This is a genomic window from Flavobacterium reichenbachii (assembly GCF_002217435.1).
In the GTDB taxonomy this organism is placed as follows: Bacteria; Bacteroidota; Bacteroidia; order Flavobacteriales; family Flavobacteriaceae; genus Flavobacterium; species Flavobacterium reichenbachii.
This window is the reverse complement of the sequence record NZ_MUHF01000031.1, coordinates 1-57671: the sequence shown is the minus strand read 5'-3', so window position 1 is coordinate 57671 and position 57671 is coordinate 1. Positions and strand designations below refer to the sequence as shown.

Genomic DNA, 57671 nt, shown 5'->3' with positions numbered 1-57671 from the left:
ACACCCCGCACCTCTATAATTAAAACTGCTATCAGCATTTATTTTGATACTTGATTTTCCTGGAACTATATATTCCGTATCATACCAAGTTCCAGTAAATTTATTTTTAGGAGTTTCCTTTTTTTGACACGAAATCAAACAGAGAAACAATAAAAAACTAAATGCTTTAAACTTCATTCAATAGTTATTAAAAATTAAAAAAAATATTCGTTTTACTCATTTCTAAAAAGAATATGAATAAAACGAATATCAATAAATGTTAAAACACAATTCACGATTTACATTTAACATTTCACTATAATTAATCGTGGTTTTCTATTTGTTTGTAAGCATCGATTACCTTTTTTACTAATCTGTGACGTACGATATCTTTATCATCAAGATAAATAATTCCGATTCCGTCAACGTCTTTCAAAACCAAAATAGCTTCTTTAAGACCAGAAATAGTTCTTCGAGGCAAATCGACCTGACCAGGATCACCTGTAATCATAAACTTGGCGTTTTTTCCCATACGGGTCAAAAACATTTTCATCTGTGAGTGAGTTGTATTCTGTGCTTCATCCAGAATTACAAAGGCATTGTCAAGCGTTCGCCCGCGCATAAATGCCAAAGGCGCAATCTGAATAATTCCTTTTAAAATGTAATCTTCGAGCTTTTCGTTGGGTAACATATCGCGTAAAGCATCATAAAGCGGCTGCATATAAGGATCCAGTTTTTCTTTCATATCGCCGGGCAAAAAACCAAGATTTTCACCTGCTTCTACCGCCGGCCTTGTCAAAATAATCCTTTTTACTTCTTTCTCTTTAAGTGCTTTAACTGCCATTGCTACACCTGTGTATGTTTTACCGGTTCCGGCAGGACCAACTGCAAATACCATATCATTTTTTTTGATGGTATCTACAAGCAGCTGCTGGTTAGGCGTCATGGCTTTTATTATTTTACCGCCAACACCGTGAACTAATATTTTGTCATGATCATAAGATCTTTTATCATCCTGACCATCACTCATAATTACACGTTCAATTACGTTATCATCGATGTTATTGTATCGGGTAAAGTGGAGCATTAATCTCTGAAATCTTTTTTCGAATTCATCTAACACTTCCTTTTCGCCAAATGCTTTTAAAGTTGTTCCTCTCGCTACTATTTTAAGCTTTGGATAATACTTTTTGATGATTTCAAGATGGCTGTCCTGAGCACCCCAAAACTCTTTTGGAGCGATATCTATTAGCTCGATTATTCTTTCGTTCAAATGAGGTAGTTTTAAATTAAAAATAAATTTGTTTTGTAAATCTATTGTTGTCGGGTATGTTCATATCTTTCAATGCAATTTGTCTTTTCTTTCTTTCAATTTGCATTTAGTATTATTAGATTTGCATTTCTCAAATTTAATGAAAATTAGATTTAAAAACTACCAATAGTTATAAACAAAATTATGTCAATAATTACCCTTACTACTGATTACGGCTTAAAAGACCACTTTGTTGGTTCGTTAAAGGGTAAAATTTTATCAGAGTTTCCAGAGGCTGTAATTATTGATATTTCTCATGATATTGACCCATTTAACACAGCCGAAGCAAGTTATGTTATCGGAGCTTCTTATTTAAGCTTTCCAAAAGGAACCGTTCACTTAATTGGAGTTGATCTTGAACGCAATAAAGAGAATCAGCATATTGCCATGCAGTGGAACGATCATTATTTCATTTGCGCTGATAATGGAATTCTGAGCATGCTCACACAAAAAATTGTACCGCAAAAAATTGTCGCTGTAAATATTCATGATCGCTTTCCGATCGAATCTACAGATTTAGATATTTTTATACAAGTTGCCTGTCATATTGCCAAAGGTGGTTTATTGAATGTTATCGGAAAAGAAATTACGGGCGTAAAAGAAGTTACTGAACTGCAGGCAATAGTTGCCAGCGACGGGAATTCGCTTAAAGGATATGTAATTTATATTGATCATTTTGGGAACGTGGTGACGAATATCTCTAAACAGCAATTTTTAGAAGCTGCAAAAGGCCGTCCGTATGAGATTGTAATGAAACCAAAAAGCATTAAAACAATTCTGCCCAACTACTCCGCCATTGCTACTTCTGATAAGTATCCGATAAAAACTTACGAAGGCGAAAAGCTGGCTATTTTTAATGAAGCCGGATTTCTTGAAATTGCTATTTTTAGAGGAAATCCTTCTAAAGTGGGTTCTGCCAATAGTTTATTGGGACTAAATTACCGCGATGTGATTACGATTAAGTTTTCATAAAACTTTAGATTAATTGGCACGCAGATTTAGCAGATCTAAACAAATTTTTCACCTGCATTGTGTTCCCGTGGTTGAAACCGCAGGTTATGTTTGAGTATTTTGAAGATAAAAAATTAGGTTTTAGATTATTTTATTTTTTTATAAAAACAACAATCAATTTTGGTATTTTTGCGCACCTGTAAGCGATTTTCAATTAAAATCTAATATCAGAAATCTAAAATTGAATATATGTTCGTAAAAATAGTAAAAATGAGTTTTCACGAAGATAAAATTCCGGATTTTCTGGAGATTTTTGAATCTGTGAAAGATAAAATACGAAATGCAGACGGAAATCGTTTTTTAGAATTATATCAGGATAAAAATGACAAATGTATTTTCTTTACTTACAGTTATTGGGAAACCGAAGCAGATTTAGAAAATTACAGAAATTCTGAACTATTTAATACAGTATGGAATTTTACAAAAAAACTATTCAATGCAAAACCAGAAGCGTGGAGCGTGGATAAATTGGTAAGTTTAAATTAGTTTCATGTTTCAAGTTTCACGTTAAGCGGGCAACTTGAAACATGAAACATGAAACAATAAAAACAAAAGAACACGAATGAAATCAATCATTTTAAGAGAAATAAAATCCTTTTTTGGCTCCCCAATCGGCTATTTGGTCATTGCGATTTTCTTAATCAGCAACGGACTCTTTTTATGGGTTTTTCAAGGAGATTACAATATACTGAATACAGGATATGCAGATTTAACTCCATTTTTTACTTTAGCACCCTGGATTTTTATCTTCCTTATTCCGGCCGTAACCATGAGAAGCTTCTCTGACGAAAAAAAACAAGGAACTCTTGAATTGCTTTTAACCAAACCCTTGTCGATTTGGGAAATTGTAAACGGAAAATTTTTAGGATCTTTATTCTTAATCATAATGGCAATTGTTCCAACTTTTATTTATGTAAAAGTAATTTCAAATCTAGGTCTGCCCGAAGGAAATATTGATATGGGAAGCACAATAGGTTCTTATTTCGGATTGTTATTTTTAATTGCTTCATATGCCGCAATCGGAATTTTTACTTCTACCCTTTCAGAAAATCAAATTGTTGCTTTTATTATTTCTGTTTTTCTATGTTTTTTCTTTTATTTTGGTTTTGAAGGTTTAGCATCACTGGCTCCAGGCTCTTCTGCAATTATTTCAGGATTTGGTATGCAGGATCATTATAAAAGTATGAGCAGAGGAGTAATTGACACCCGAGATGTTATTTATTTTTTGAGCATAACCATTTTATTCTTGTCTTTTACCGTTTATAAATTAAAATCTTTTAAGGCCTAATGAAAGCATCAACTCAAAAAAATATTAAAACATTAGGTATTACAATTTTTATTTTAATTGTTTTAAATGTACTCGGAAGTTTGTATTTCCACCGATTTGATTTAACCAAAGACAAACGATATACGTTATCTCAAACTTCTTTAAATATTGTAAAGCAAGTAAAGAATCCATTATCCATCAAAATTTATATGGATGGAAATCTTCCTGCAGATTTTGTGCGTCTGCAGCAGGAAACCAGACAATTATTAGAAGAATTTCAGGCTTACAACAGCAATATCGCTTTCGAATTTGTAAATCCGCTTGAGAATGAAGAGGAAAGTGCAGATTTGACAAAATCACTTTTTCAAAAAGGCCTTACTCCAATAAACATCACGGTTGATGATAAGGGAAAACAATCTCAGGCAATGGTTTTTCCGTGGGCAGTTGCGGTTTACAATAATAAAGAAGTAAATATTCCTTTGCTTAAAAATATTATGGGTTCTTCTACGACGCAAAAAGTAATTGGATCGATTCAGCATTTAGAATATTCTATTGCAGACGCCCTTAATAAAATTACCAAAGCCAAGCAGAAAAAAGTTGCGATTATAAGAGGTAATGGTGAAATGAAAGAAATTCATATTGCCAAAATGCTGATGCAGATTCGCGAAAGCTATTACATCGGACCTTTTACCTTAGATTCTGTTGCAAAAAATCCAAACGGAACTTTAGATGCTCTAAAAAAATACGATCTAGCAATTATCTCAAAACCAACTGAAACTTTTTCTGACGAAGAAAAACAAGTTTTAGACCAGTTTATTATGAATGGAGGTAAAACACTGTGGCTTATCGATCAGGTTGCTGCCGATATGGACAGCCTTTACAATCAGTCTGGTGCTACATTAGCATACCCGAGAGACTTGAATTTAAATGATATGTTTTTTAAATATGGATTCAGAATTAATCCGGATCTGGTAAAAGACGAACAAGGAAGCCCAATAAAGCTGGCAACTGGAGAGCAAGGAAGTGCAACTCAATATCAAGATTTTATATGGAAATTTGCGCCTCAGGTTTATCCTGTAAGCAAGCATCCGATTGTGAAAAATTTAGGCGGTATTCGATTTGATTTTGCCAATCCGATTGATACTTTAAAAAACGGAATCAAAAAAACAATTTTATTACAATCGTCTCAATATTCCAAAAAGATTGGAAGTCCTGCAGAAATCAGTTTAAACATTGTTACAGAGAAAACTTCACCAGAAGATTATCTTAATAAAGGAAACATACCGCTTTCCGTTTTACTAGAAGGTTCCTTTCATTCTGCTTTTGAGAATCGCGTTTTGCCTTTTAAAGAGAATTCGTTTGCAGCAAAAAGCAAACCTACTAAAATGATTGTAATTTCTGATGGAGATCTTGCCAGAAATCAATTAGATAAAAACCTTGAACCGGTAGAATTGGGTTACGATCAGCGCACAGGAAACCTTTATGACAATAAAGATTTTATGATGAACTGTATCAATTATCTGCTGGATGATACCGGACTTATTAACATTAGAAGTAAAGACGTAGAACTGCCTTTATTGGACAAAGAAAAAGTTTATGAAAATTACAGCACAACACAATTCATAACTATCGGACTTCCAATTCTAATTTTATTGGTTTTTGGACTGGCATTTACCTTTATCAGAAAAAGAAAGTACAGCAAATAGATGTTAATAAAAAAAATGTAATACTTTAGATAGTTTACGATATATTTGTAATCAGTATATTTAGTCATTAATAACTAAAGAAACATCAAAAAATAAAATAAAACAGATGAAATTTATAGTATCGAGTTCGTACTTATTAAAACAATTACAAGTTTTAGGTAGTGTTATCAACAGTAACAATACACTGCCTATTTTAGATAACTTTTTATTTGAACTAGACAATAATGAATTGACAGTTTCGTCTTCTGATCTTGAAACGACAATGTCTGCTTCATTATCGATCGATTCTACAAGTAAAGGAAGTGTGGCTGTGCCTGCTAAACTTTTACTTGAAATTTTAAAAACTTTTCCAGAACAGCCTTTAACTTTTACAGTTGAAGACAATAATACAGTAGAAATTAGTTCAAATTCTGGAAAATATGCTTTAGCATATGCAGCCGGAGAAGAATTTCCTAAAGCTGTACATCTAGAGGAGCCATCTGTAACTTTAGTTCCTGCAGAAGTATTGGCAACTGCGGTTAGTAAAACTATTTTTGCTGCCGGAAACGATGATTTACGTCCGGTAATGTCTGGAGTATTTTTCCAGTTCTCTCCAGAAGGTTTAATCTTTGTTGCAACAGACGCACACAAACTGGTAAAATATGCGCGTACAGATGTAAAAGCATCTCAGGTTGCAGATTTTATCATGCCTAAGAAACCTTTGAATATTTTAAAAAGTATTTTAGGATCTTCTGATGCTGAAGTAAAAATTGAATACAACGACTCAAATGCGACTTTCTCATTTGACAACTATATCTTAATGTGTCGTTTGATTGATGGAAAATACCCAAATTACGAAGCGGTTATTCCAAAAGAAAATCCAAATAAATTAATGATTGATCGTTCTTTATTTTTAAGTTCTGTTCGTCGTGTTGCGATTTTCTCAAACAAAACTACGCACCAAATTCGTTTAAAAATTGCAGGAGCAGAATTAAATGTATCTGCTGAAGATATTGACTACTCAAACAAAGCAGAAGAAAGATTGACTTGTGATTATCAAGGAGATGATTTGCAAATTGGTTTCAATTCTCGTTTCTTAACAGAAATGCTTACAAACCTGCAGTCAGATATGATTATGCTTGAAATGTCATTACCAAACAGAGCCGGAATTCTAACTCCTGTTGACGGTCTAGAAGAAGGAGAAACAGTTACTATGCTTGTAATGCCCGTGATGTTAAATAGTTAACATCAAAACTTCTTTTTGTTACAGGGATATTTTTTAGTTTAAATTTAAAGATATATCATTGTAAAAAAAAATATCGCTATTAACCAACCATTTTTTATACCTAAAAACCGCAATTCTTTTATAAGAGTTGCGGTTTTTTAGTTTGGGATTTTTTTTTGTTTCAGGTTTGAGGTTTCAAGTTTCAGGTTTGAAATGCGATTAACTTTTTTAGATTTTACCGCAAAGCACGCAAAAGTTTTTTTTCTCGTGTTTATAACGTTTTATAAAATATAAAGTTCACAAAGCTTTGCGAACTTTGCGTAAACCTTTGTGCCTTTGCGGTAATAAAACACAATACGTACAAACCTGAAACTTGAAACCTGAAACTTTAAACAAATAAAAACCTAAAACAAATTTTCTTTAACTTTGCAGTATGAAAATAGAAATTTGGTCGGACATCATGTGTCCGTTTTGTTATATCGGAAAAAGACAATTGGAATCGGCTTTGGCTCAATTTCCTAACAATGAATTTGAAATTGAGTGGAAAAGTTTTCAACTTGATCCAACCATTACACCGCAATCCGGCAAAGATGTATATACGTTTCTAGCCGAGAGAAAAGGCATGTCTGTAGAACAATCAATAGAAATGCACAAAGGTGTAACTGAACGTGCAAAAAGCGTTGGTTTAGATTATCATTTTGAAAAAGCTGTTATTTCGAATTCGTTGGAAGCGCATAGAATCATTCAATTAGCAAAAACCAAAAAGTTAGGAGATGCAATGGAGGAAATTTTCTTTAAGGCTTATTTTACTGAAGGAAGAGATCTAAATGACGGACCAACATTAATTGAATTGGCGTATAAAGCGGGAATAGATCAAAACGAAGTTTTAGAACTTCTGAAAAATGAAAATCAATTTTTAAAAGAAGTTCAGGATGATATCGCCGAAGCACAAGAAATTGGCGTTCAAGGCGTTCCTTTCTTTGTTTTTGATCGCAAATATGCTGTTTCTGGGGCACAGCCTGTAGAAGCTTTTGTTCAGACTATCAAAGAAGTTCAAAAATAATTTAACAGCTTTTAATCCATATTAATAAACAGGTTTTCGATTAATAAAATGATACAGGTTTTCTATATCCAAAGAATCCATACTTTCTTTAGCTAGATACCGATGATAATCGATTGCTTGTTTGTAAAGCTTTGTGGTGTCAATTTTTGCATTTCTTTCTATTATCCATTTTTTAAAAATAATAGAATCCGTATTTCTTAAAGCAGGGCCTGTAGATTTAGCATCTAATTTATGGCATGCCGCACAAGTTCTATTGAATACTTCTTTTCCCGCCACGGCATCTTGTGGAGTATCTTTAGTACCGCAAAAATATTGCGGTGAATGAGTCGCACACCCTAATTGAACTGGTTGATTACTATTAAATAAAAAACAAAACACAGCCAGTGTAAAAATCAGAAAACCGACTGCATACAAAAATATTGTTCTAATCATATTCAATAAAAAATAAGGATCTTATAATTCAACACAAAACTATTTTGATAATTTTTCATTAAAAAAATCAATGGTACGTTTCCATGCTAATTCTGCTGCAGCTTTATCGTAGCGCGGTGTCGAATCGTTATGAAAACCGTGGTTAACATTAGGATAGATATAAGCTGTATATTCTTTATTGTTCGCTTTTAGGGCTTCTTCATAAGCGGGCCATCCATCTGTGACTTTAGTATCTAATCCTGCATAATGCAATTGCAGCGGTGCCTTAATATTTGGAACTTCCTGCGCCGTTGGCTGCCCTCCATAAAAAGGTACAGCTGCCGCTAAATCCGGTACTCTGACAGCCATCATATTAGAGATCCATCCTCCAAAACAAAACCCTACTACTCCAACTTTTTTGTTGCAGAATTCATGATTTTTGAGATATTCTGCGCCAGCAATAAAATCTTCCAGCATTTCATTTCTATTTCTTGTGCTCTGCATTTCGCGTCCTTTATCATCGTTTCCTGGATAGCCGCCTAGCGGACTTAACGCATCTGGAGCAAGACTTATAAATCCTGCCAATGCTGCTCTTCTTGCTACATCTTCAATGTAAGGATTTAATCCTCTGTTTTCGTGTACAACAACTACACCTCCCACCCTCTTTTTATGATCTTTAGGAATACACAATAATGCTTTGATTGTACCGCCGCCTTTTGGAGAATTATAATTTATATAGGTTTCTGTAATTCTGGGATCATTAGGCTTTATTTGCAAATTTTCTACATAATCTGGTGAGAGAAAACTCAACAATGCCGGCACGGTAAGTGCACCTACAGCATAAAGAGATAATTTTTGTACAAAATCACGACGAGAAAGTCTGTTGTGAGCATAATCATCATACAGATCAAATACTTCCTGCTTAATTTCTTCTTTTTTTGGTAAGTCCATATTATCAGATTTAAGATCTGTTAAATGTAAAAAAAATGCTTCAATATACTTCTTCTATTTTTATCAAATCTCTATTATAAAATTTTTTAAAGGAGAAAACCTGCTTATAATTAAGTAAAGAAGTTCTCTCCATACAGCTTAAAAAAAGGAATTAAGAGTGCTGTTTTGAATAAGAAAAATAGTTCATATTCCTTAAAACTGAATATTTTTTAATTAATTCATTTAAATAAAGCAGTCCGGTACGAATAGCGGATAATTTTATAATAATCTATATTTAATTTTGCGCGAAATCTAAGAGAATACAATTTTAATAAGCAAATTTAAATTCATAACTATGTCTGATTTTTTAAAACAATTTGGAGAAGATCTTAAAACAAACGTACCAGGTTTTATTGCAGTTTCGGTTGCAGAAATAAAAAGTGGAATGTCTTTTTACTCACACTCTGTACTTTCAGATTTTGATCCGGAATTGGCATCTGCTTTTAACCTTGAGGTGGTAAAAGCAAAAATGAACGCGATCAAAGCATTAAATTTACACAATCAGGAAATTGATAATGTCATGATTACTTTAACATCTCAAATTCATATTATTGATGTTTCTGATAATGGAGAATATTTCATTTACCTGGCGGTAGATTCTACAAAGGCTAATTTAGGAATGACAAAGTCTATCTTAAACAAGTATAAAAAAGAAATAGCGCAAAAACTTTAAAATCAAGTTTTTACCATAATTACAAAAGGAATATTCGATTGAATATTCCTTTTTTGTTTTTAGAAGTATGTATTTCTTAAGCAGATTAAATTATATTTAAAGTATAATTTTCAAATTGTAAGAATGGAGTTACGAGCGTTTTTCGAAAAATATCCTGATGAATCTACCTGCATCGAGGAATTCAAAAACAAACGTCTTGAAAATGGTCTGGTTTGTAAAAAATGCAATCATAACGAACACTCTTTTAGAAGTATTGATTTGAAATTTCAATGCAAAAAATGCGGCAGCCGTCTGAGTTTGCGCTCCGGTACTGTAATGGAAAACTCTAATCTCCCAATTAGGCATTGGATGATTTGTATTGAACTGATCACCCTTTCAAAAAGAAAAATATCAATTCTAAAAATTCAATATTTATTAGGCCACAAACGCTATGAGCCAATCTGGCTGATGGTGCAAAAAATTCGTTTGGTGATGCGCCAGCGAGACGAGAAATATCATTTGAGAGCTTATTCTGAATTTGACAGCGAGTTTCTTGAAAAAATTGACAATTTCATTATTCAAAGAAAAAAGACTTTAAAGGAAAATGCCAAAAAATGATTTATATTAAAATCATGTAAAAGCAAATGTAACTCCATCCAGAATTTTAATCTTAACTTTAGATTTCTTCTAAAAGAAATTCTTAATGAAAATACTCTGGAAATATCTACAGCCACATCGTAATCTTATTTTTCTCGCATTATTACTGGCAGGAATCGCACAGCTTTTAACTTTAATTGATCCGATAATCTTCGGAAAAATTATTGATCAATACGCGACAAATAAAAATAATCTCGAAGAAAAAGAATTACTGTCAGAAATAATATATTGGCTGTGTATAGCACTCGGAATCGGAATATTGGCCAGATTAAGTAAAGCTGCCCAGGATTATATTACCAGAAAAGCTGTTGCAGGTTTTGGAATGTCAATTTTTAATGATGGTTTAAAACAAACTTTAAGGCTTTCATATCAGGAATTTGAAGAAAGCAGAAGCGGTACAACGCTTTCTGTACTTCAAAAGGTAAAAACAGATTCTGAGCGTTTTATAAATTCCTTTATCAATGTAATGTACTCTTCTCTTATTGGAGTTGGTTTTCTGATCTGGTACAGCATCAATAAAAACTGGTTACTTGTTCCTGTATTTTTTGTTGGAGTATTATTGCTAGGTTCTCTGACCGGTTTGGTTTCTAAGAGAATTAAAGGCATTCAGAAATCTATAAATAAGCAAACGGATAAACAGGCAGGCGTAATTACAGAAAGCCTGCGAAATATTGAACTGGTAAAAAGTCTTGGCCTTACTTTTTCTGAGATTAAACGAATGAACCAGCAGACTTTAAAAATATACAATCTCGAAATGATAAAGGCTAAAAAAGTAAGTGTACTGTCTTTTTTACAGGGCAATATGCTTAATCTTCTTAAACAGTCTATTTTGTTTATTTTATTATGGCTCATTTTTAGAAAAGTACTTACTACTGGCGAGCTCATTGCAATGCAGTTTATATCGACTGCTATTTTTACGCCGCTTCAGGATTTAGGAAACATGATTATACTTTACAGAGAGGCAGACGCTTCTTTAAAAACGTTTGACAGATTAATGAACAGACCGATAGAGAAACGTCCAGAAAATTCTATAGAGGTTGAAAAACTAGAAAATCTCGAATTTAGAAACGTAATATTCAAACACAAAACTGCCACTTACAATGCCATTGATGATATTTCGTTCAAAATAAGTTTAGGAAAAACAATTGCATTTGTCGGGCCTTCCGGCTCAGGAAAATCGACATTAGTAAAATTGCTTGTAGGTCTTTATGTTCCTGTAGATGGAGGTATTTATTTTAATCAAATTAATTCAGATCAAATACGATACAATCCGTTACGAAGACAAATTGGTTTTGTAACTCAGGACACCCAGTTATACGCTGGATCGATAAAAGAGAATTTACTTTTTGTAAATCCCGCAGCTACAGATGACGAGATTAATGAAGCTTTGAATAAGGCTTCGGCGACAGCACTCATCGCGAAAGCTTCGCATGGATTAAATACGGTTTTAGGCGAAAGCGGCATGAAACTTTCGGGTGGAGAAAAACAGCGTCTTTCTATCGCCAGGGCATTACTTCGAAAACCACAGCTTCTTATTTTTGATGAAGCTACGTCTGCACTTGATTCTATAACAGAAGAACAAATTACTGCCACTATTAGAGAAATCTCTTTGAGCAGAAAACGAATGACTATTTTAATAGCGCACCGCCTTTCTACAATTATGCATGCTGATACTATTTATGTTTTAGAAAAAGGAAAAATTTCTGAAACGGGCTCTCATCAGGAATTACTGGATCAAAAAGGACTTTACTATTCTATGTGGCGCCAGCAGGTTGGCGAGAGAAGATAAAGCAGATATTAATAAAGTGTAATACTTGACAATCATCTATTAAAAACCAGTTACTTTAATTATAACTTTAAATAATAATTTCAGGCAAAATATCATTATTATTTGTAAATTAGAAATAGAAATCAATTAAGAATTATGAAAATAGCAACCTACAATGTAAATGGAGTAAACGGCAGATTAAATGTTTTGCTAAAGTGGCTTGAAGAAACTGCTCCAGACATTGTATGTCTTCAGGAATTAAAAGCGCCTCAGGATAAATTCCCGATAAAAGCTATTAATGAGGCTGGTTATAATGCTATCTGGCACGGACAAAAACAATGGAATGGAGTTGCTATATTATCTAAAAATATTGAAATTGAGGAAATAACTAAAACACTGCCCGGCGACGAAGAGGATCTTCAGAGTCGTTATATAGAAGCTCTTATAAATGGTGTTGTTATTGCCTGTCTTTATCTGCCAAATGGGAATCCGGCTCCGGGTCCTAAGTTAGAATATAAATTAAACTGGTTTAAAAGACTTCATAATCGTGCCGAAACTCTTTTAAGTTTAAATACTCCGGTAATTTTAGTAGGCGATTATAATGTAATGCCGACAGAACTTGATGTATATAAGCCGGAACGCTGGATAAACGATGCGCTTTTTAGACCAGAAGTCCGCCAAGCTTTTAAGGAGCTTGTATCTCTGGGCTGGACAGATGCTATTCGGAATTTATATCCAAATGAGAAAATTTATACTTTTTGGGATTATTTCAGAAATGCCTACGAGCGTGATGCTGGGTTAAGAATTGATCATTTCTTGCTAAGTCCTCAAATAGCTAAAAAATTAAAATCCGGAGGTGTAGATCGCCATGTGCGCGGCTGGGAAAAAACCAGTGATCATGCTCCGGTTTGGATAGAAATTGATTTGAAAGTAAAATAATCTAAATTATACCAATTTCTTCTATTCATCTACTAGTTGTAACTGCGATTCCATAAATTTTCCGGTAACAATAGTTCCTTCTTCATCTTCCCATTGCGTGATGACATTTTCTATTAAATCAGGCTCAAATCCGATTACTGTCATGACCTGATTCCCGAATTCCTGTTGTACGTTTTGACCTTTTGCGAACATCTTTTTATAGTTTTAGTTTGATTATAAAATTAGAGCATCAATTATCATCTTTCTTATATCATTTCCGTCCGTTATTATATGTTTATTAGAATCTTATGGTTTATCATTTAGAGTATTAAATGAAAATTGTATAAACCTGCACTTCTATTATATAAGACATTTGTTTAAGGAATTTATTTACTTTATAATTCACTCCATTAATAATTATCCGATGAGCGATATTGCCAGACGTTTTCCCGAAAATCCCTTGTTAATGCCTAAAGATTTAACAGCAAGTACACCAGAACTACAGATTATTAGTCTGCTTAATCCGGGAGTATTTGTATTTGAAAACAAAACCTGGCTTTTGGTCAGAGTGGCAGAATCAATTACTCAGGAGGAAGGTGTAATTTTCTTTCCGGTAATTAATTCTTCCGGAAAAGTGGAAATAATAAAAATACCTTTAAACGATCCGGATCTTATTGCAAATGATGCACGTGTTGTAAATTATAAAGGTTTGGATTATCTCACTACCCTTTCTCATTTAAGAATTTTATGCAGTGATGACGGAATTCAATTTTATGAACCAGAAGATTATAAGCCATTAATTGGTATAGGAATACTGGAACAATTTGGAATTGAAGACTGCCGTGTAAGCAAAATAGAAGATACTTATTACTTGACTTATACCGCTGTTTCAGAAAACGGTGTAGGGGTCGGAATGCGTACTACAAAAGATTGGAAAAACTTTGAGACAAAGGGTATGATTCTTCCGCCTCATAATAAAGACTGCGCCATTTTTGAGGAACTTATTAACGGAAAATATTATGCATTACATCGTCCGTCAAGTCCGCAGATTGGCGGGAATTTTATCTGGCTTGCAGAATCAAACGACGGAATTCATTGGGGAAATCATCAATGCATTTTAAAAACACGACACGGAATGTGGGACGGAGCAAGAGTTGGCGCGGGCGCTGCACCCATAAAAACAGAAAAAGGATGGCTCGAAATCTATCATGGTGCCAATGCCGAACATCAATATTGTCTTGGAGCTTTTCTTATGGATTTAAACGATCCTTCTAAAGTTATTGCCCGTTCTGTAGAACCTATTATGCTCCCACAAGAAAATTACGAACTAAGCGGTTTTTTTGGCTATGTAGTTTTTACAAATGGTCATGTGGTTGATGGAGACAAACTAACAATCTATTATGGTGCGGCAGATGAGTTTGTTTGCGGCGCAGTGTTTTCTATAAAAGAAATCCTTTCTACTCTAGATATTTAGAGATTTTAATTAAACTATTACTTTATCATTAAACCTTAAAACAACTGACAAATGGACACGATAAATAACACACAAATCGAAAATTTACACCTTGAATTTTATGCGTCTTATTGGAATATAACGGCGGAACAATTTAAATGTATTATCATAAAAATTGGAAGTGATGACTTTCTTGAAATCCATCATTATGTAGAGTCAAAACTTACCCGAAATAATAATATAAAGCGCGCTTAATCTTTAAACTATAAGATTCTGAATTTTATCTCGGCAGGTAAATAAAGAAAGTAGTTCCTTCTCCTGGTTTACTAATAAAATTGAGGACGCCATTGTGATTTTCGATCACTCTTTTGCAGAGCGCCAAACCAATTCCGTTGCCTCCGTATTGATCTCTTTCGTGCAGACGCTGGAACATATCAAAAATACGGCCTGAATAATGGCTGTCCATACCAATTCCGTTATCGGCAATTATGATACAGTGATAATTGCCCACAGGAGCAAATGTATCTGCTGTTATCTGGCTTGTTGTGTCAATAGGTAATGCTTCAATTGTAACTGTAGGCTGTCCTGAATTAAATTTGAGTGCATTATTTATCAAATTAAAAAATAACTGACGCAGTTGTGTATTGAGTCCCAAAACTTCTGGCAGCTTACTAAGATTGATTATCGCATTTTTCTCTTCAACAACTAAACTTAAATCGTTTAAAGTTTCATGTACAATTTCGTTTAGATCAACTTTAGACAATACTTGTGCATTGTTATCTATTCTCGAGTAATTAAGCACATCTGTGATCAGGTCCGACATTCTGCCTGCAGCATTTGTAATTTTATCAAAATAAAAATTATTTTTTTGCTCTTCTGTTAAACCTTCTCCCGCACGAGACAGCATTATTCTAATTTTTCTAAGCGGTTCCTGAAGATCATGACTTGCGATATAAGCAAATTGCTGCAATTCTTTATTTTTGAAAATAAGCTTTGAATTGGCACTTTCTAACTCCCGTTGAATTATTTTTAATTCTGAGTTATTTTTGAGAGTTTCTTCTACCGTTTTTTGAGCATGAATGTCTACAAAATAAACCAGCCAGCTGTTAAAAGTTCCGTCTTCTGTCTTATTCGGTATAATAGAAACCAAATGCCATATATACGAAGAGTCTTTTTTGACTCTGGTCTCTCCGGCATAATGCGATTTGTTCTTTTTAGTTTTACTCCAATTTTCTAATAATAGATCAACATCATCAGGATGTATAAACTTTTTTATTTCCTTTTTATCAAATACATTCAATGGAGCTTTTACATGATCGCGCAGTGAATCATTAGTCAACAACACCTGATTGCGTTCGTTGACAATACAAATCAAAACCGGAATAGTATTAGATAACTGCCTGTATCGGTTTTCACTTTCTCCTAATTTTTCTGAAAGTGCAATAAGTTCGATATTTTTCTTTCTTATTTCGTCATAAGGAGACAAAGGCGGTTCATATTTGAAATAATCTGCTAACGTTTTAATTTTAGCATCAGAAAGAAGACCAGGAGAAAGAACCTTCTGACTTAACTGCGTAATAGAATAATTATCTGCAAAACTGTATTCAATATTTTCCGAAATTTTGGACGCATATTTAAAAGCCTCGGGATTGCACTTTTTTAAATCAATAGAATCATTTATGACTGCTAATATTTCTTTATGAGTCGATTTTATAACATTAATTCCTAATGTCAATATAGAATCTTTACCATTGGCGATAGAGCATCGTGCTATTTCAGATACTGCAGTCGAAAATCTGGTCTGCGCAGAAGAAGGCATGCCGCACATTTCTGCAATTTTCATAGAGCGCTTGTGAGCCAATATGAGATCCATTTCGTTATCAAGATTTATCTTTACAATCTCTTTCATAGATCTCAGTTTATTTTTCCTACCAAGATTGTTGCATCATCCGTACCTCTTAAGTTGTCTTTGTACAGTGATGCTGCAATTACTCCTGGGCTTTGTTTAATAATGGACATCATATCGTTAAGATTCCATCTCGTTCTTAATCCGTCACTGTGCATGATAATGATTTGGTGTTTTAAGTAAGGAACAATAGTACTGCTGATTGTTCGCGGAACATTAAGACCGATAATTCCGTTATAAGGTGTATATGTTTTATTCTCTAAACCTCTGTAAATACGAGTATTAATATTACCAATACCGCAGATATTCCAGGTTTGTGCTTTATAATCCACAACGGCTACAGTAGCCACAAGTCCTCTGGTTTTTTTTACGCCTTCATGCATTTCTTTAAGTATAGTACCTGCATCTGAGGATGTAGATCGTTCAAAGACTTTTATTGCCATTTGTACTGCATCATGTGCATTAACTCCATGTCCAAGACCATCGCCTACAAAAATCTTAAAACCATCTTCAGAATACTTAATATGATATGCATCACCGCAGACATTTTCGCCTGGATAATTCACGCTCAATACAGCATGATTAAAAACAGGTGCTGCAGGTACAATACCTGCATCTGCTTTTTCGCCAATTTTAATATATTGAACTGTACCCCAATTTTTTATAGAATACATTTGAAAATCATTACTCAGTCTTTTAATCGCTCCCAAACCTTCTCCGAGCGTATTAGAAGTCGAGTATCCATCTCTCATTATCTTTACAACATTATCAATCCCTACTCCATTATCAATACAAAATATTTCTATTTCCTTATGTTTCTCATCTTTACAGCATCGGTATAAAAATTCTCCTCCACCTGCATATTTTATAAGATTTGAAGTCAATTCTGCGACAATAATATCAGTTTCTGCCGCGCGATGTGTAGTAAAACCGGATTGAATCGCCAGATTATGTATTTCTCTTTTTATAAAAGCAATTAAACTGCGGTCTTCAATTTTGTAACTGGAAAATGTACTATCCATTTTTCCATTTTATTATAGTAACAGTTGTTCCTACTCCCATTTCTGTTTTTATATCAAATTCATTAACGAGTCTTTTTGTCCCGGGAAGCCCCAGACCTAAGCTCTTTCCTGTACTATAACCATCCTTCATTGCCAATTCAATATTAACAATACCCGGACCGTTGTCAATAAAAGTTAAACGAACACCTTTATCACGGCCGTTAGTAACTTCTTCGACAATAACTCTTCCTCCTCCTCCGTATTTTAGAAGATTACGGACAAGTTCACTTGCTGCGGTAATAAGTTTGGTTTGATTTAAGATACTCATACCTACTTTTACACCATAATCACGAACGCGATTACGCATAGGTACCACGTCCTGCTCTTTTATGATAGCAATTTCTTCTTTATTCGTCGTCGTTATCATCTATCTGTCCTTCGTTATCGCCATTATACATTTTTGCGCGAAGCAGATCCATGCCTTTTTCAACATTTAGTGCACTAATAACGCCATTTAGTGACAATCCTAATTCAACAAGTGTAATAGCAACAGCTGGCTGCATTCCTACAACCACTGTCTGAGCGTCCATTATTTTTGCCATCACTGCTATATTACCCAGAATTCGCCCCATGAACGAATCTATGATTGAAACAGCAGAAATGTCAATTAACACTCCTCTTGAGTTGTGTTTATTTATTGTATTAATTAAATCAGATTCAAGATTTTCTGCTAATTGATCATACAAATCAACTTGTATGGTTACCAACAGGAAATCTCCCATCTTAAGTATAGGAATTCTTTCCATATCATTCAAAATCTAAATAGATTATTTTCTTTTCACAACACTAAGCTGCAACATCTCAAATGCTGTCTGAAGAGCACTTGCCAATGTAGCTTTAGTAATAATTCCTGTAAGGTCAATTCCTAAGTGTACAACAGTTTGAGCAATCTCAGGTCTAATACCGCTAATAATACATTCTGCACCCATCAAACGTGTTGCGCTTACTGTTTTTATTAAATGCTGTGCTACAAGCGAATCTACAGCAGGTACACCAGAAATATCTAAAATAGCAATTGAGCTTTCTGTATCCACAATTTGCTGTAAAAGATTTTCCATTACAATCTGAGTTCTTGAACTGTCTAAAGTACCGATAATCGGCAGGGCAACAACACCATCCCAAACACGGATAACAGGAGTCGAAATTTCACTGATTTCATCTGTTTGTCTTGAAATTACATCTTCGCGTCCTCTAACATAAGACTCAAAATTCATAATAATCAAATTATCCAGTACAGCGTTTAATTCAAGATTTGCAGCAAATAAAACTGCAGGATCTTTTGCAATTTCAGAAAGAATCTGTGAAGCAGCGTCTCTGAAAGAAATCATATATTGTGCAGTTTCTCTAGGAGAAAAACCTCTTTTTGCTCTGGAAATTGAAATTCCCGATAGTAAATCATAAAGCTTTTCAAAAGCATGAGAATTCAAGTTATCGCTATTACCTCCCTGATTTAAAGCTTCTAAAAAAAGAGCGGTAAATTCTTTGGACTCTTCCTCTTCCGTTGCTCCATCTGTTGCTCCTCTTTCTAAAAGAAGCTGCATCCAGATTGAATTTAATTTGCTCTCGTGATCATTTAAGCCTGTTAAGACGTTATTTTGCATTTTTTGTGATATTTGGTGTTCTATACAAATATAACAATAAATAGATGCTCTATATCAAAATAGTACAAAAATTCTTAAATAACCTAGTTTATTGATAGACAGCATTAAAATTGTTTAAATTCAAAATTAGGGATGGTTATGCGCATTTACTATTTTAAATTAAAAACGCCTAAACGCCTTAATCTTATTAAAAGAATAAATCTTCTACGTACTATTTGCGCTTATTAATTTTCCTTTTAAAAAAACAAAAGTTATTTTGTTACATTTTATAACATAGAACAGCCCTTATATTGTTATAATATGAGCTAAATTTGAAGTATGAAATATAGAAGAATTATTCAACACCTATTTCAATCATTATCAATAGCTTACCTCTATTAATAATTAGGTCTCAAAATTCTTATTTAAATTAAACTACAAAAACAAAATATCAAAATGGTAAATGAAAGAGTAATGGAAAAGCTGGGTATTTTGTCTGATGCAGCAAAATATGACGTATCGTGTTCATCAGGTCAAAGTAATAGGAAAAACAAAGATAAGGGACTGGGAAATGCCAGCAATAATGGTATTTGTCATTCTTATACTGAAGACGGGCGTTGTGTGGCACTCTTAAAAATTCTGCTCACAAACCATTGTATTTTTGATTGTGCTTATTGTGTTTCCAGAAAAAGTAATGATATAAAACGTGCCGCTTTTACTGTTGATGAAGTTGTAGAGCTTACCATTGGTTTCTACAGAAGAAATTACATAGAAGGATTGTTTTTGAGTTCGGGCATTTTTGACAATCCGGATTACACTATGGAACGTTTGGTGCGAATTGCAAAAAAATTACGATTAGAACATAATTTCAACGGATACATTCATCTCAAAGCAATACCCGGTGCGAGTGACGATTTATTGAGAGAAGCCGGAATCTATGCAGATCGTTTAAGCTTAAATGTCGAAATGCCGACAGAACAAAGTCTTAAACTGCTGGCTCCCGACAAAAATCACAAAGACGTGATTAAACCAATGGGATATCTTAAAACTGAAATTGCCGGACATAAAGAAGAGAGAAAGAAAAATTATAAAGCTCCCTTATTTGCACCGGCAGGACAAAGCACACAGATGGTAATTGGCGCTACAAAAGAAAGTGATCTTGAAATTTTAGGAATGGCAGATTATTTTTATCAGCAGATGAATATGCGCCGTGTTTATTATTCAGGTTATGTTCCTATAAGTAATAATGACAACCGTCTTCCTGCTATTGGCACGCCCGTTCCTATTATTCGTGAAAACAGGTTGTATCAAGCCGATTGGCTCATACGTTATTATGGGTTTAATGTAAATGAAATTGTGGGCTTTAACCAGCCCAATCTCGATCTGGATATTGATCCGAAACTTGGCTGGGCACTGCGAAATCTACATCAATTTCCTGTTGATATTAATACAGCAGATATAGAACTGATCAAACGTATTCCCGGAATTGGTTTTTTGAGTGCTCAGAAAATTGTAGGTGCCAGAAAATTTAAAAAACTTGATCCGCAGGATTTGCAAAAAATGGGTATTGCGTATACGAGAGCCAAATATTTTTTGGCGTTTTCGTCACCCTTTTTATTGACAAAAGATTATACGGCGATTCAGATTAAGGATCACATAATGGACACTCAAAAAAGTAAATACAGAAACGATTTTTCATCTCAACTTTCTCTCTTCTAATATGACACAAGTTATTTATGACGCAACTTATGAAGGATGGCTTACCGCAGTTTTTGATATCTATGAGTTGAAGCTGACCGATGTTGTTTTTGCTAAAAAAGAGCCCTCATCTGCACTGCTTTTTTCGACTGATTATTTTGTCGTTACCGATTTATCAAAGGCCGAGCGGGTTTTATCAGGCTTGCAAAAGCGTCTTTCTAATGATGGTTTAGCAAGGATTTACAGTACATTTTTGTCCGAAGTTAGTCAGGCTGAAGAAATTATGTTTGGATTTGTAAAATACGTTTTTTCGAGTACCCAGAATATAGAAGAAGACTTTGGCAGTCATGAGGTTTGGGAAGTGAGAAAAGCCGCGAAAATGACAAGAAGAGAAAGTCATCGCATGAAAGCTTTTGTTCGTTTTAAACTTACAAAAGATGGATTATACTATGCTGTAATTGAACCCGACTGCGATGTGCTGCCACTCATAGAAAATCATTTTAAAAACCGATACGCCGATCAGCGCTGGCTCATTTACGATGTTAAACGCAAATACGGAATTTATTATGATCTCGAAAATGTAACAACGGTTGAACTTCAATTTAATGCTGACACAAATTCTTCTAAATTTCTTGCTGAAATCTGTGATCAAAAAGAAGAGTTTTTTCAAAATCTCTGGGTTCAGTATTTCAATAATGTAAACATTGAATCGAGAAAAAACATGAAATTACATTTACAGCATATGCCAAAACGTTATTGGAAAAATCTCACGGAGAAAACTGCAAATCTTAAAAGAATTTTAAATAATCATTAAATAATTTTTTATATTCTGCTGTTCAGTGAAATCAATCTTCGGAAACAAAATTTATTACATTTTCATGAATGGATTTTTTCTCTTTAATTTTAGCTGCAGTTATATTTTTCAAAAAAACATTTTGAACCGGAAGTTCTTTCTGGGCCAAAATTCTTGAAATAAATTTTACTTCTCCTGCGGTTATATTTTCCAGATATACATTTTTGATGGGAGTTAATCTGCGTTCTATTGTCGGTACCAAATTCCTCCATTGGTACATAACATCGGTTTCAATTCCTAGGATTCCCTCATCGATTTTTCCTGATTTTATATTCGTAATATGAATGTTAGTCACATAACCGCCGCGGCGCTCATTGGTTTTAATAAAAAGAAGATGATTGAGTTTTGCACCTTCTACAACGCTGCAATTGTCAATAAACACATTTTCAATACCTCCGGAAAGTTCACTTCCTATCGCTGCGAGCTGATGTCCGTTTTTAATGATGCAGTTGCGCATCACAATATTTTTTGATGGCGTATTCAATCTCCATGCATCTTGATTACTGCCTGATTTTATTGCAATTGCATCATCTCCCTGATCAAACACACAATCTTCTATTAAAACATTCTGACTCATTTCTGGATCAACTCCGTCATTATTATGACCGTGCGCATAAACTTTAAGATTTCTAAGCACTACATCTTTAGATAAAAATGGATGAATAGTCCAAAACGGACTGTTAGTAATCGTAACTCCGTCCATCAAAATATTCTCGCATCTGTTAAACTGAATAAACTGGGGACGAAAATGCGCCGAATCATTTACCATTTGTCTCTTCTTCATAGGTTCATTATAAGACGCCAGATAGTAAAGTCTTTTTAAACTTTCCATATGAGCTTTGGGTCTTGCAAACCACTCTTTCCAAATATCCATTTTTGCTTTTAGTTCACCTTCGCCGGTTATGGCAATATTTTTACATTTATACGCATAAATCAAAGGCGAATAATTATAACATTCATAACCTTCCCAAGTAGAAGAAACTGCTGGCAGATAATCGTTAGGATCTTCTGAAAAAAGCAAAACCGCACCTTTATTTAAATGAAGATTGACATTACTTTTAAAATGTATTTTCTTAGTAATCCATTCTCCTTCAGGAATTACTACAATACCTCCTCCAGATTTACTGGCTTTGGAAATTGCTTTATTTATAGCCTCAGAAATTTTTTCTTTATTGCCCTGAACGGCTCCAAATTCTGTAATAACAAACTTACTGCATTTATTAAAATCCGGAATTTTGATCGCAGGCATTTCAAAAGGTGCTTTTACAACAACTTCAGTGAGTGTTACAAGTGATCTGTTACTCTTAAAAGATAAAAAAATAAGCGATAGTATAAGGACTGTAAAAAGTGCATTTTTTTTCATAACTCTATTTCTTTATTAAAATCTATGCAGATAGTTCCGCTTTAAACACCAGTAATTAATAACTGATCCAAAACAATTCCGTTTTGATTTACTTCAATCTTTACTTTATATTTTCCTGCTGAAAGACTTAATACACCAAGTTTTACGACGGCACTATTTCGCAGCACATTTTCTTTCCAGGTTTCATTGCGGTCTTTGGTATTAATTTTAAAAGTTTCCTCCGTATTATCATCTATTTGAATACTGACTTCATGATCAAAATTATTAGCATGTGTTGGAAGAAATTTTACTTCAATTTCGTAATTACCAGCGGTTTTAATTTCAAATTCATAAACAACCGACGGTTTTTCTGTTTTAAAATACTGGTGCTTAAACGGAAATATAGTAACCGCATTATTGGTGTAGCCCAATCCGTTTACAGCCTTCCACTGAAATCCTTTTACCTCTTTTTTTGCAGTAAATTGACTGGCCTGAATTTCAATTTTATTTAAAGATTTAATTGAAATAACCTTAGATAAGGTATTCTTTCTTAAGGAATCAAAAACTGGAAGATTTCGAGGGTTCATCGACATCATGTAATTCCATTTTCCATTGCTTAATTTAGTATTATAGAAATCGGTAAGTTCTTTTATTTTCTGATAAGCTTGCGCGGCTAAAACTTCATATTTTTCTTTTTCATTAACATCCGAAGCAGCTCCCGCCAAATTCCAGTGTAAAAATTTATAATTCATATAAGCGGCTCCTTTTACAGGATATTCTACTAATTGAAACCAGGCATCTTTTCTTTCTTTAGGGACAAAAGCACTCAAACTATCAACTTTTACGATTAATGTTTTGTAAGCCTTAATCCTTTTAATTGATTCCTCTACAGAAAAATCAGACTGTTTTACCGGAGTTGTAGGTTCAGTCTGGCTCCACCCCATAAATTCTGGTTTGCGAAGTGATGCCAGACGATAATATTCACTTAAAACAAAGCTCAATTCATTTGAAATGTCTTTAGAAAATTCTCTTGAAATCCAATTTTTCAAATGATCGTTTATTCCGTCAGGCTTTATACTGTTGATATTCCACGCCAAGTCTAGAAATAACTCCATGTCATATTCTGCGGGTTTAATATCGCCAACATTTACAATCCACATTTTTTGAGCTCCATTTTGGTATGCTTTTGTCATTTCATACCAAATTAAACCAGGCTGTGTAGTACACAGCCAAAGATAATCGTGAGGTCTTCCCCAATAACTTATGTGAAAATAAACCCCACTCCCTCCTGCTCTTTTCTGTTCGTTTTCGTTGCTCAAACGACGAATATATCCATAATTATCATCTGGCCATACAAGAGTTATATCATCTGGAATTTTTAGTCCTTTATCATACAATTCCAAAACTTCTTTGTAGGGAATAAAAGCTTGCGGAATTTGGTTCAGTGGTTTCTTAAAAGCATCAGACAGCATTGCGCGCTGATTCAAAATTATTTTCTCTACCATTTCAATGGATTCTTTTAGATCCTTCGCCCCTTCCATTTTACTATCATGAACACCGCGCATTCCTAATGTCATGATCGTTTCGTTATCAGCCGTTTTAATTTCGTCTACACGATCCTTCCAATATTTATCGATATTGGTTTTATTGGTAAAATAATTATAATCGCCGTTAATTTTTGGTTTCCATTCGTCAACATTATTACGAAGCATGGGTTCTGCATGCGATGAGCCGATAACAATATGATATTTCTGCGCCATTTCTTTGTTTCCGTCAATAGTAAAAAAGCCCTTTGTTGACGGATGCATTGCCGGCCAGATTGTATTGGCTTTCAGCCGCAGTAAAAGCTGGAATATTTTCTCGTACGTTTTTGGACCTATATCACCTGTTTCTTTTTCGAAATTTTTCGCAGCCCAAGGTTGTAATCCCCAATCTTCATCATTCAAAAAAATACCTCGATATTGTACTGAAGGCGAAGAAATAATGTCTTTTTGAGGAAGCTTTAAAGAAAGATTTTCTTGTCTTATCGGATGTACATCTGCCCACCATTTCCAAGGCGAGATTCCAAGACGTTCTGCTGTTTCAAAAATAGCATAAACCGTTCCTCTTACATCAGAACCTATGATCAGTAACTTATCTTTATCTTTTTGAATGCAGAATTTTTCCCATTTATTTGATATTGCTTTCAGATTTGTCCTGGATTTGAATAACTCATCTGAAACCTGACCGATGTAAATTCCTTTTTCAGAAAATGTTTTTGTCTGAATAATGGCTGGTCGTTTTCCTGTGAGTGCCAGAATATCATCTGCCAGTTCATTTACCGCCCAAATAATTAATGCATCTGTATTTTTATCAATATATATTGAAGCAATTTCGTTGGATTTTACAATAGGAAATTCAATAGATTTTTTCTCCTGACCATAGGAATTTACTATTATTAACGCAAAAACTAAAAATAGTACGTTTTTCATGTATATCTTTTTTGAAAGACGGTTTGTTTTAAATATCAAAAATTACTTTAGATTTCTTATTTACGTTGCAACCAGTCTTTAGGAACATTTACGATGCAAATATTCATTGTGCGGTTGTCTTTAGAAATCATAGCAGACTGAATTTGAATTTTTGTTCCCTCTCTATTAAAAGTTGGATGTACGTGATCTTCGGCGGTTGTTTTATGTCCTGTGGTCAGCATAATCATTTCGTTTGATTTTCGATCTATCAAATATAAACTTCTGGAAAAATCATCACCAACAGCCCATCTTCCATCAGATGATCCGTGTACATGCCACAGACCGCTTCCTTGTTTCGTTTGACCTGCAATAATCATTTCGCGTGTTCTTAAATTAACAATCGCTAAGCCTGTAGGTTTTTCTCGTGTTCCCGAATTTCCCCAATTACTTTCCTGACCGGGATTTTCAGGATTTCTCACTTTGCCGCCGTTTATAACCTCAACAGGAATTTCTTTCTGAACATCAATTTTGCGGTGTCCCATTATAGCCATTGCAACCTCATCTTTAGAAATTACAGCTTCGTGCGTCACCCATTCAAAATCAGATTCGGGATACAAAGGTCTCAAACCTGTTCCGTCTGCCATTACCGTCCAGGTTCGTTGCGGCGATTTGCCTCCCGTTTCCCAGCAAAAAACCAATTCACCCGGATTCCAGATATTAGACTGAATATGTCCTACCTGAAACGGTACTGAAATCACATGTTTAAATTCTCCTGTTTTTAGATTCATACTGCTAATGCCTCCCGGTCCCGCACCCATATTTCGCGGACCAAAACTTTTTTCAATTTTAATATCAGGATTCAGATATTTTGCAGCTTCTTCTTTTCCTATTCTAAAATAAACTTTGTCTTCGTCTGCATCTAAAGCCATATCGCCAGAAGCTCCCATTTCTGGTGAAGTTACACCGCAGACACGTTCATAAGTTGATAATGGTCTCATTTTTCCCGATTGGCTGTCATTAAAAACAGCTTCCAGATTCACTTCCATAATCTGCATTTTATTTTCTGCTTTTCGCATAAAATACAGCTTCATCGATTTTTGAGCCATGCAGAGCGTTCCCGAGTAACCTCCTTCGGTAACCTGAACCATTTCGCCCGATTTTTCGTTTACTGCTACAGCATCACCATTAGCTCTTTTTGTTCTAAAAATCAGCCATTTCCCATCTGAAGTCCATTGCGGATGTGTTGGATATGTTTTAGAATCACCTGCAGCGGTTGTCGTTAAAAAGATCAATTCGTAACCCGTAACAGGATCTTTAATAATCTTTTTTTCTGACGGAAAACGTTTCCCTATCTGCGCGAAATTGACTGCCGTACTTAAAAGTAAAAATAGAGTTGCTGCTGATTTTAAATTCATAAAATTATTTTCAAAATGTTTCAACTTATCCTTTAGCTTTCAACTGAATAGCGCTGTCATTTACTTCAAACCGATTATTTTTTAAGAGTAAAATTACTTCTGCACCCGCCAGTAAAACAGGTCCGTAACCGTGTGCAGCAAATACATTTATCGGACGATAATAATAAAATGCCGGATCAAAACCCATTCCCGTTCCTACGCAGGTTCCTTCTACCTGACCTTTTGTATTTACTTTAGAAGCTACAGCATTCCACGCTAATAAAACCGCTGGAGCGTAAGCCAGTTTATCTACGTAACCGCGATTAATAGCTCTTGCAATCGAATAAGTATAGATCGCTGTCGCTGAAGTTTCTAAGTAGGAATCATTTCGATCTAACAATTGGTGCCAAAAACCAGTTCCATCCTGATATTGCACTAGTCCGGCAATATGCTTTTGAAGCTGTGCCAAAACCTGCGGATAACCGGGATGATTTTTAGGAAGCACCTCTAACAATTCGACCATTGTCATTACGGCCCAGCCATTTGCTCTTGCCCAGTGAAACTGAGGATGAACCTGCATAGACTCAACCCAGCCGTGCATATATAGCCCTTTTTGACTATTGAACATTCTCTCAGAAAATTGATTTACCTGCTTTACGGCATCATCAAAATATTTTGAATCTCCGGTATAACTTCCCATTTGTGCCAAAGCGGGAACACTCATAAACAAATCATCCAGCCAGAGCGTATTTTGCTGCGGTCTGTTTCTTGCAAGAGTTCCGTCTTTAAGTCGAAATTCTTTTTCACTTATGTATTTTATTAAATTATTAATTACAGGATCTGCATTAGTAGAATTATTAGGATATTTTTTTGCTTTTATAAACGCGGCACACAAAGCACCTGCATCATCCAAAGCTCTTGGCTGTAAAACGCCGTGTACAGGCGAATCTCTTAAACTTTCACTTTTATAATTAACCGCAATATCTGTAATGAGTTTGATACGTTTATTTGCATATTCTGCATATTCTTTTTTACCGGTTGCTTCGGCTGCTAACAGCATTCCTGCATACGTGACACCCCATTCATAACTGGTGAGTCTAAAAGATCCCGGAGAAAATATAATTTTTCCTTTTGTTTTTTTAAAATCTGTAACTTCTGAATTATCACTTGCGTTTAAAGCTTTTGAAGCGGTATTTTCTTCTAAAAAAGTATAAACTCTATTTAATACTGCTTCAATATTATTTTTTTCCGGGACAACATAAGGTGTTATATAATCTGGCTGCATGGCATGGAGCGGTGCAGTAACATCATTGGTTTGGGCATATAAGGAACTGCCGGTTACAAAAACGCAAAGGCTTATAATTTTAGATATTTTCATAGTATGTTTTTTTAATAAATAAAAATTAATCGAGATGAAATACTTCTTTTAATGCAACTGCAGCAGGCGAATTATCTGGATTTGTCTCCATGATATCTGCCATATATGCCCACCATTTTTTAACAATAAGGTGATTGGGCAGATAATTTTTGTCAAACTCAGGACTTATTTTCTGAACTGCAAAAAGAATTAATGTTTCTTCATCTAAAAAAATGCTGTAATCCTGTATTCCGGTTTCAGAAAGCAATGCCGACAATTCTGGCCAGATTTCGTCGTGTCTTTTTTTATATTCTGCTTCAAAACCCTTTTTTAATTTCATTTTGAAGGCATTACGAATTGTATTCTTTTCCATCTTTATCTTTTTAAAAAAGCCTTATCGGCAGCTCCATATAAATGAAGTCCCGATAAAGGCTGTATTTTATAAGTCTACTTTAAAAATTAATAACCAGGATTCTGCATTGCAGCTTTTTCACCTGGCGTTAATGGTCTTCCGTTGGCATAAACACCATCTAGGAAAGTCTGCGGAATTGGTCTTAGATTATGAAATTCCTGAATGTTTGGTGCTGCTTCGATATTATAGGCTTTTGCTCTGGATAGTAAAGTTTTTGTTCTGCTTAGATCTTCCCAACGGTGAAACTCGCCGCAAAGTTCTCTTGTGCGTTCATTTAGAATAAGACATAAAACACGATCATAATCAGTACCCAAACCTAATTTTGCTATAACCGCAAGATCTTCTGCAGGAAAGCTTCCGATGCCTGTAATAGATAAATTTGTGGCCGCAGTAGAAACTGCAATATTATTAGATTCGTAATAAGAGTTTTCTGGGATATAAGAAATAGGAATTCCAGCCTGTCCGGATACTGTCCATGCTGCTAAACCATCTGTATAAGCCGCACGATTTTCTCCCGCTTTGTAAGCCGCACGATTGCGGACAATGTTTACATAAGCCAGCGCATCTGCAAAGGAAGCAGAACCAATTTTTGCCAGCTTTGCCTTTGCTTCGGCGGCCATTAAATAGGTTTCTGCAGAACGTGCTAAAACCACATCACGTGATCCTTTTGTATTGCTGACATCTATTCTGTTTCCGTCTAAATGTTTGTTTAAAGAAGGGAATCTTACATCTGCCATTAAACCCGTTTTATCTGCTGCATAAGCTACATAAACGGTTGGAATTGTTTTTCCGGTTTTTGAGTATATAATAGCGTCTGTATTTTTTGTTTTAGCAAAACGATTATCCGAAGCACTGTTTATAATATACATAATTCCTAAATCGCCATTTACATAGTAATTTCCAGATTTATTATTGATGATACTTTTTGTTTGAAAACTTTTCCAGAAACGAGAATCGTTAATATGATCAAATACATCATATACAAAATAAGTTGGTGCCAAACGGCTGAAAGGTCTTCCGCCGGCAAGATTACGTCTCATTTGAGGCAGCTGATCGTAGGTAGACAAAAAATGCAAATGCTGCTGATTTCCTCCTGTAGTCAATGTACTGGCATTGAACTGTGCAGATAAGATTAATTCTGGAAGTTTTTCATTTGCTCCGTCTGCAACAGTATAATTCCATAAATTATCAAAATTAGCAGCGAGCGGATGTGTGGCAATAACTTCGTCAGATAAAGCAACTACCTGCTGTAAATCTGTCGATTTTGTAGCACTGTTCCAGCTGTCGTTAATTTCGCTTGCACGGGTTAAATATGCTTTGGCTAAATAATGCGATGCTGCATCTTTAGTAATCTTAGCCGGCGCACCTGCATTGGTCAGTAAATTACGTGCTTGTATAAAATCTGCAATAACTTGTGCCAAAACTTCTTCTGGTGTGGCACGTTTAAATTCCAACTCTACTTTTGAACTGGTTGTCAATTTTAGCGGCACTCCCCCATATTGACTTACTAGTTTTAGATAATTAAAAGCTCTCAGAAAATAACCTTCGCCCAATGCTGTTTTCTTGATTGCATCATTGCTGGAAGCGATTTCATTTGCTGCTTCAATTAATTGATTAGCATTTCCAATTCCGATATACAAATTATCCCAGTTGGTGTTTGCAGCAACTGTATTAGCATTTGAAACAGTTACAAAAGCTTTGAAACCCGAAGAATATGAATTCCATATCCAGTTAGAAGGATCTCCTCCGGCATGAAACTCGTCTGTTCCTGACTCTGTTGCAGTTAATGGCACTTCGCTGGCAAATTCTGCAGCAAATACCTGATAATAGGTTCCAATTGCCAAAGCTTGAATTCCAGCTTCGGTTTTATAATATTCCTTACTGTAAGCTGTAGTCAATTCTTCGTCAAGAAAGTCTTTATTGCAGGAACTGCTTCCAAGAATTAATGCGGCAACAAGCATTAAATTGATATATCGGTTTTTATAATTTTTCATAATGATTGTTTTTAATTAATTAGAATTCTACATTCATCCCTAAAGTGAAACCTCTGTTTGACGCTGTGGTCTGTGTATCCAGATCTGTCCATTTTACTTTAGAGAAAATCATCCCCGGATTGCTTGCCTGACAATACATTCTCAATTTGGTCAATCCAAGTTTTTGTACTAAATCTTTATCGAAATGATAGCCGATAGAAATGTTTCTGATTTTTAAAAATGATCCATCACGATATCCTAATACAGGAAAATAAGGATCTCCTGTTCCTGCAGAATAAATAGGTTTCTGATATTCTGAATTGGTATTATTATCGGTATAATAATTTATTTGTCTCTGGCTTCCTTTTGCGCCTTCGTTCTCTCCAAGCGTGTCATAGAAGTATCCCATACGGCCGTATACAAAGAATGACAATTCTACATTTTTATACACAAAAGTATTCGTTAAACCCACAATATATTTTGGATCTTTTGAACCAATAATAACGCGATCATTATTAGCATCAATCTTATAATCACCATTTTGATCAACAGGTCTGGCGTTACCAAATGAAAAAATATTAGATCCGGCGGCAACATTAAATTTTGCCATTTCTGCCGCATCTTCAGGTTTCCAGATTCCGTTTGATTCAAAACCATAAATTACATTTTGAGAATCTCCAATAAATAAATTATTGTTAATGTCATCAAACTTTCCATTTTGCAGTGATACAATTTTACTTTGCTGATAAGAGGCACTTAAATTAGTAGACCATTCAAAATCTTTTGAAGATACATTTATAGTATTCAATGTAAGCTCTACACCGTTTCCTTCTGTTTCACCAACATTTTGATATGTATCTTTTACACCAATCACCGTTGGCACACTGCTTTTTAATAATAAATCTGTTGTTTTGCTTGTATAATAATCTAAGGCTCCGGAAATCCTGCTGTTAAAAAGAGAAAAATCAATACCGTAGTTAAACTGTGCTGTTTGTTCCCATCCTAAACCAATATTTCCCAAAGATGTATTATTTACCACACCCGATCCGTTAGGATATACAATTCCTGTTAACGGAGGCTGCGTTGCGTAAGCAGGCACTGCGGCATTTCCGGTAACCCCGTAACCAACTCTCATCTTAAGCTGATTAATCCACAATACGTTTTCTAAAAATTTTTCTTTGTTTACTACCCACGCGACAGAAGCACTTGGAAAAAATGCCCATCTGTTTTCTGATGCCAGTTGCGAAGCGCCATCAAAACGACCCGATGCAGTTAGGAGATATTTATCGGCATAGCCATAGTTTATTCTTCCCATGTAAGACAGTAAGCCTGTTTCTGTTAAACCAGAAGAATATCCTGCAAGCGTTACATTGGCAGGATTTAAGGCATTCCATTTATTGGCAGGATTTTTTATATCATTAGCAGAAAGAGCACTTTGTTCATTATGATATTCGGTCTGGCTCATTAATAAAGTCGCACCAAAATTGTGGTTCCCAGCTGTTTTGTTATAGAAAATAAGGTTATCTAATGTATAGGAAATTGTTCTTTCATTAGCTAAAGAAGCAAAACTTGTTCCCGAACGAATAGCAGATTTCCCATCTAAATACACTCCGTCTCGATACGAAGTGATATCTGGACCAAAATTTATACGGTATTTTAATCCGTCAAGTGATTTTGATATTGCTCCCAAATCAAACTGCGCATACAAACTACCAAAAGCACGTAATGTAACACGTTGATCTTGCGAATATTTATATTCGTCTACAGGAGTTCTTATAGTAGAATCTCCTCCCGGATTGTCAATTCTTACTCCGTTACTATCGTAAGGAACCGCATATGGGAGATTGGTACGAGCCGTTGCGTAAATTCCGCCAGAACTGGTAACCGCAGTTCTCCCTACGTTAGATTGTCCGTATTCGTTTACACCATAACTGGTATTAAGTCCTATACCCATAGAAAACCATTTTGTTGGGGTAATATCAACATTGGCAGTACCGCTGTAACGCACAAAGCTTTGTCCTTGCAATGTTCCTGTGTTGTTTAGATATCCAAAAGAACCATAAGCCTTCATTTTTTCTGTACCGCCGCTAACCGAAACAGTATGCTGTTGGGTAATTCCGGTACGGGTAACAAATTTTGTCCAGTCTGTAGTGGCCACTTTAGAACCGTCCCATGTTGTGGTCAAATTACCGCTGGCATCTCTCCAGCCTTTTTCGATATTTGCCCAGGCAGAAGGATCTGCAGATGCAAGAAAAATTAATTTGTCATTTTCTATATTAGGTGCATCTCCTTTTGGAAAAGCAGCCGGATTAGAATAATATCTTCCCCAGCGGCGAAACTCAATGTATTGTGCAGAATTCATCATTGGAGCATTTTCATGAATGGTTTCTGTCATGATCGAAGTATCATAATTTAAAGTAAATCTGCCGTTTTTACCTTTTTTTGTAGTCACAATGATAACTCCATTAGCACCACGTGATCCATAAATAGCAGTAGCCGAGGCATCTTTTAAAACATCAATTGTTTCTATATCTGTTGGGTTTAAAAAATCTATACCTCCAGAATTGGCATCTACACTAATTTTTCCTGTAGAAGAATCTGTTATAAGTTTTGAATTTAAAGGAATTCCATCTACCACATAAAGCGGTGCATTTGATGCTGAAATCGAACGTGCGCCGCGAATTGTAATGGTTCCTACAGTCCCAGGTCGTTCATTGGTAGAAATATCAACACCGGCTGCTTTTCCCTGCATTGCCTGTACTGCATTTACAACAGGTCTGGAAGCAATTTCGTCGGCACCTACACTTACTATAGAACCAGTTAGATCTTTTTTCTTCTTAACTCCATATCCTACAACTACAACTTCTTCCAGAGAATTATCATCTTCTTTTAATACAACATTATAAACCGTTGCGGCACCTACAGTGACTTCTTGTTTTTTAAAACCAATAAAGCTGTAAACCAAGATGCTTCCCGAAGGAACACTAATCGAATAAGATCCGTCCAAATCTGTACTGACACCATTTGGACTTCCTTTAATAAGTACATTAACTCCAGGAACCGGCAGTCCAGAAGCATCTGTAATAGTACCTTTAACTACTTTGTTCTGCGCATATGCTCCTATATGCAAAAGCACTGTAAAAAGCACCAGCAGAACACTTAATTTGTTTTTCATAAAAGTTAAAATTTGGTTAATAATTAGTTAACTCAAATTTATTCAGAAGTTAAGTCCGTACTGTCCTGTAGTATCCTGTTAGCTATCAGCTTATTATTCAATTTTATTACATTTATTTTAACAAGAAAACGCCAGAAGCCCTTATTTTACAACTAAAAAGCATTGCGAAAAATGAAATTATTATATTAAAAATTTTAGTAATTTATTTTTTTATTAATAGTATTTATTAACCTAAAAATAATCAATATAACAACTAATACAACTTTTAAATAATTATATAATAATTTAAATGAGCAGGATGCTACAGGATGGTAATTTATAGAAGGTCAGATAATTTTACGATAATACAAGTGTAGATTTGAAGTTTTTATTTACTAAAACAATCTAACCGAATGGTAAAATCAAATACATTAAAAAGCTTAAGAGCTCTAATTTTATTATTATGTTTATCTACTTTTTTTTCTGCTTATTCACAGAAAAAAGAAATATACCTTTTTAGCTATTTTAAAGGAAATGGCGAAGACGGACTTCATTTTGCATACAGCGAAGACGGCTATAAATGGAATGCTCTTAAAAACGATACTTCATTTCTAAAACCTGAGGTTGGAAAACACAAATTAATGAGAGATCCCTGCATTGTAAAAGGTGCCGACGGATTTTACCATATGGTCTGGACCGTGAGCTGGACTGATAAAGGAACTGGTTATGCTTCTTCTAAAGATTTAATTCATTGGTCACAACAGCAATTTATTCCTGTAATGGAAGAAGAAAATAAAACACGAAATACCTGGGCTCCCGAAATTACATATGATGAAAAATCAAAAAGTTATATGATTTATTGGGCATCTACGATTGATGGAAAATTTTTAGAAACTAAATCCGACGAAGAGAAAGGCTACAATCATCGAATTTACTACACGACAACCAAGGATTTTAAGAAATTTAAAAAAACAAAATTACTTTACGATCCCGGCTTTAACAGCATAGATGCTTCTATTGTAAAACAAGATCAGGGATATGTTATGTATTTAAAAGACGAAACACGAAATCCTGTTCAGAAAAATATTAAGACCGCTTTCAGCAAAAATCTCACTGGTCCTTACAGCAAAGCCAGTAAAGCCGTTACAGGAAATTACTGGGCAGAAGGACCAACTGCTGTAAAAATTGACAGTAATTGGGTCGTTTATTTTGATAAATATACACAAAAGAAATACGGAGCAGTAAAAGAAACAACATCAGGCTGGCAGGATATATCTGAAGAAATCAGTTTTCCGGAGGGAACACGACACGGAACGGTTTTAATAATTTCTGCCGACGAATTAAATGCCTTAAAAAAAGAGCAATAATCAACTACTTTACTTCATACCTAATTTAATAATTGCCCATTTAGCAAAATATAAGATATGCAGCACGAACAAAAGATAGACATCAATATTACGCTGCACTCCAGTGTGCCAAAGTATATACAGGTAGCAGAATGCATTACAGATGAAATTAATCTGGGAAAATTGAAAATTGGTCAAAAAATGCCTTCAATTACCGAGCTGAGCCAGAAAAGTGCATTATCAAGAGATACGATCGAAAAAGCTTATAAACACCTGCGTGCCAGAAATCTAATCTATTCTGTTATTGGACTTGGTTATTTTATTAATGGTAACGAATCTGTAGATGTCCTCAATATCTTTTTATTAATTAATAAGCCAAGTTCTTATAAAATGGAAATTTGCAATGCCTTTGTAGATGCAATCGGATCTAAAGGAAATGTTTCTGTATCACTTTATTATTGCGACGAAAATCTCTTTGTTGATACGCTTAAAAAAAACTTAGGACTATTTGATTATTATGTCATAATGCCGCATTTTGCAAACGAAAAAGGTTATAATTTAATCAAACATAAAGATAAAGCTGTAGATGCTCTTGAGAATATGCCAAAAGACAAACTTATTCTGCTTGATACTGTAAAAGAGGGAATCGATGCAGATTACAACGCAGTTTATCAAGACTTTAAAAACGACATCTTTAATGCACTAGAACAAGCAATGGATAAACTCAAGAAGTATCAAAAGATAATTTTAGTTCATCCCAATACAGGCGTATTTCCGTATCCGCAGCATATTATGACAGGTTTTAAATCATTTTGTGTAACTTATAATTTTGATTTTGAAATAATAAATCACATTAATAAAAACATCGAATTAGATCAAAAATATGCTTATATAACCATTCAGGAATCAGATCTTGTAGTTTTAATGCAGCAGCTTAAGGCTAAAAACCTTAAGCTGGGAAAAGATATAGGAATCATTTCTTATAATGAAACTCCACTTAAATCCTTGCTGGATATTACGGTAATCAGTACCGATTTTAGAGCTATGGGAGCGCTTGCTGCCGACCTTATACTTTCAGAAAAAAAAGGCTCCATAAAAAACAAATTTCTATATATCGAACGCAGTTCTCTATAACTGAGAAATCATGAAAATTATAATACAATCAAGGTTAATTGTATAATAATCAACGCTGTGTTTTTTATAATTTTATGCTCCCCTGATAAAAATACATTTTCAATTAAAATCAATATTGAAGAGTGCTAAAAAAAATATTTTTCAATTTACTGCCTCTTCATTTTATAAAGTAATCTAGACGTTCTTTGGTTAACCTGATTTTTCCTTTGCATAACAGATATGGTATTCAATTGAAACGTCAGATAATTTGATGATTTATATTTTTCTATATTTTAATTTGGTTGTTAATTAGATTCTGTATCGAATATTCAGCGGGGGAAAATGATTCTTTTTATGGCAGACTAAACAAACTGCTTATTTTAAATTAAAGATATATGGACACTTCTGAAGTTAAATCAAATCAAATTACAAATTTACATTTCCCTGTAGTAGGAATAGGAACAGCTTATTCTGAAATTGATCTTCTAAAAAAAATCATAGCCGACGTTCCGACAGATTCTGGCGCAGCATTTTTAATTATAGAAAATCTGGCCGGACAGCAGCACAGCAATTTGACAGAAATGCTTCTGGAACATTCTAAAATACCCGTTCATGAAGTTGTTAATATACTAGAACTGCATCCTAATACTATTTACGTCATTCCGCAAAATAACTTTTTAGTTTTAGACGAAGGAATATTAAAACTGGAACCCTCAACACGAAGTTCAAAAACTACAAACAGTCTGGATATGTTTTATGATGCTATTGCTCATAAATACCAATCTTATGCTGTTGGTTTACTGCTTTCGTGGTCTTCTCTCGATTGCAGCGCGGGATTAAAGAAATTAAAGGAATTTGGGGGCGCCACCATATCTGCAGTCAGCAAAAGCGGTTTTTCTTTAGATGAAACCATTTCTGAATTTATTGATTACTTTACCACTTCAGAAGATACTGTTTCTAAATTACTGGAGATAAAAAATAGTTATCTTGAAAATTATGCATACGAAGAAAAAGAAATTTCTGCATTTGATGAAGATATTTATAACAGCATCATAAATATTATATTTTTAAAAACTGGTACCAATTTTCATAATTACAAACACCAGACGCTTCGCAGAAGAATTGCCAAAAGAATGGTTCTTACCAAACAAGAGAGTGCTGCAAAATATCTGACATTACTTAAAAATAATAGTGGCGAGCAGGATTTATTATACAATGATTTTCTTATTTCGGTTACTTACTTTTTTAGAGATCAGCAGTTTTTTGACAGTTTACCTAAAACTGTTTTTCCGTCGCTTATTGAAAATGCTGCTGGCAAAGAAATAAGAATTTGGTCTGCAGGATGTTCTACTGGTGAAGAAGTATATTCTTTGGCAATAATATTAGACGAATATCTGCAAAACACAAACAACCAGGATTTTACCGTAAAGCTATTTGCTTCGGATTTGTCCGAAAAATGCATTGAGAAATCTCGTGCGGGAGTATATACACTTCAGGATTTAAAAAACATTAACGATAAAAGAAAAGCAAAGTATTTTACAAAAAAAGACAGTGGTTATCATATTAATAAATCCATAAGAAATAATTGCATTTTTGCAGTTCATGATCTCTCCAAAGATTTTCCGTTTTCCAGAATCGACTTTATATTGTGCCGCAATGTTCTAATATATTTCAATCCAGAGCTTCAGAATCAGGTTTTATCCTCATTTCATTATGCCCTTAGAGAAAAAGGATTTCTATTTCTGGGAAGAGCTGAAACGGCACAAAATGTCAAGAATTTGTTTGCTGCTGTAGACAAAAAAGAAAAGATATATGTGCGTAAAGATGCTTCCGTTCATTCTATGCCTTATATTCTCCCTAATGCTGATGATAAAATAAAAAATACTATTGCTTCGACAGCTTCTTCGTTGAGAAAAGATTTCAAAAAAATAACTGCCGATATATTATTAGAAGAATTTTCGCCAGTTGCGGTTCTAATTAATGAAGATTTTGAAATTTTACATTTTCATGGCGATACCAGTTCATTTTTACAGCCTCCTACCGGCAAACCGAGTTTTAATATTATAAATATGGTTCATCATGAGATTCGTTATGAACTTACAAATGCCATTTTAAAAGCCAGAAATGAAAAGAAAAATATCGAGTGTTCCAATATATCTGTAAAGAATCAATCTTATCTTACTTGTTTTGAAGTCGTAAATATCGCATCGCATGCCGAACTTTTGTTAGTGATTTTTAACAGAAAACCAATTGTTGAATTAACTCATCAAAAAAACGGCGTTACCAATACTGAAAAAGAATTATCACTGCTTCACGAAGATTTTAAGCAATTGACGGAAGAACAGCAGATTTATTTTGAAGAACTACGAACAACAAACGAAGAATTGCTCAGACGAACAGAAGAATTACAGCTTTTGAATGAGCAGCTGGAAGTTTCTGCAGAAGAACTTCTTTCTAATAACGAAGAGTTGTTATGCACAAATGACGAACTTCAGAAAAGCAGACATGAGTTGTCTTCTATGAGGAATTTTTACGAATCGATTGTAAAAACCATAAAAGAACCGCTTCTTATTATCGATAAAAATTTTATCGTAAGAAATGCCAATCCGGCATTTTACAGCTATTTTAGAACTCAGGAAGAGCAGACAGAAGGATTTTCTATATTTGAACTTGAAAATTCGCAATGGAACAGCCCTCAGATCAAAGAAAATATTTTGACAAAAATTCGCCGTAATGAAATCGTAGAAAATATTAAAATAGAATTTAATCTTCATTCTGGCAGAAAAAAAACAATGCTTGTAAATGCGGCGCCAATTGTTGACTCAATACCAGAAGGAATGATGCTGATCGCAATGGAAGACATTACAGATCTCGAAGAAAGCAATGAATCTCTGAAAACTAAAAATACCGAATTAGAAAGTAATAATAAACAGCTGGAATCTTTTACACTTGCTGCAAGTAATAATCTTCTTGAACCGATCAGGAAAATTTACATGTTCGGAAAAAAAATTACAGATACCGAATCTGGATTATCAGATTCTGGAAATCATAATTTAAAACGACTGCTGCACACTGCGGTCAATATGAATCAGCTTATAGAAGATCTTATTAATTTCTCTAAAATTAACTTTACCGAGAAAAAATTCAAGAAAACCGATCTCAACTTAATTATAAAAAAAGTACTTGCTGATCTTAAAACCATTATCAAAGAACGCAATGCAACTATAACTGCAGATGCTTTCCCGTCCATGAATATTATATCCTGGCAGATTCATCTGCTTTTTACACATCTAATTACCAATGCTGTAAAATATTCGAAACAGGACAACGAGGTTCAAATAAAGATAAGCGTAAGTTATCCCGAAATCGAAGAATTTAATTCAATTGACGTCGATCCGTATACAGATTATATCAAAATAACAGTTAGTGATAATGGCAAAGGGTTTAATAAAGATTACGAAAAACTTATATTTGATCCTTTTTATAAATTGCAAGGTGATGAATCACAATATGGTACAGGTCTCGGATTGACACTTGTAAAACAGATTGTAGGAAACCATAAAGGTTTTGTAAACGCCTCCAGCAATCCGGGAGAAGGTACTTCTATTAATATCTATTTGCCACTGGAAACCTCTTTACTTAAAAGCTACAGCGAAAATTAACCGTTGTATACTCAATATTAAATCAAAAGCCTGTTATGAGTTTCATAACAGGCTTTTATTGTTTTAACCAAGATAACTAGTTACGGTGTTGTTGGTCCGTTTATAGTATCCCTGCGCGGTTTAGTTGTTGGCGTACCAGAAGATTTCATTTTTCCTTTCTTCTGTGTACGATTTGTATTCAACGTATCGCTTTTGTGTTTGCCTTTTTCGGCATTTTGTTTACCTTTTTTGTTGTAAACGGTGTCGGTCTTAGTTTTAGATTTCGTTGGAGTTTCCTGCGCAGACGCATATCCAAAACAAAAAATCATTGTACAGATTAAAAATAACTTTTTCATAATTAATATTTTTTAGTTAATAAATTCATTTTCAAATAAATAGAATTATTGTAATACAAATTTGTAAGTAAAAAAGGATGATTTTTTATAAAACTAAATTTTAAAATTATATGATTGCCATCAATACTAATTTTAATTATTTAAGTCATTGATAATCATACAAATTATATATTTTATCATCATTTATACCCTCATAATTTAGAATCTTAATTTAGCAGCTTTTTTCTTTCATGGTAATCCTATAATCATCTGATCTAATTATATAAAAACGGCTTATTAATGTAAATTAAATTTGAGCTGCTTAAAATCTGCAACTATAACCTCCATACAATCAGTTTATAATAGTAATAGATATTTAAGCACTTTCAAAAAAAGTTAACTAATAAGATTATTTTATGAAAAATTTTCAAAACGAGAAACAACGCGATTTGTCTACAAACAAATCTGACGGCACAAACAAAGTCCTTACAACAAATCAAGGTGTTTTAATTAATGATGATAACAATTCGCTGAAAGCTGGTGAAAGAGGTCCATCTTTATTAGAAGATTTTATTTTAAGAGAAAAAATTACTCATTTTGACCACGAAAGAATTCCAGAAAGAGTGGTACACGCAAGAGGATCTGGAGCACATGGTTTTTTTGAAGTAACAAATCCAATTCCAGAATTAACCAAAGCAGGTTTTTTGCAGGAAGCAGGTTTAAAAACTCCCGTATTTACACGATTTTCTACAGTAGCAGGATCGCGCGGCTCTACAGATTTAGCAAGAGACGTACGCGGATTTGCTGTTAAATTTTACACCCAAGAAGGTATATTTGATCTTGTGGGAAATAATATTCCTGTTTTCTTTATTCAGGATGCATCAAAATTTCCTGATTTGGTTCACGCCGTAAAACCAGAACCGCATAATGAAATGCCTCAGGCAGCATCTGCACACGATACGTTTTGGGATTTTATTTCGCTTATGCCAGAATCGATGCATATGATTATGTGGACAATGTCTGATCGTGCCATTCCGAGAAGTTATAGAATGATGGAAGGTTTTGGTGTACATACCTTTAGATTAGTCAATGCAGAAAATCAATCTGTATTTGTAAAATTTCACTGGAAACCAAAATTAGGAACTCACGCAGTTGCTTGGGATGAAGCTCAGAAAATTTCTGGAAAAAATCCAGACTTTCACAGACAAGATTTGTGGGATGCTATAGAAATGGGGAATTTTCCGGAATGGGAATTGGGAGTACAGGTTATTCCTGCTGAAGATGAACACAAATATGATTTTGATTTACTTGATCCAACAAAAATTGTTCCCGAAGAATTAGTTCCCGTAACTATTGTCGGAAGAATGGTATTGGATAAAAATCCTGATAACTTCTTTTCAGAAACAGAGCAAATTGCTTTTCATCCAGGACATGTAGTACCCGGAATAGATTTTTCTAACGACCCGTTGCTGCAAGGAAGATTATTTTCTTACACCGATACACAGCTTACAAGATTGGGTGGACCAAATTTTCATGAAATTCCGATCAACAGAAGCATTGCTCCGGTTCACAACAACCAACGTGACGGACTTATGCGTCAGGAAGTAAACGTGGGCAGAGTAAGTTACCATCCTAATACCTTAGGCGGTGGTTGTCCTTATCAGGCTAAAATTGCCGAAGGTGGATTTTCAAGTTTTAACGAAAGAATTGAAGCACATAAAGTTAGAGAAAGAAGTGAAAGTTTTGCAGATCATTTTGGACAGGCAAAATTATTCTTTAACAGCCAGACTCCAGAAGAGAAAAGTCATATTGTAAAAGCATTACGATTTGAATTGGGTAAAGTAGAAACCACTGCAATTAGAGTTAGAATGCTGGGATTACTTTCTCAGGTTGATGTTACTCTGGCCGAAAAAGTAGCGCTTGGATTAGGAGCTCAAGTACCGTCAACTCTTGAGTTTCCGGTAAATAAAGGAGTATCACCAGAAAATGAAGGTGGAAATCAGGAACCTCAAACTATCGAGCAAGCCGTTTCTACTTCTGATGCTCTAAGTATGATAAATAATCCTACCAACTCCCCTACCATAGAATCAAGAAAAGTAGCGATTCTTTGCTCTGACGGCGTTTCTGAAAGTGCAGTACTGAATATGAAAAATGCATTAAAAAAACAAGGAGCCAAAGGTTGTGTAATTGCGCCGCATTTAGGTTCTGTTTTAACAGACAATGATGGTGCTATTGCCGTAGAACACAGTTTCCTTACTGCATCGTCGGTATTATTTGACGCTGTTTATATTCCTCATGGACTAAATGTTACTGCATTGGCAGAAAACGATGATGTTTTGGAATATCTTAACGACGCATACAAACATTGTAAAGTTATTGGCGCAGACGGACAGGCAACAGAAGTAATTAATGCTGCTCCATTTGCATCAAAATTAACCAATGATGATAACGGAATTATCCTTACCAGCGAACCGGCGACAGATGTATTTGCACAGGAGTTTATAAACGCAATGACATCACACCGTTTCTGGGACCGCGAACCAAACTTATATCTTTAATATCAAAAAAAATAAAATATGAAAAATTCAGAAAAACCAAATCAAACAAATACTACACAGCCAAAATCTGTGAAAAGTAATGCGAAAATAGATATTGTAGAGCCATCATCTGATGCTGCGACAGAATTAAAAGACCTGTTTATTGACAGTATAAAAGATATTTACTGGGCAGAAAATGCACTAGTTGGTGCTCTTCCTAAAATGGCAGGAAATGCATCATCACCAGCACTTTCGAGCGCTATTTTAGAACATCTTGCTGTAACAAAACTTCAAGTTTCAAGATTGGAACAAGTTTTTGATCTTTTGGGAGAAAAAGCGGAAGGAAAAAAATGCGAAGCAATGGCCGGACTTTTAAAAGAAGGAGATTCTATACTTTTAGAAACAGTTCCAGGACCTGTTAGAGATGCTGGAATTATTGCTGCTTCTCAAAAAATCGAACATTATGAAATTGCCACATACGGCACATTGGTCGCATTTGCTAAAACATTGGGAGAAAATGACGCTGCAAAACTATTAACACAAACTCTTGCAGAAGAAAAAGAAGCCGACTGTGTACTTAATGATGTTGCATTAAACACTGTAAATCCTGTAGCTGCAGAATAATATAATTATAAAATTTTATTTCCCTGTTTATTTTTTTCTTGGAAGCGTCTGTATTTACGATACAGACGCTTTTTTATTTTTTGAAATTACCAGCAGGATACACTTCAAATTACTGGGTATTTATATCAAATTTAAAATATCATATAAAAACCTGTGAATTATGTAATTAGATCCTGTTTTATATGTAAAAATCACATACTTGACGTTGATACATTTACACAATAACAATTTAAAAAACATATTATGAAAACTACAGACAATAAAAAAACAGCAAGCACTAAAGCGGCAGACAGTTCGAAAGCATCAGATAAAAAGACTGATAAAAAAACTGACGATAAAACTGAAAAGAAAGAAACAGCTTCAAAAAGCAGTTCTAAAACTGCAGACAAAAAAGGAGCTGCTAAAACTAAAAAATAACTTAAAAAAATTTACTATGAATCTAGCAGCACAAAATAACCGTTATGAAGAAAATAAATTCGGAAACTCTCCAATAGATCATTCTATTACTGAAAATGCAGAACCGGATTATGCAAATGATTTGTCCAATGACCAATCAGATAATCAAGAGCTTGGAAGCGAAAGTTTTGACAACGAAAACTTTGGACAAGATGATTACAAAGAAAAATTAGATGATGACCAGCTTGATAAGGAATTTGATAGTGAAAGTTCTGATGACGAACTGGGAAATGATGAATTTGATGACGAAGGTCTGGATGAGGAAGATGGTGAATCTTTTGAAGATGAAGATGATGAATCTTTAGATAATGAGGAAGGTACAGATCCTAATCGCAACCTATAGTTAAATACAAAAGCCGTCTCCGAGACGGCTTTTTAAATTTATGAAACTGCCATTTAGTTTTAATCAGGATGACAAAATAGTACTAAAACTATTTAAAAAGTGTAATGGTATCCGATAAGTTTTCTCTGTTTATAAATGTTTGTATGTATTCCTTGACTTCATTTCTTTGCTCAACAGGAGTTTCAAAAGAATTGATATGAAAATCATTATCCTGATCGAGTATATGAATAATTTCAGTATATCCTTTAGAAATCAGACTTCCTTTTAATTTTATTACCGTTAATTGCTGATGACCGTCTAATTCTTTTCTTACTTGTAATTTTATAGCTTTATCCATTTTTAAAGTATTTAGGTTAACAGACTGTTAAATCATTACCAAATATACTTAATCAGAATTAAATTACAATCTGTAAAATATCAACATAATTCACTACTTATCAACATATTATAAAATAAATAAAATTCTAAAAAGAAACATTAATTGCAATAAAGTAGTACAATTCTGTTACTTTATTTTGAATTATCCCAGTACTTTAAAAAGTGAAAAAGACATCCTTGATTTATCGTTTATTTCCTTAAATTTACAGGGAATTCGTAGGACATTAAAAAGATAGTTGTCTTATTAAATATAATAAAATTTGGACAACCAAAATACTGCCCCAGATTACTTTTTTCTACAAAACGGCAGAGAAGCTGCTTCAATTATTAAAAATATTGATTGGTCCCTGACCACTTTAGGTGTTCCGGAAAAATGGCCGGAAAGTCTTAAGAATACGCTGGCTACCATATTGTCTTCCAAATTCCCTATGTTTCTATGGTGGGGAGATGATCTCATTCAGTTTTATAATGATGCCTACAGACCCATTCTTGGTAATGAAGGAAAACATCCTAAAGCAATTGGACAGAAAGCAATTGAGTGCTGGACAGAGATGTGGGATTTCATTTATCCCTTAATAACCAAAGTTTTAACTACAGGAGAAAGTATTTGGTATGAGGATCTCCTAGTGCCGATATATCGAAATGGCAGACTTGAAGACGGATACTGGACTTTTAGCTACAGTCCTGTTCGAGATGATGAACGAAATATAAAAGGGGTTTTGGTAGTCTGCAACGAAACCACTGATAAAATTAATTATTATCGAAAATTAAAAGAAAATAAAGACGAACTTGAATTTGCTATTAATGCAGCCGAGTTTGGTACTTTTGATTTAAACCCAATTACAAATAGATTTGCTGCTAATTCCCGATTAAAAGAATGGTTTGGACTTAAAGCCGATGACGAAATCCTATTAAGCAACGCCACAGCGGCTATTGCAGAATCGGACAGACAGCGTGTGATCAACTCTATTACTGAATCGCTGAAATATGAGTCTGGCGGAAAATATGATATTGAATACAACATCATAAATCCAGACACCAAAAAACAAATTACGGTTCATGCTTTAGGAAAATCATGGTTTGATGAAAGCAAGAATGCATACCGCCTTAACGGAACTGTACAGGATATTACTGCTCATAAAAAAGCCGCCGAAGAACTCCTAAAATCACGCCAGCTCACAGATCTTACCATAAAAAGTTTGGGATTGGGATTGTTTAATGTAAACTTTGATGACAACAGCATTGACTATTCGCCTGAATTTTCAATAATTCTTTCCGGAACTAAAAAACACAATTTAACAAGAAGAGATTTTCTTAAATATGTTCATCCCGAAGATTTAGTTATGCGATCTGAAGCCATGAAAAAAGGGTTCGAAAACGGAACTTTTTATTATACTCCGAGGGTGGTTTGGGATGACGGAAGTATTCACCGAATTGCTATTTCTGCTTCAAGAATGATCAATTCTGAAGGAAAACCATTGGCTTTTTCCGGAAGTGTTGCTGATATTACAGAACAGGAAAAAAACCGCCTTGCACTGGAACAAGCCGAATCTAATCTGAAAAAAAATAAACTTGAAGCCGATACATTATTTCAAAATGTGACAGACAGTTCTCCAACTGGTTTATGGCTTTCTAATAAAGAAGGCACACTAACTTACTTTAATAAAACACTGGTAGAATTTACCGGATTTACCGCTCAGGAACTGCTCAGCGGAGGCTGGTCTTCTGTTATTATAGAAGAAGATTTAAAAACTGCCGTAAAAGTATATTTAGAAGCTATTCCGAAAAGATACCATTTTGATGTTCTTTTCAGGGCTAGAAAAAAAACCGGAGAAATTATTTGGTGCAGAGCTGCTGGTGATCCGTTTTACGACGCTGACGGCGAATACGCAGGATATGCCGGCTTTTGCATGGACATGGATGAAATTATTTTAGGCAGGAAAGCACTCGCTGAAAGTGAGAAACGTATAAGCCTGATGATTGAGCAGTCTCCTGTTGCCATCTGTCTTTTTACCGGCAGCGACATGAAAATTGAGATTGCCAATGATATAATGATTGGTTATTGGGGCAAGAATAAATCTGTAATCGGGAAGCCGTTGCAAGAAGGGATTCCGGAACTCAAAGGACAGCCTTTTGCAGACATCCTGCATGATGTGTACCAGACTGGCGAAACGTATTACGGCCGTTCTATGCCTGCAGACTTAGAAATCAACGGGGTTTTAAGCACGCATTATTTTGATTTTACTTATACTCCTATACGGGATTCAAAAGGTGAAATCTATGGCATTATGAATATCGCTATTAATATTACCAATCAGGTTATTGCATCAAAAAAGCTGGACGAAACAAGGATCGCACTTGCAGGCGCCATAGAGCTGGCAGAACTGGCTACCTGGAGAATTGACATTGCAACTGGTTTTATCGTATGCTCTACGAGATTTAAACACTGGCTGGGTCTGGATACGCATAATACGCATAAGGATGAAGTGTTTAACTTAATTGCCGATACTCATAGACAAAAAGTAATAGATTCTATTGAAGAGACCTTAAAACCCGGCTCTTCAGATTTTTATGATTACGAATTCCCTATTATAAATAAATTAACCGGACAAGTTCGTATCATACATGCAAATGCTCAGGTGATTTACGGTAAAGATAATGCTCCCGAATGCCTTAGCGGAACAGCCCAGGACGTGACTAAAGAGCGCGAACTAAAGGAAGAACTTAAATTTAAAGTAAAAGAACGTACTCAGGAACTGCACGCTGCCAATGCAGAACTGGAGATTAACAATCAGGAATTGAAACAGTTTGCTTATATAGCCTCTCATGACCTGCAGGAACCAGTGAGAAAAATAAGTGTGTTTACAGAAATGCTCCAAAACAATCTGGAAAAAAATCCTCAAAAAGTACAAATGTATATCGATAAGATTATCAATTCTACTAAGAGAATGGAGAATCTTATAAAAGATGTATTGGGTTTCTCTCAGCTTTCCAGTGCTTCTAAAAATTTTGAATCTGTTAATCTGAATGACATTGTAAAAGAGATCATTAACGATTTTGATCTGACGATTGAACAAAAAAACGCCTCTCTGTTTTTTAATAACCTGCCTGTTATTGAAGCTATACCGCTGCAGATGTCACAGCTGTTTGGCAATCTAATTTCAAATGCACTAAAATACAGCAAACCCGATATGGCTCCTATAATAAGTATTACTTCAGAAAAACTTTCAGAAAGTAATAAACATATTCTGGCTCCCGAGTTGAACGCTGGCGAATATGTGAAAATAGAAATAAAAGATAACGGAATCGGTTTCAGTCAGAATTATGCAGAACAGATCTTTAATATCTTCCAGAGGTTACATGGAAAAGATGAATTTGCAGGAACGGGAATTGGTCTCGCTATGTGCCGCAAAATTCTTCATAATCATAACGGCAAGATTACGGCAGCATCTGAGGAAAGTGTGGGAACAACCTTTACTATTATCATCCCGTTTATACAGGATAATAGCTCTATACAGTAATAATTATGTTTTTTTAACGTTATACTTGTGTATACTGACTTAACTACCCATATATGAAAACAGTTTTTTTGATTGACGATGACTCTGACGACCGCGAGATATTTGAAGAATCTTTAATGTCGCTGGATGCAGCGGTAAAATATGAAGAAGCCAAAAACGGAGCAGAAGCATTTGAAAGATTAAATTCTGTTGCTTTCCAAAAACCGGATCTTATCTTTTTAGACCTTAATATGCCGGTTATGGACGGAAGACAGTTTTTAAAACATATCAAACAGAATGAAAATTTTAAAGACATTCCTGTTATTATCTATTCTACTTCTTCTAATGAAGCAGACAAAAATTTTGCTATGCAGCATGATGCAGCCCAGTTTATGACCAAACACTATTCTATGAGTGATCTGAGATCTGAATTGGAAATGACTATCAGGAATTTTCTGGGATAAATTAATACTTAAAGATGTTGCAATGGAATTAAGATTATTAGTTTTAAGGAGCAGCGATCCTGAAAAACTTGCAGCCTTTTATACTTTATTAGGACTGGTATTTGACTATCATAAACATGGAAATTCTCCCTTTCATTATGGAGCTTCAATTGGGAAAACAATTTTAGAAATTTATCCTTTAACAAAAAGTCAAACTGAACCCGATCAGAATTTACGTCTGGGTTTTGGAATTGACAATTTTGATGAAATCATACAAAATTTAAAAGATTTAGAAGTAAATTTTTTATTTGAGCCTGCAAAAACTGATTTTGGATATATGACTGTTATCTCTGATCCCGACGGCCGAAAAGTAGAGCTTTATAAAAATACAATCTACTCCAATCAATACAACGAATAAATTTTAGTCAGCTTATATTTAGTATTTGATGCTGAAACAAAAGGCTAAAATGGTTTGTCTGAATCTAAAAAAACTTTTGGATTCAGCAGTAATATCTCATCAGCATCACTGCTGACAGCACGTAAATTAAGTGATTTTGCCGTCGATGAGGTTTTCATTTTACTTTCGGTTCCCAAAATGGTATTTAGAGCTTTTTTTAATAAAACCTCAGAGCTGTTTCCCAACGCAAAAACTTCTGGCTGTTGTATTTCGTCTGCATAAATAACGGGTTCAATACCTTTTGTATAATTACCTTCACTTCTAGAATTATACAATTTGTATATTGAAGGATACAAAATCCATCCTTTTTTTCCTGAAATTCGATCATCTTCAATAGGAAAACCAGCGACATCTTTTCCCAAAGTTTTATCTCCAATTGTAATTACATTCATATACGGCTTAAGATTATTGATGATTAATTCTGATGCCGATGCTGTTCTTTTACCGCACAAAATATAAACCTTGTCAATAGACGGATGTGCGGCGCGTAGGGCATCAAAAGTTATTTTTGTTTCGTTACTTTCCAATGCCTGCTTAAAAGTTTGGTTTACAGTTCCTCCGTTTGCATTTCCTTCAAACTTTACATAAAGATCACTTGCTTTAATGTTTGGAGCAATGAGTATGCTTAAGGCAGCAGCAGATGCTATATCTCCTCCTCCATTATAACGTAAATCTACAATCAGTTCTGTAATTGACTTACTTTTTAAATCCTGAAAAATCTGCAAAAATTGCTGTGCCTGACCCACATCAAAATGTGGAATTTCTAAATATCCTATTTTAGTATTTTGAGCTGAAATGACCTGATAAGGCATCGGCTGCAAAAAACTAAATCCTTGTATTAACGAAACTTCTTTTGAGGCAGAAAAACCCGATTGCAAAGAATAGGCTGTTAACTTTAAACTTAATGAAGCAGTCAATATCATATTTTTATACAATTGCTCATAGTTACCTTCGTTAATTATGGTTCCGTTGATATGCGTAATAAGATGCCCTCTTTTTAAACCGTTATTTTTGGCTGGCGAGTCTGCTAATACATATAGGATGACGCCGTAATATTTTCCTTCGAAATCGATAAAAGAAACATCAAATCCAAATTTTCTTCTCAAACTCTGCGGTGCTGTTTCGGGAATTTCAGGATGTACGGCATAAGAGTAAATATCCTCTTTTTGCAGCAATTTTGCAAAATATTCCTTTGGCTTAGCCGACAGATCGCCTTGTGCGGGCATTCCGTCATTCCATCGGTAATATTTTTTCATCTGTCTGTACATCCATTCGTTTATATATTCATTTGTACCTTCGTTATAAAACTGAATGTCATCATCGGCACTACAAGAAAGAATTAATACCTCTATAAGTAAAATAATTCCATAGAAAAGACAAGTAGAGATTTTCTTTTTCATTTTAATACTATTTGAATATGAATTTAAATTGAGTGAAAAAGACCTTAATGGTCTTTTATTTAAATACGAAGTAATCTGTCAAATTCAAAGTTCCGTCTACACCAGTAAAGATTCCGCTGGCATCACTTTTTTCTTCAAGTACAATCAATTTTGATTTATTTACGGACATTGTCATAATCACAATAATTTTCTGACCAGGAATGTACGATTCTGTTGTGCCGTGTTTTACCAGTTCCATCAAAATAGTTGGCGGCGAGCTAAAAGGAAATTCTATAAATGGATTAAATTTATCTTTATTGATATTTTCTGCCACTCCCAGCAACTGTCCGTTTATTTTACGAATGATTCCGTCAATATTACCTTCATAACCGCTTTTAGAATATTTATTTATGTTAGGAAATATAAATCTATAACCGCTATTGGCAGGCTTACTTAAAACCCCAGTTTTTATTGAAGTAATTTTGTCTATCCAAATACCATCTTTGGTAAAAAAAGAGAGTGTATCCTTAACTTTTTCTGCTGTAAAATGATAGGTATGTAAGACCTCTTTTGTTACTTTATTGGTAATCTCAATAGTTTTTGTCTGGTCTCCGTAATAAACAAAATCATATTCTTTATCAATCTTTTTTGTAAAGGCTGTTTTTTTATCTTTTCCAATTTCAAGTGCTTTACCATTTGAGATTATCTGCAAAGAATCGTTTACTGCGCTGTAAGCGTTTATAGTTACTTTGCCCGGCTGGTTGGTTTCTTCTCCATAATAAGAAACCATATTATCGTTGGTGCAAGATGCAAAAAGATTGATTACAGCTAAAAAAATTACTGCTCTTAACATTCTAGTATTCATATTGATATTTGTTTTTGTCTTCATTTGTGTATTAGAAAATCAATAAAGGTTTAGGTTATTACTTTTTTAGAAACTTTATTTTTTTAGAAACTCCGTTATTCGTTACTGTTAGAAAATATATTCCCTGTGATAAATCTTCAACAGATAAACCTTCTGGTTTAAACGAGGATTCTTTAACTATAAGTCCGTTGGTATTATAAATGGTTAATTTGGTTTCTTCTGTCTGAAATTCTTCAGCGATTTCCAATTGCAGATAATCATTCACAGGATTTTGTTTTAATGTGCAGAGTGATGCTTTTAAAGCCACATCGTCAACTCCCAGTAAAGCTTCTGCAGATACAGAAATCTTATTGATTTCATATCCGATAAAAGGAATATTAGGTTTGTTTCCTAAAGCAATATAAACTGCTGGCTTTCCTGCATATTGAGAAATATCTATTGTATAATCTTTGAACTCTGCATCTTCTATAGTATTTCTTTCTATTGTGATCGTTTTTAAAAGAGTAAATGCGGCGGGATCAGGAGATGTAGAACCGTAAATTAATAAGTCTTGGCTGGAATCATAAATACTGGTTTGTGCATTTATAATTAGTGCTATTTTTCCCGAATAAAAGGAAACATCTATAACAGGTGATACAGCAAGATTGTCTTCGGTTGTTGGTAATGATGATCCTCCATTTGTCAAATCGATATTGTAAGTTCCTAAAACATCAATTGTACCGTCTACAATAGCGCCGGTATTAGCGTCTAATTGAATATTTTTTCTCCCAATCCAGTTGCTTCCATTTCCGTCTCTGTCCAGTAAGGTCCAGTCTGAAGCATCAGAATCATCAAAATCATCTTCCCAAATTGTATATTGAGCAGATGATATTCCTGTAAATATTATAAAAACTAATAAAAGTAGATTTTTTTTCATTTTTTAAATTTTAAAACATGGGCAGAAATATACTGCCCATGTAGAATTATAATAACTAACTTATTTATGCTTAACCAAAAATTAGAATCTTGTCCAGTTGTTAGTCCAAAGCTGCTCTGTTCTAAAAGCACCTGTAGTACCTGTAAAATCTAATGAACCATTGTTAAAGAATGGCTGCGCAAGATTCCATCTTGGAGCTGGATCTGCAGTAGAAGTACTAGTACCAATACCTGTTAATGTTGTACCAGCTGGTAATACTGGATTGTCAAATCCGTGGATTGAAACTCTTAAATAAGAAGAACCGCTTGGTAATGAAGGAGAATCCCATCTAATTCCTGTGTTATATCCTGTCACAGTAACATCAGTAAGGCTTACATTACCAGCTCTGCGTACATGTATAGCATTTTCGTATAAATCTGCTACAGTATTAGAGCTAACTCCAATGATTGATAATTGAGAAATAACAGGACGTGTAATAAGCGTTGTTGCTGTACCTGTTGCGTTATTATCTAATTCGATACCATTAGAATCTGGATTTCCTCCGCTTAAACTGTGAGTAGAATTGCTGTCTGCAAGTGCTACAGCTTTTGTAACAGTTCCTGTGTATCCAAAATCAAAATCAAAATTGTCATCATCTGGTGCAAAAGAAACTAAGTGGCTTGCATTTACTTTACCACCAAAAAATTCGAATGAATCATCTTTTCCGTAAGAAACCTGAATGTGATCTACTACAGTTTGGTTTCCAACTCCTGCCAATGTAAGACCGTTGATTTCAACATCTGTATCTAAAATACGTCCTGCGTATTCTATACGTACATAGTTTAAAGCACCTGCACTATGAGCATTATTAGATCCTCCGTAATAAAATTCAGCAAAATTTGGCTGATCGTCTAATCCTTCTACAATATTTGTAAGCGAACCAGTATTCGTTTCAGCATCTCCTAAAAGCACAACTCCTCCAAAATCCCCAGGAAGAGCAGTAGTACTAGCATCATCATCTAATAAATTATAACTTGTAAAAACTACAGGAGCAGTTTCAGTTCCCTGTGCATCGATCTGACCTGTTTTAGTAATTACAAGTACTCCTGTAGCAATACCAGGAGCCAAAGGTTTAGCTTTAATAAATGTACCTGCTTCAATAGTAAGTTTAGCACCATCTTTTACAGTAATTACGCCATCAATTTCCCAAACTCTGTCGTTTGTCCAGGTAGTGTTTGATGTTATAGCACCGCTTACTGTTTGTACAGTCGCAGGGTGAACATAATCAGCACCTGAAGCTTTCATAGAAAAAGAAGAATCAGCAGAAGAATCATCATTTTGGCAAGAGCTCACTGCAAGAGCTATCATTGCACATAGAAAAATTTTTTTCATAATAATTTAATTAATGCTATATTTGCTGCATTACAACTAGGCCTTTGGAGAGAGCAGCAAAATATCTTTCCTTAGGTCTTTCTCGTTTTTGGTAAAGATCTTTTCTTATAAACGATCCCGCTTTACCATCGGGGCTTATACCTAATTATCCATCTTTCACTCATAGGATTTTTTTAACGCAGTAAAAGGATTAAGGTTCCATTCTTTTATTTATAAAAGACTTTCGCAGCGTATTTTTTTTAATTTTTGTCTAATGCACTAAACAAAAAAGAAATCTAATACTTACATCTTAAATACATTAGATTTCGAAAAATCAAAATGTCATCACTTTTTTTATTGTTAACCGTTTCTTAATATGCAGTACTGATTATCTTAAGATTGCAGTCTTTTTTGAGTCTAAAATGAATAATTTATAGATAAGCTTATTGTTCTTCCGCTTTTTGCTTTAAACAATACTTTATCAATATCTTCATCATATCTTTTTGTAGCATTAGCTCCAAGGCTGTACACTTCTCTGGGATTAGATCCGACCGGAGCACCTTCTATATGAGTATAGCTATTTGAATTGTCGTATGTTTCAATTCCAGTATCAAATATGTTTTTCATACTGCATTTCAGTTCAAGGTTTCTTTCTTTAAAAAACTTATAACTCACCTGCGCATCCGTTACAGAATAAGGCATTCTGATTTCTTCAGATTGGTAATCAAATCCTACAAGCACATATTGATCTCCTATAGCATTATGCCTAACGCTAAATCCCATACGCTCTCCGATGTAGTCCAAACCTAAATTGTATGTATAGGGTGATTGTCCGTAAAGAGGTCTGTTGGCTTCATAAAGTCCGCCATCGCCATCTATCTGAACATATGATGTTACTTTTGTGTCGTTAATAGAAGCATTTCCAGAAATAAATAATTTTTCTAAAATTGGTCCTTCGCCAAGAAAAGACAGGCTTTTATAAAATTCTAATTCTACTCCCCAAAGTTTTGCATTGTAAGAGTTAAGATTATAAATGTTTCTAATTCTGGACGGATTTAAATTACCCACTGCTTCAATGGGATCATCTATATCTTTATGATAAATTCCGAAAGACAATATTTCACCTCCAGATGGAAACCATTCTAATTTAACATCATAATTACTTGCCACGCTGGAAATCATTCCACCCGAGTAGTTATAAATTCTGGCAGACTGTACAGGATCAAAATAAGGAATGCTTAAACGTTCTGCAAATTGAGGACGCAGCACCGATTTGTTATATCCCAGCCTTACATTCATTTTTTTAGTCGGGCTGATGATTAAACTTGCAGAAGGTAAAAACTGCCAAAGTTTATCATCCTTTTGTTCTATGCCAAAATCGCCTGCTTTTTCAGACTGACTTTGTATTTGTGTATAGATATAACTTTCTGCTCTTACGCCCCACGCCAATCTCACAAATCGGCCAATTTTGTTGTCCAGCATTAAAAACGGAGAATGTACTTTTACATCTCCCACATATTTATTACCGTATACGCCGTAATCCTGCCAGCCAAAACCTCCATAATAATAGTTTGAACCGTCTAAAAATTGTGATAATGGCTCATAAATTTCTGCTCTGTCGGTACTGCCCAGAACCACCATTTTTGCAGATTCTTGTTGATTGGTTGCTTTTTTATAAGTACCAAAATAACCCGCTTTAATATCGTTTGTGAACGAATCACTAAAGTCAAAGGAATACTTTAAGTTTAAGCCAAAATTATAATCAACCTCGTCATTGGTAAAGTTGCTTCGGCTAAAAGGAAATATTGATTCAGAATTATATACGTAATGATAAAGCAAAACATCATCACCTACTTTCTTTCTGTAAGCATCTATAAAAGTAGCGTCTTTGGTGTCTTTTGAAATAGTACTGTAGGCACCGTACCAATTTATATCTAACTTTTCAAATTTATGGCTTCCCTCTACTTTATTTTGTACAATAGTCTGATAAACAGGATAATTACTTTCTCTTGTACTAGAAAGAATCGTTCCGTTTAAAATATCTGATATAGACTCGCTGTCACTCCATCCCGTTATTTGAGTCAGCTGGTTATTGTAAATATGCATCACCATATTACGAGTGGTTATTTTGTGATTGCCAAACTGAACAGCTGCATTAAACATTGCTCCCAGCGTAGAATTGTAGTTGTAATTTGCGCCAGAATTTCTAAATCCGTACTTTGTAAGTGTAGAATATGCAATACCTTCTCCTTCTGGAACAAAAACAGAATTATCAGCATTACCGGCTCTTTGAGTATGTTCTATATCTTGTTTTTCCTGTGTATTCTTAAAGAATAAAGAACCTACAAATCCAATTTTAGTATTATCTTTTAATTCGTAAGCTCTTCCTAAAGCAAATTGAAGCGTACTTCCCGGCGCAGCATAAGTTTTATAACTCGTAAAATTATCCTCAGTAAACTTTTTAGACTGTTCTACAAAAGGTCCTGCATTGGCTTCACTTGTTGGTAAAGGCATCCCAACAAGATTAGTCGGATAATTGCGCCTTCCGTCATCAAAACCCAAATAATCATAATCTCCTTCTTGTTTTGTTATTCGTTCTTTAAACGTGCTTCTGCTGTTATAAGAGGAACTTATAGAGAAAGTGGTAAAATTTTCTTTAGGAATGTCTTTTGTTTTAACCTCTACGTATCCTCCGGCAAAATTAGCATACATGTCCGGAGTCGCAGATTTACTCACTACGATACTTTCTACCATTGCAGTCGGAATAATATCAAAAGAGAAATTCTGTTTGTAAGCGTCTGTACTTGGCAGCGTAATTCCGTCCATTACAGCCTGATTCCATCTTTCTCCCATCGATCGCACTACAACATATTTATTATCAATTGTAGTTACGCCAGTAATACGTTTAAGCGAACTTGCCACATCTCTGTCTGGAGTTCTGGCAATCTGCTCTGCCGAAATACCATCAGAAAATTGTGCCGCCTTTTTTTGCTGCAATAACAATCCCTGAACAGATGCCGTAGCTTTTTTATAGTCCTGAACAATAACTACTTCTTTTAGTGACTGTGTATCTTCTTTTAACGAAATTACTAATGGTGTTTCGCTTCCTTCTGATACTTTTACTGCTGTAATTTTTTGAGTTTGAAATGAAATTGCACTCAGCTCAATTGTATACTCGCCGGGTTCTAATTCTAAAACATAATTACCGTCGATATCAGATTGAGTTCCCAAATTTAATTCTGACACTTTAATATTTACACCTGGAAGCGAAAGTCCGTTTACATCTACAACTTTACCTGTAATTTTTCCTTTTCTTTTTTTTTTGGCCGAATCTTTACTATTTACGGCTATATTATTCTCATTTCTTTTAAAATTCAAATTTGTCGTGTTTTGCAAATCAGTCAAAACTTCATCAATCGAGACATTCTCTTTTTTTAAAGTAACCAGCGGCACACTAAGATCAAGATCTTTCTGATAAATAAATTGATACGGTGTACGGGATTTTAAATTGTCAATGATTTTTTGGGGCGAAGAATTTTTAAAATCCACCGACACGGTTCCGGTTTGTGAATAAATTGTATTTGATCCGAAGAAGACTCCGAAAAATAAAATCCAAAAGGCAAACTGCCTGCAAAGATTATTGTTCATAATTGATGATTGTTAGTGTATTGATTAATTTTAATATGATATTTTTGGTTAATTTATTTCGCAAAATTCAAGACAGATCCTGTACAGCTTAAATTAAATCCTCATTTCAAGGTTAATCTATCTGCGTTTTTTATACAGACAACCGTTGTTATCTGCTTATCAAATAAGTATTGTTTCCTGTGGCTCTAATTTTAATTTCTAATGCAAAAGCAATTGTCTGCAGCATTTCATCAAAACCTTGTCTGGTATCCAGAGTTCCTTGTATTTTAAGATTTTTTAAATCCTTTTCTAAATAAGTAACTTCAAATTGGTGGTCGATTTTTAATTGATTTAAAACCTCTTCCAGCGTTAATCCGTCGGCATAAATTAAAACTTTCTTCCAATCCGGTTCATAAACATCTGTTTTTTCTTTATTAACCATTGAAGTTTTTGATGCGTAAACTGCCTTGTAACCTCTTTCCAGAAAAACAGCATTTTCTGCAGTTTCCACTTTAACTTTACCCGTTCTTACATTTACTTCGGGCTGTTTGTCATCGTATGCCTTCACATTAAAAGAAGTTCCTAAAACAGTCGTTTTTATAGTTCCGGAACTAATTATAAAAGGACGGGAAGTATCGCGCTTAACTTCAAAAAAAGCTTCTCCTTTTAAAGTTACCGTTCTTTCATTTTCTTGAAAATTTGAAGGATAATGAATTTCAGAATTCTGATTCAACCAAACTCTTGTACCGTCTGGCAGTGTTAAAAGTCGTATATCTTTATTAAATGTAGC

Annotated in this window: 48 protein-coding genes and 1 pseudogene (1 of these 49 running past the window's edge); 24 read left to right on the top strand and 25 right to left on the bottom strand. The window is 34.4% G+C overall.

The window, feature by feature from the left end:
- Both B0A68_RS22015 and B0A68_RS22010 read right to left on the bottom strand, forming a co-directional pair.
- Positions 1-177: the start of a hypothetical protein gene (locus B0A68_RS22015; RefSeq protein WP_035690067.1), read on the bottom strand. Its footprint begins 315 nt before the window's first position; the window shows 177 of its 492 coding nt (coding positions 1-177); its start codon is at positions 175-177; its stop codon lies off the left edge, out of view.
- Between the two features lie 124 nt (positions 178-301).
- Positions 302-1252, bottom strand: coding sequence for a PhoH family protein (locus B0A68_RS22010; RefSeq protein WP_035690066.1), 951 nt, complete (start codon positions 1250-1252; stop codon positions 302-304).
- A 183-nt stretch (positions 1253-1435) separates the two neighbouring features.
- Here B0A68_RS22010 and B0A68_RS22005 point away from each other — a divergent pair, with 183 nt between their 5' ends.
- From B0A68_RS22005 to B0A68_RS21980, 6 genes are all read left to right on the top strand, one after another.
- A complete protein-coding gene (locus tag B0A68_RS22005) occupies positions 1436-2263 on the top strand; it encodes an SAM hydrolase/SAM-dependent halogenase family protein (RefSeq protein WP_035690065.1) in 828 nt (275 codons plus the stop codon).
- Between the two features lie 228 nt (positions 2264-2491).
- Positions 2492-2788 carry a putative quinol monooxygenase gene (locus B0A68_RS22000; RefSeq protein ID WP_035690064.1) on the top strand — a complete coding sequence of 99 codons (297 nt, stop codon included), beginning with the start codon at positions 2492-2494 and terminating at the stop codon, positions 2786-2788.
- A 76-nt stretch (positions 2789-2864) separates the two neighbouring features.
- On the top strand, positions 2865-3590 hold the full coding sequence (gene gldF, locus B0A68_RS21995; protein WP_035690062.1) for a gliding motility-associated ABC transporter permease subunit GldF: 726 nt from the start codon (positions 2865-2867) through the stop codon (positions 3588-3590).
- Positions 3590-5275, top strand: coding sequence for a gliding motility-associated ABC transporter substrate-binding protein GldG (gldG, locus tag B0A68_RS21990; RefSeq protein ID WP_035690059.1), 1686 nt, complete (start codon positions 3590-3592; stop codon positions 5273-5275). The genes gldF and gldG overlap by 1 nt, the downstream gene beginning before the upstream one ends.
- A gap of 106 nt (positions 5276-5381) precedes the next feature.
- A complete protein-coding gene (gene dnaN / locus B0A68_RS21985; RefSeq protein WP_035690056.1) occupies positions 5382-6500 on the top strand; it encodes a DNA polymerase III subunit beta in 1119 nt (372 codons plus the stop codon).
- Between the two features lie 412 nt (positions 6501-6912).
- On the top strand, positions 6913-7542 hold the full coding sequence (locus B0A68_RS21980; RefSeq protein ID WP_035690054.1) for a DsbA family oxidoreductase: 630 nt from the start codon (positions 6913-6915) through the stop codon (positions 7540-7542).
- 21 nt (positions 7543-7563) lie between these two features.
- On the opposite strand, the gene B0A68_RS24870 is transcribed toward B0A68_RS21980, so the two are convergent.
- Positions 7564-7974: a c-type cytochrome gene (locus B0A68_RS24870; RefSeq protein ID WP_035690051.1), complete on the bottom strand. Its 411-nt coding sequence runs from the start codon at positions 7972-7974 to the stop codon at positions 7564-7566.
- Between the two features lie 39 nt (positions 7975-8013).
- Entirely contained in the window at positions 8014-8904 is an 891-nt protein-coding gene (locus tag B0A68_RS21970) for a dienelactone hydrolase family protein (protein ID WP_035690048.1), read from the bottom strand.
- A gap of 334 nt (positions 8905-9238) precedes the next feature.
- Here B0A68_RS21970 and B0A68_RS21965 point away from each other — a divergent pair, with 334 nt between their 5' ends.
- The 4 genes and pseudogenes from B0A68_RS21965 (at position 9239) to xth (ending at position 12959) form a co-directional block, all read left to right on the top strand.
- Entirely contained in the window at positions 9239-9616 is a 378-nt protein-coding gene (locus B0A68_RS21965; protein WP_035690047.1) for a hypothetical protein, read from the top strand.
- A 123-nt stretch (positions 9617-9739) separates the two neighbouring features.
- Positions 9740-10210, top strand: a pseudogene (locus B0A68_RS21960) (transposase); the annotation flags it as partial.
- Positions 10211-10298: 88 nt separating this feature from the next.
- Complete coding sequence (locus B0A68_RS21955; protein WP_035690044.1) at positions 10299-12041, top strand: ABC transporter ATP-binding protein; 1743 nt, start codon at positions 10299-10301, stop codon at positions 12039-12041.
- Between the two features lie 135 nt (positions 12042-12176).
- Entirely contained in the window at positions 12177-12959 is a 783-nt protein-coding gene (gene xth / locus B0A68_RS21950) for an exodeoxyribonuclease III (RefSeq protein WP_035690042.1), read from the top strand.
- 21 nt (positions 12960-12980) lie between these two features.
- Here xth and B0A68_RS24565 read toward each other — a convergent pair whose 3' ends face one another.
- On the bottom strand, positions 12981-13151 hold the full coding sequence (locus tag B0A68_RS24565; RefSeq protein ID WP_165571371.1) for a hypothetical protein: 171 nt from the start codon (positions 13149-13151) through the stop codon (positions 12981-12983).
- Between the two features lie 211 nt (positions 13152-13362).
- Here B0A68_RS24565 and B0A68_RS21945 point away from each other — a divergent pair, with 211 nt between their 5' ends.
- Together B0A68_RS21945 and B0A68_RS21940 are read left to right on the top strand one after the other, a co-directional pair.
- Positions 13363-14412, top strand: a complete 1050-nt coding sequence (locus tag B0A68_RS21945; RefSeq protein WP_035690039.1) for a glycoside hydrolase family 130 protein — start codon at positions 13363-13365, stop codon at positions 14410-14412.
- A 51-nt stretch (positions 14413-14463) separates the two neighbouring features.
- The gene (locus B0A68_RS21940) at positions 14464-14646 is read left to right on the top strand and encodes a hypothetical protein (protein ID WP_089069782.1); all 183 of its coding nucleotides are present in this window, start codon (positions 14464-14466) and stop codon (positions 14644-14646) included.
- Positions 14647-14671: 25 nt separating this feature from the next.
- Here B0A68_RS21940 and B0A68_RS21935 read toward each other — a convergent pair whose 3' ends face one another.
- From B0A68_RS21935 to B0A68_RS21915, 5 genes are read right to left on the bottom strand one after another with little or no spacing between them, the layout of a single operon-like run.
- Entirely contained in the window at positions 14672-16300 is a 1629-nt protein-coding gene (locus B0A68_RS21935; RefSeq protein WP_035690038.1) for a PAS domain-containing sensor histidine kinase, read from the bottom strand.
- 5 nt (positions 16301-16305) lie between these two features.
- The gene (locus tag B0A68_RS21930) at positions 16306-17319 is read right to left on the bottom strand and encodes a SpoIIE family protein phosphatase (RefSeq protein ID WP_035690037.1); all 1014 of its coding nucleotides are present in this window, start codon (positions 17317-17319) and stop codon (positions 16306-16308) included.
- On the bottom strand, positions 17312-17725 hold the full coding sequence (locus B0A68_RS21925) for an anti-sigma regulatory factor (RefSeq protein ID WP_035690036.1): 414 nt from the start codon (positions 17723-17725) through the stop codon (positions 17312-17314). Before B0A68_RS21925 ends, B0A68_RS21930 begins: the two co-directional genes overlap by 8 nt.
- Entirely contained in the window at positions 17706-18104 is a 399-nt protein-coding gene (locus B0A68_RS21920; protein WP_035690035.1) for an STAS domain-containing protein, read from the bottom strand. The genes B0A68_RS21925 and B0A68_RS21920 overlap by 20 nt, the downstream gene beginning before the upstream one ends.
- Positions 18105-18125: 21 nt before the next feature.
- Positions 18126-18959, bottom strand: coding sequence for an STAS domain-containing protein (locus tag B0A68_RS21915; RefSeq protein WP_035690033.1), 834 nt, complete (start codon positions 18957-18959; stop codon positions 18126-18128).
- 435 nt (positions 18960-19394) lie between these two features.
- Between B0A68_RS21915 and B0A68_RS21910 the strand changes: the two genes are divergently transcribed.
- Together B0A68_RS21910 and B0A68_RS21905 are read left to right on the top strand one after the other, a co-directional pair.
- On the top strand, positions 19395-20657 hold the full coding sequence (locus B0A68_RS21910) for a putative DNA modification/repair radical SAM protein (RefSeq protein ID WP_035690031.1): 1263 nt from the start codon (positions 19395-19397) through the stop codon (positions 20655-20657).
- A gap of 1 nt (position 20658) precedes the next feature.
- Positions 20659-21450 (top strand): TIGR03915 family putative DNA repair protein, encoded by a 792-nt coding sequence (locus B0A68_RS21905; RefSeq protein ID WP_035690030.1) that lies wholly within the window; start codon positions 20659-20661, stop codon positions 21448-21450.
- Positions 21451-21481: 31 nt separating this feature from the next.
- Here B0A68_RS21905 and B0A68_RS21900 read toward each other — a convergent pair whose 3' ends face one another.
- From B0A68_RS21900 to B0A68_RS21870, 7 genes are all read right to left on the bottom strand, one after another.
- Entirely contained in the window at positions 21482-22852 is a 1371-nt protein-coding gene (locus B0A68_RS21900) for a glycoside hydrolase family 28 protein (protein ID WP_035690029.1), read from the bottom strand.
- A 41-nt stretch (positions 22853-22893) separates the two neighbouring features.
- Positions 22894-25302, bottom strand: a complete 2409-nt coding sequence (locus B0A68_RS21895; protein WP_035690027.1) for a glycosyl hydrolase 115 family protein — start codon at positions 25300-25302, stop codon at positions 22894-22896.
- A 56-nt stretch (positions 25303-25358) separates the two neighbouring features.
- Complete coding sequence (locus B0A68_RS21890; protein ID WP_035690026.1) at positions 25359-26696, bottom strand: TolB family protein; 1338 nt, start codon at positions 26694-26696, stop codon at positions 25359-25361.
- Between the two features lie 25 nt (positions 26697-26721).
- Positions 26722-28053 carry a glycoside hydrolase family 88/105 protein gene (locus tag B0A68_RS21885; RefSeq protein WP_035690024.1) on the bottom strand — a complete coding sequence of 444 codons (1332 nt, stop codon included), beginning with the start codon at positions 28051-28053 and terminating at the stop codon, positions 26722-26724.
- A 25-nt stretch (positions 28054-28078) separates the two neighbouring features.
- Complete coding sequence (gene rhaM, locus B0A68_RS21880; RefSeq protein WP_035690023.1) at positions 28079-28405, bottom strand: L-rhamnose mutarotase; 327 nt, start codon at positions 28403-28405, stop codon at positions 28079-28081.
- Positions 28406-28491: 86 nt separating this feature from the next.
- Complete coding sequence (locus B0A68_RS21875; RefSeq protein WP_035690022.1) at positions 28492-30438, bottom strand: RagB/SusD family nutrient uptake outer membrane protein; 1947 nt, start codon at positions 30436-30438, stop codon at positions 28492-28494.
- Between the two features lie 19 nt (positions 30439-30457).
- Positions 30458-33592: a SusC/RagA family TonB-linked outer membrane protein gene (locus B0A68_RS21870; RefSeq protein ID WP_051892999.1), complete on the bottom strand. Its 3135-nt coding sequence runs from the start codon at positions 33590-33592 to the stop codon at positions 30458-30460.
- A gap of 392 nt (positions 33593-33984) precedes the next feature.
- Here B0A68_RS21870 and B0A68_RS21865 point away from each other — a divergent pair, with 392 nt between their 5' ends.
- From B0A68_RS21865 to B0A68_RS21855, 3 genes are all read left to right on the top strand, one after another.
- Entirely contained in the window at positions 33985-34938 is a 954-nt protein-coding gene (locus B0A68_RS21865) for a glycoside hydrolase family 43 protein (RefSeq protein WP_035690020.1), read from the top strand.
- A gap of 57 nt (positions 34939-34995) precedes the next feature.
- The gene (locus tag B0A68_RS21860; protein ID WP_035690019.1) at positions 34996-36051 is read left to right on the top strand and encodes a GntR family transcriptional regulator; all 1056 of its coding nucleotides are present in this window, start codon (positions 34996-34998) and stop codon (positions 36049-36051) included.
- Between the two features lie 374 nt (positions 36052-36425).
- Entirely contained in the window at positions 36426-39692 is a 3267-nt protein-coding gene (locus B0A68_RS21855; protein ID WP_035690018.1) for a CheR family methyltransferase, read from the top strand.
- Positions 39693-39772: 80 nt separating this feature from the next.
- On the opposite strand, the gene B0A68_RS21850 is transcribed toward B0A68_RS21855, so the two are convergent.
- Positions 39773-40027 (bottom strand): hypothetical protein, encoded by a 255-nt coding sequence (locus tag B0A68_RS21850; RefSeq protein ID WP_035690017.1) that lies wholly within the window; start codon positions 40025-40027, stop codon positions 39773-39775.
- 395 nt (positions 40028-40422) lie between these two features.
- On the opposite strand from B0A68_RS21850, the gene B0A68_RS21845 reads away from it, so the two are divergent.
- From B0A68_RS21845 to B0A68_RS21835, 4 genes are all read left to right on the top strand, one after another.
- On the top strand, positions 40423-42564 hold the full coding sequence (locus B0A68_RS21845; protein WP_035690016.1) for a catalase: 2142 nt from the start codon (positions 40423-40425) through the stop codon (positions 42562-42564).
- A gap of 18 nt (positions 42565-42582) precedes the next feature.
- Entirely contained in the window at positions 42583-43167 is a 585-nt protein-coding gene (locus tag B0A68_RS21840) for a YciE/YciF ferroxidase family protein (RefSeq protein WP_035690015.1), read from the top strand.
- Positions 43168-43410: 243 nt separating this feature from the next.
- Complete coding sequence (locus B0A68_RS24560; protein ID WP_165571370.1) at positions 43411-43584, top strand: hypothetical protein; 174 nt, start codon at positions 43411-43413, stop codon at positions 43582-43584.
- A gap of 16 nt (positions 43585-43600) precedes the next feature.
- Positions 43601-43966, top strand: coding sequence for a hypothetical protein (locus tag B0A68_RS21835; protein ID WP_035690014.1), 366 nt, complete (start codon positions 43601-43603; stop codon positions 43964-43966).
- Between the two features lie 88 nt (positions 43967-44054).
- Here the strand turns inward: B0A68_RS21835 and B0A68_RS21830 are convergent, their stop codons facing one another.
- Complete coding sequence (locus tag B0A68_RS21830) at positions 44055-44303, bottom strand: hypothetical protein (RefSeq protein WP_035690013.1); 249 nt, start codon at positions 44301-44303, stop codon at positions 44055-44057.
- A 301-nt stretch (positions 44304-44604) separates the two neighbouring features.
- Here B0A68_RS21830 and B0A68_RS21825 point away from each other — a divergent pair, with 301 nt between their 5' ends.
- From B0A68_RS21825 to B0A68_RS21815, 3 genes are read left to right on the top strand one after another with little or no spacing between them, the layout of a single operon-like run.
- On the top strand, positions 44605-47865 hold the full coding sequence (locus B0A68_RS21825; protein ID WP_051892996.1) for a PAS domain-containing sensor histidine kinase: 3261 nt from the start codon (positions 44605-44607) through the stop codon (positions 47863-47865).
- 53 nt (positions 47866-47918) lie between these two features.
- Positions 47919-48308, top strand: a complete 390-nt coding sequence (locus B0A68_RS21820) for a response regulator (protein ID WP_035690011.1) — start codon at positions 47919-47921, stop codon at positions 48306-48308.
- Positions 48309-48330: 22 nt separating this feature from the next.
- Positions 48331-48705: a VOC family protein gene (locus B0A68_RS21815; RefSeq protein ID WP_035690009.1), complete on the top strand. Its 375-nt coding sequence runs from the start codon at positions 48331-48333 to the stop codon at positions 48703-48705.
- Positions 48706-48749: 44 nt separating this feature from the next.
- On the opposite strand, the gene B0A68_RS21810 is transcribed toward B0A68_RS21815, so the two are convergent.
- The 6 genes from B0A68_RS21810 to B0A68_RS21785 all read right to left on the bottom strand — a co-directional run.
- The gene (locus tag B0A68_RS21810; RefSeq protein WP_051892994.1) at positions 48750-50144 is read right to left on the bottom strand and encodes a S41 family peptidase; all 1395 of its coding nucleotides are present in this window, start codon (positions 50142-50144) and stop codon (positions 48750-48752) included.
- A gap of 55 nt (positions 50145-50199) precedes the next feature.
- Positions 50200-50988 carry a hypothetical protein gene (locus tag B0A68_RS21805; RefSeq protein WP_240475343.1) on the bottom strand — a complete coding sequence of 263 codons (789 nt, stop codon included), beginning with the start codon at positions 50986-50988 and terminating at the stop codon, positions 50200-50202.
- Positions 50989-51046: 58 nt separating this feature from the next.
- Complete coding sequence (locus B0A68_RS21800; RefSeq protein WP_035690005.1) at positions 51047-51904, bottom strand: T9SS type A sorting domain-containing protein; 858 nt, start codon at positions 51902-51904, stop codon at positions 51047-51049.
- A gap of 81 nt (positions 51905-51985) precedes the next feature.
- Positions 51986-53275, bottom strand: a complete 1290-nt coding sequence (locus tag B0A68_RS21795) for a hypothetical protein (RefSeq protein WP_035690003.1) — start codon at positions 53273-53275, stop codon at positions 51986-51988.
- Between the two features lie 396 nt (positions 53276-53671).
- Complete coding sequence (locus B0A68_RS21790; RefSeq protein WP_035690001.1) at positions 53672-56902, bottom strand: TonB-dependent receptor; 3231 nt, start codon at positions 56900-56902, stop codon at positions 53672-53674.
- A 148-nt stretch (positions 56903-57050) separates the two neighbouring features.
- The coding region (locus tag B0A68_RS21785; protein WP_123947539.1) for a FecR family protein at positions 57051-57671 on the bottom strand (621 nt) is incomplete at its 5' end.

Bases quoted from the DNA above. Each gene is read 5' to 3' on its own strand.
- B0A68_RS21980 (WP_035690054.1), top strand. From the start codon at position 6,913: ATGAAAATAGAAATTTGGTCGGACATCATGTGTCCGTTTTGTTATATC.
- B0A68_RS21820 (WP_035690011.1), top strand. From the start codon at position 47,919: ATGAAAACAGTTTTTTTGATTGACGATGACTCTGACGACCGCGAGATA.
- B0A68_RS21840 (WP_035690015.1), top strand. From the start codon at position 42,583: ATGAAAAATTCAGAAAAACCAAATCAAACAAATACTACACAGCCAAAA.
- B0A68_RS22005 (WP_035690065.1), top strand. From the start codon at position 1,436: ATGTCAATAATTACCCTTACTACTGATTACGGCTTAAAAGACCACTTT.
- B0A68_RS21805 (WP_240475343.1), bottom strand. From the start codon at position 50,988: ATGAATACTAGAATGTTAAGAGCAGTAATTTTTTTAGCTGTAATCAAT.
- B0A68_RS21850 (WP_035690017.1), bottom strand. From the start codon at position 40,027: ATGAAAAAGTTATTTTTAATCTGTACAATGATTTTTTGTTTTGGATAT.
- B0A68_RS21890 (WP_035690026.1), bottom strand. From the start codon at position 26,696: ATGAATTTAAAATCAGCAGCAACTCTATTTTTACTTTTAAGTACGGCA.
- B0A68_RS21915 (WP_035690033.1), bottom strand. From the start codon at position 18,959: ATGCAAAATAACGTCTTAACAGGCTTAAATGATCACGAGAGCAAATTA.
- B0A68_RS21945 (WP_035690039.1), top strand. From the start codon at position 13,363: ATGAGCGATATTGCCAGACGTTTTCCCGAAAATCCCTTGTTAATGCCT.
- dnaN (WP_035690056.1), top strand. From the start codon at position 5,382: ATGAAATTTATAGTATCGAGTTCGTACTTATTAAAACAATTACAAGTT.
- B0A68_RS24565 (WP_165571371.1), bottom strand. From the start codon at position 13,151: ATGTTCGCAAAAGGTCAAAACGTACAACAGGAATTCGGGAATCAGGTC.
- B0A68_RS21970 (WP_035690048.1), bottom strand. From the start codon at position 8,904: ATGGACTTACCAAAAAAAGAAGAAATTAAGCAGGAAGTATTTGATCTG.
- B0A68_RS21795 (WP_035690003.1), bottom strand. From the start codon at position 53,275: ATGAAAAAAATTTTTCTATGTGCAATGATAGCTCTTGCAGTGAGCTCT.
- B0A68_RS21940 (WP_089069782.1), top strand. From the start codon at position 14,464: ATGGACACGATAAATAACACACAAATCGAAAATTTACACCTTGAATTT.
- B0A68_RS21875 (WP_035690022.1), bottom strand. From the start codon at position 30,438: ATGAAAAATTATAAAAACCGATATATCAATTTAATGCTTGTTGCCGCA.
- B0A68_RS21815 (WP_035690009.1), top strand. From the start codon at position 48,331: ATGGAATTAAGATTATTAGTTTTAAGGAGCAGCGATCCTGAAAAACTT.
- B0A68_RS21870 (WP_051892999.1), bottom strand. From the start codon at position 33,592: ATGAAAAACAAATTAAGTGTTCTGCTGGTGCTTTTTACAGTGCTTTTG.
- B0A68_RS24870 (WP_035690051.1), bottom strand. From the start codon at position 7,974: ATGATTAGAACAATATTTTTGTATGCAGTCGGTTTTCTGATTTTTACA.
- B0A68_RS21855 (WP_035690018.1), top strand. From the start codon at position 36,426: ATGGACACTTCTGAAGTTAAATCAAATCAAATTACAAATTTACATTTC.
- B0A68_RS21925 (WP_035690036.1), bottom strand. From the start codon at position 17,725: ATGATAACGACGACGAATAAAGAAGAAATTGCTATCATAAAAGAGCAG.
- B0A68_RS21900 (WP_035690029.1), bottom strand. From the start codon at position 22,852: ATGAAAAAAAATGCACTTTTTACAGTCCTTATACTATCGCTTATTTTT.
- B0A68_RS21895 (WP_035690027.1), bottom strand. From the start codon at position 25,302: ATGAAAAACGTACTATTTTTAGTTTTTGCGTTAATAATAGTAAATTCC.
- B0A68_RS21830 (WP_035690013.1), bottom strand. From the start codon at position 44,303: ATGGATAAAGCTATAAAATTACAAGTAAGAAAAGAATTAGACGGTCAT.
- B0A68_RS21845 (WP_035690016.1), top strand. From the start codon at position 40,423: ATGAAAAATTTTCAAAACGAGAAACAACGCGATTTGTCTACAAACAAA.
- B0A68_RS21790 (WP_035690001.1), bottom strand. From the start codon at position 56,902: ATGAACAATAATCTTTGCAGGCAGTTTGCCTTTTGGATTTTATTTTTC.
- B0A68_RS24560 (WP_165571370.1), top strand. From the start codon at position 43,411: ATGAAAACTACAGACAATAAAAAAACAGCAAGCACTAAAGCGGCAGAC.
- B0A68_RS21955 (WP_035690044.1), top strand. From the start codon at position 10,299: ATGAAAATACTCTGGAAATATCTACAGCCACATCGTAATCTTATTTTT.
- B0A68_RS21935 (WP_035690038.1), bottom strand. From the start codon at position 16,300: ATGAAAGAGATTGTAAAGATAAATCTTGATAACGAAATGGATCTCATA.
- B0A68_RS21810 (WP_051892994.1), bottom strand. From the start codon at position 50,144: ATGAAAAAGAAAATCTCTACTTGTCTTTTCTATGGAATTATTTTACTT.
- B0A68_RS21965 (WP_035690047.1), top strand. From the start codon at position 9,239: ATGTCTGATTTTTTAAAACAATTTGGAGAAGATCTTAAAACAAACGTA.
- B0A68_RS21800 (WP_035690005.1), bottom strand. From the start codon at position 51,904: ATGAAAAAAAATCTACTTTTATTAGTTTTTATAATATTTACAGGAATA.
- B0A68_RS21835 (WP_035690014.1), top strand. From the start codon at position 43,601: ATGAATCTAGCAGCACAAAATAACCGTTATGAAGAAAATAAATTCGGA.
- xth (WP_035690042.1), top strand. From the start codon at position 12,177: ATGAAAATAGCAACCTACAATGTAAATGGAGTAAACGGCAGATTAAAT.
- B0A68_RS21865 (WP_035690020.1), top strand. From the start codon at position 33,985: ATGGTAAAATCAAATACATTAAAAAGCTTAAGAGCTCTAATTTTATTA.
- gldG (WP_035690059.1), top strand. From the start codon at position 3,590: ATGAAAGCATCAACTCAAAAAAATATTAAAACATTAGGTATTACAATT.
- rhaM (WP_035690023.1), bottom strand. From the start codon at position 28,405: ATGGAAAAGAATACAATTCGTAATGCCTTCAAAATGAAATTAAAAAAG.
- B0A68_RS21920 (WP_035690035.1), bottom strand. From the start codon at position 18,104: ATGGAAAGAATTCCTATACTTAAGATGGGAGATTTCCTGTTGGTAACC.
- B0A68_RS21930 (WP_035690037.1), bottom strand. From the start codon at position 17,319: ATGGATAGTACATTTTCCAGTTACAAAATTGAAGACCGCAGTTTAATT.
- B0A68_RS21905 (WP_035690030.1), top strand. From the start codon at position 20,659: ATGACACAAGTTATTTATGACGCAACTTATGAAGGATGGCTTACCGCA.
- B0A68_RS21885 (WP_035690024.1), bottom strand. From the start codon at position 28,053: ATGAAAATATCTAAAATTATAAGCCTTTGCGTTTTTGTAACCGGCAGT.
- gldF (WP_035690062.1), top strand. From the start codon at position 2,865: ATGAAATCAATCATTTTAAGAGAAATAAAATCCTTTTTTGGCTCCCCA.
- B0A68_RS22000 (WP_035690064.1), top strand. From the start codon at position 2,492: ATGTTCGTAAAAATAGTAAAAATGAGTTTTCACGAAGATAAAATTCCG.
- B0A68_RS21910 (WP_035690031.1), top strand. From the start codon at position 19,395: ATGGTAAATGAAAGAGTAATGGAAAAGCTGGGTATTTTGTCTGATGCA.
- B0A68_RS21860 (WP_035690019.1), top strand. From the start codon at position 34,996: ATGCAGCACGAACAAAAGATAGACATCAATATTACGCTGCACTCCAGT.